The sequence below is a fragment of the Pectobacterium actinidiae genome (genome assembly GCF_000803315.1).
GTDB classification, from domain to species: Bacteria; Pseudomonadota; Gammaproteobacteria; order Enterobacterales; family Enterobacteriaceae; genus Pectobacterium; species Pectobacterium actinidiae.
Genome location: NZ_JRMH01000001.1, coordinates 459,989 through 517,659 on the forward strand (window position 1 = coordinate 459,989; position 57,671 = coordinate 517,659).

At 52.0% G+C, this 57,671-nt stretch carries 51 protein-coding genes and 4 tRNA genes (2 of these 55 running past the window's edge); 32 read left to right on the forward strand and 23 right to left on the reverse strand.

The features are described from left to right. From KKH3_RS01925 to KKH3_RS01945, 5 genes are all read right to left on the reverse strand, one after another. Positions 1–1,001, reverse strand: the start of a protein-coding gene (locus tag KKH3_RS01925) for a type I polyketide synthase (protein ID WP_039355289.1). 4,495 nt of this gene lie to the left of the window's left edge; only the first 1,001 of its 5,496 coding nucleotides appear in the window; the start codon lies at positions 999–1,001; its stop codon lies beyond the left edge, outside the window. A gap of 139 nt (positions 1,002–1,140) precedes the next feature. Continuing rightward, positions 1,141–1,410 carry a hypothetical protein gene (locus KKH3_RS01930; RefSeq protein WP_039355291.1) on the reverse strand — a complete coding sequence of 90 codons (270 nt, stop codon included), beginning with the start codon at positions 1,408–1,410 and terminating at the stop codon, positions 1,141–1,143. A gap of 99 nt (positions 1,411–1,509) precedes the next feature. Next, positions 1,510–1,782, reverse strand: coding sequence for a phosphopantetheine-binding protein (locus KKH3_RS01935; protein WP_039355293.1), 273 nt, complete (start codon positions 1,780–1,782; stop codon positions 1,510–1,512). Between the two features lie 10 nt (positions 1,783–1,792). Then, positions 1,793–3,304, reverse strand: coding sequence for an amino acid adenylation domain-containing protein (locus KKH3_RS01940; RefSeq protein WP_039355295.1), 1,512 nt, complete (start codon positions 3,302–3,304; stop codon positions 1,793–1,795). A 117-nt stretch (positions 3,305–3,421) separates the two neighbouring features. Further along, positions 3,422–4,051 (reverse strand): DUF2589 domain-containing protein, encoded by a 630-nt coding sequence (locus KKH3_RS01945; protein WP_039355297.1) that lies wholly within the window; start codon positions 4,049–4,051, stop codon positions 3,422–3,424. 325 nt (positions 4,052–4,376) lie between these two features. On the opposite strand from KKH3_RS01945, the gene KKH3_RS01950 reads away from it, so the two are divergent. Continuing rightward, complete coding sequence (locus KKH3_RS01950; RefSeq protein WP_234991481.1) at positions 4,377–7,475, forward strand: non-ribosomal peptide synthetase; 3,099 nt, start codon at positions 4,377–4,379, stop codon at positions 7,473–7,475. A gap of 159 nt (positions 7,476–7,634) precedes the next feature. Here KKH3_RS01950 and KKH3_RS01955 read toward each other — a convergent pair whose 3' ends face one another. Genes KKH3_RS01955 through KKH3_RS01965 form a run of 3 tightly spaced genes read right to left on the reverse strand, consistent with a single transcriptional unit; the run spans position 7,635 to position 9,166 of the window. Then, the gene (locus KKH3_RS01955) at positions 7,635–8,066 is read right to left on the reverse strand and encodes a hypothetical protein (RefSeq protein ID WP_039355301.1); all 432 of its coding nucleotides are present in this window, start codon (positions 8,064–8,066) and stop codon (positions 7,635–7,637) included. 52 nt (positions 8,067–8,118) lie between these two features. After that, a complete protein-coding gene (locus KKH3_RS01960; RefSeq protein WP_039355303.1) occupies positions 8,119–8,580 on the reverse strand; it encodes a lysozyme in 462 nt (153 codons plus the stop codon). Beyond that, positions 8,573–9,166, reverse strand: a complete 594-nt coding sequence (locus KKH3_RS01965) for a DUF2589 domain-containing protein (RefSeq protein WP_039355305.1) — start codon at positions 9,164–9,166, stop codon at positions 8,573–8,575. Before KKH3_RS01965 ends, KKH3_RS01960 begins: the two co-directional genes overlap by 8 nt. Before the next feature lie 445 nt (positions 9,167–9,611). Here KKH3_RS01965 and KKH3_RS01970 point away from each other — a divergent pair, with 445 nt between their 5' ends. From KKH3_RS01970 to KKH3_RS02020, 12 genes are all read left to right on the forward strand, one after another. Beyond that, a complete protein-coding gene (locus KKH3_RS01970; RefSeq protein WP_234991480.1) occupies positions 9,612–10,229 on the forward strand; it encodes a response regulator transcription factor in 618 nt (205 codons plus the stop codon). 308 nt (positions 10,230–10,537) lie between these two features. Further along, a tRNA-Met gene (locus tag KKH3_RS01975) sits at positions 10,538–10,614 on the forward strand. Between the two features lie 218 nt (positions 10,615–10,832). Beyond that, positions 10,833–11,285 carry a ribosome maturation factor RimP gene (gene rimP, locus KKH3_RS01980; protein WP_010279686.1) on the forward strand — a complete coding sequence of 151 codons (453 nt, stop codon included), beginning with the start codon at positions 10,833–10,835 and terminating at the stop codon, positions 11,283–11,285. Between the two features lie 21 nt (positions 11,286–11,306). After that, the gene (gene nusA, locus KKH3_RS01985) at positions 11,307–12,836 is read left to right on the forward strand and encodes a transcription termination factor NusA (protein WP_039355307.1); all 1,530 of its coding nucleotides are present in this window, start codon (positions 11,307–11,309) and stop codon (positions 12,834–12,836) included. A gap of 25 nt (positions 12,837–12,861) precedes the next feature. Next, positions 12,862–15,561 (forward strand): translation initiation factor IF-2, encoded by a 2,700-nt coding sequence (infB, locus tag KKH3_RS01990; protein ID WP_010300008.1) that lies wholly within the window; start codon positions 12,862–12,864, stop codon positions 15,559–15,561. Positions 15,562–15,635: 74 nt separating this feature from the next. Continuing rightward, entirely contained in the window at positions 15,636–16,034 is a 399-nt protein-coding gene (rbfA, locus tag KKH3_RS01995; protein WP_039355309.1) for a 30S ribosome-binding factor RbfA, read from the forward strand. After that, the gene (gene truB, locus KKH3_RS02000) at positions 16,034–16,978 is read left to right on the forward strand and encodes a tRNA pseudouridine(55) synthase TruB (protein WP_039355311.1); all 945 of its coding nucleotides are present in this window, start codon (positions 16,034–16,036) and stop codon (positions 16,976–16,978) included. Before rbfA ends, truB begins: the two co-directional genes overlap by 1 nt. Positions 16,979–17,100: 122 nt before the next feature. Continuing rightward, positions 17,101–17,370, forward strand: a complete 270-nt coding sequence (gene rpsO / locus KKH3_RS02005) for a 30S ribosomal protein S15 (RefSeq protein ID WP_010279698.1) — start codon at positions 17,101–17,103, stop codon at positions 17,368–17,370. Between the two features lie 249 nt (positions 17,371–17,619). Continuing rightward, complete coding sequence (gene pnp, locus KKH3_RS02010; RefSeq protein WP_039355313.1) at positions 17,620–19,740, forward strand: polyribonucleotide nucleotidyltransferase; 2,121 nt, start codon at positions 17,620–17,622, stop codon at positions 19,738–19,740. 140 nt (positions 19,741–19,880) lie between these two features. Further along, a complete protein-coding gene (gene nlpI / locus KKH3_RS02015; RefSeq protein ID WP_010279700.1) occupies positions 19,881–20,765 on the forward strand; it encodes a lipoprotein NlpI in 885 nt (294 codons plus the stop codon). A gap of 111 nt (positions 20,766–20,876) precedes the next feature. Continuing rightward, complete coding sequence (yrbN, locus tag KKH3_RS22580) at positions 20,877–20,948, forward strand: protein YrbN (protein WP_223193433.1); 72 nt, start codon at positions 20,877–20,879, stop codon at positions 20,946–20,948. Beyond that, positions 20,941–22,833, forward strand: a complete 1,893-nt coding sequence (locus tag KKH3_RS02020) for a DEAD/DEAH family ATP-dependent RNA helicase (protein ID WP_039355315.1) — start codon at positions 20,941–20,943, stop codon at positions 22,831–22,833. The genes yrbN and KKH3_RS02020 overlap by 8 nt, the downstream gene beginning before the upstream one ends. 88 nt (positions 22,834–22,921) lie before the next feature. Here the strand turns inward: KKH3_RS02020 and KKH3_RS02025 are convergent, their stop codons facing one another. The 3 genes from KKH3_RS02025 to ubiU form a co-directional block, all read right to left on the reverse strand. After that, positions 22,922–23,929 carry a luciferase-like monooxygenase gene (locus KKH3_RS02025; protein WP_039355317.1) on the reverse strand — a complete coding sequence of 336 codons (1,008 nt, stop codon included), beginning with the start codon at positions 23,927–23,929 and terminating at the stop codon, positions 22,922–22,924. 166 nt (positions 23,930–24,095) lie between these two features. Beyond that, positions 24,096–24,974 (reverse strand): U32 family peptidase, encoded by an 879-nt coding sequence (locus tag KKH3_RS02030; protein ID WP_039355319.1) that lies wholly within the window; start codon positions 24,972–24,974, stop codon positions 24,096–24,098. A gap of 11 nt (positions 24,975–24,985) precedes the next feature. Further along, on the reverse strand, positions 24,986–25,981 hold the full coding sequence (ubiU, locus tag KKH3_RS02035) for a ubiquinone anaerobic biosynthesis protein UbiU (protein WP_039355321.1): 996 nt from the start codon (positions 25,979–25,981) through the stop codon (positions 24,986–24,988). A 354-nt stretch (positions 25,982–26,335) separates the two neighbouring features. Between ubiU and ubiT the strand changes: the two genes are divergently transcribed. Both ubiT and KKH3_RS02045 read left to right on the forward strand, forming a co-directional pair. Beyond that, complete coding sequence (gene ubiT / locus KKH3_RS02040) at positions 26,336–26,860, forward strand: ubiquinone anaerobic biosynthesis accessory factor UbiT (protein WP_039355322.1); 525 nt, start codon at positions 26,336–26,338, stop codon at positions 26,858–26,860. Next, positions 26,854–27,396 carry a GNAT family N-acetyltransferase gene (locus KKH3_RS02045; protein WP_039355324.1) on the forward strand — a complete coding sequence of 181 codons (543 nt, stop codon included), beginning with the start codon at positions 26,854–26,856 and terminating at the stop codon, positions 27,394–27,396. Before ubiT ends, KKH3_RS02045 begins: the two co-directional genes overlap by 7 nt. Positions 27,397–27,420: 24 nt before the next feature. On the opposite strand, the gene KKH3_RS02050 is transcribed toward KKH3_RS02045, so the two are convergent. Further along, positions 27,421–27,720, reverse strand: coding sequence for a GIY-YIG nuclease family protein (locus tag KKH3_RS02050; RefSeq protein WP_039355326.1), 300 nt, complete (start codon positions 27,718–27,720; stop codon positions 27,421–27,423). A 245-nt stretch (positions 27,721–27,965) separates the two neighbouring features. On the opposite strand from KKH3_RS02050, the gene KKH3_RS02055 reads away from it, so the two are divergent. The 6 genes from KKH3_RS02055 to KKH3_RS02080 all read left to right on the forward strand — a co-directional run bounded on the left by KKH3_RS02055 (position 27,966) and on the right by KKH3_RS02080 (position 36,796). Further along, a complete protein-coding gene (locus KKH3_RS02055; protein WP_039355328.1) occupies positions 27,966–29,444 on the forward strand; it encodes an amidohydrolase in 1,479 nt (492 codons plus the stop codon). Between the two features lie 519 nt (positions 29,445–29,963). After that, a complete protein-coding gene (gene deoC / locus KKH3_RS02060) occupies positions 29,964–30,743 on the forward strand; it encodes a deoxyribose-phosphate aldolase (protein ID WP_039355330.1) in 780 nt (259 codons plus the stop codon). 128 nt (positions 30,744–30,871) lie between these two features. Continuing rightward, positions 30,872–32,200 carry a thymidine phosphorylase gene (gene deoA / locus KKH3_RS02065; protein WP_039355332.1) on the forward strand — a complete coding sequence of 443 codons (1,329 nt, stop codon included), beginning with the start codon at positions 30,872–30,874 and terminating at the stop codon, positions 32,198–32,200. An 89-nt stretch (positions 32,201–32,289) separates the two neighbouring features. Further along, entirely contained in the window at positions 32,290–33,513 is a 1,224-nt protein-coding gene (deoB, locus tag KKH3_RS02070; protein ID WP_039355334.1) for a phosphopentomutase, read from the forward strand. Between the two features lie 45 nt (positions 33,514–33,558). Continuing rightward, positions 33,559–34,278 (forward strand): purine-nucleoside phosphorylase, encoded by a 720-nt coding sequence (gene deoD / locus KKH3_RS02075; protein WP_039355336.1) that lies wholly within the window; start codon positions 33,559–33,561, stop codon positions 34,276–34,278. A gap of 268 nt (positions 34,279–34,546) precedes the next feature. Next, positions 34,547–36,796 carry a TonB-dependent receptor gene (locus KKH3_RS02080; protein ID WP_052201276.1) on the forward strand — a complete coding sequence of 750 codons (2,250 nt, stop codon included), beginning with the start codon at positions 34,547–34,549 and terminating at the stop codon, positions 36,794–36,796. Positions 36,797–36,900: 104 nt separating this feature from the next. On the opposite strand, the gene KKH3_RS02085 is transcribed toward KKH3_RS02080, so the two are convergent. From KKH3_RS02085 to KKH3_RS02115, 7 genes are all read right to left on the reverse strand, one after another. Next, complete coding sequence (locus KKH3_RS02085; protein WP_052201277.1) at positions 36,901–38,607, reverse strand: ABC transporter ATP-binding protein/permease; 1,707 nt, start codon at positions 38,605–38,607, stop codon at positions 36,901–36,903. A gap of 48 nt (positions 38,608–38,655) precedes the next feature. Continuing rightward, positions 38,656–41,151 carry a TonB-dependent siderophore receptor gene (locus tag KKH3_RS02090; RefSeq protein ID WP_039355338.1) on the reverse strand — a complete coding sequence of 832 codons (2,496 nt, stop codon included), beginning with the start codon at positions 41,149–41,151 and terminating at the stop codon, positions 38,656–38,658. Between the two features lie 134 nt (positions 41,152–41,285). Then, complete coding sequence (locus KKH3_RS02095) at positions 41,286–42,248, reverse strand: FecR domain-containing protein (RefSeq protein WP_039355340.1); 963 nt, start codon at positions 42,246–42,248, stop codon at positions 41,286–41,288. Further along, positions 42,245–42,787: a sigma-70 family RNA polymerase sigma factor gene (locus KKH3_RS02100; RefSeq protein WP_039355342.1), complete on the reverse strand. Its 543-nt coding sequence runs from the start codon at positions 42,785–42,787 to the stop codon at positions 42,245–42,247. The genes KKH3_RS02095 and KKH3_RS02100 overlap by 4 nt, the downstream gene beginning before the upstream one ends. Positions 42,788–43,025: 238 nt before the next feature. Next, on the reverse strand, positions 43,026–43,505 hold the full coding sequence (locus KKH3_RS02105; protein WP_039355344.1) for a discoidin domain-containing protein: 480 nt from the start codon (positions 43,503–43,505) through the stop codon (positions 43,026–43,028). Positions 43,506–43,712: 207 nt separating this feature from the next. Beyond that, positions 43,713–44,156, reverse strand: coding sequence for a ribosomal protein S18-alanine N-acetyltransferase (gene rimI / locus KKH3_RS02110; protein ID WP_039355346.1), 444 nt, complete (start codon positions 44,154–44,156; stop codon positions 43,713–43,715). After that, positions 44,107–44,538 carry a DNA polymerase III subunit psi gene (locus tag KKH3_RS02115; RefSeq protein ID WP_010309329.1) on the reverse strand — a complete coding sequence of 144 codons (432 nt, stop codon included), beginning with the start codon at positions 44,536–44,538 and terminating at the stop codon, positions 44,107–44,109. Before KKH3_RS02115 ends, rimI begins: the two co-directional genes overlap by 50 nt. A 159-nt stretch (positions 44,539–44,697) precedes the next feature. On the opposite strand from KKH3_RS02115, the gene rsmC reads away from it, so the two are divergent. Beyond that, positions 44,698–45,747, forward strand: a complete 1,050-nt coding sequence (rsmC, locus tag KKH3_RS02120) for a 16S rRNA (guanine(1207)-N(2))-methyltransferase RsmC (protein WP_039355348.1) — start codon at positions 44,698–44,700, stop codon at positions 45,745–45,747. A gap of 35 nt (positions 45,748–45,782) precedes the next feature. On the opposite strand, the gene KKH3_RS02125 is transcribed toward rsmC, so the two are convergent. Next, entirely contained in the window at positions 45,783–46,775 is a 993-nt protein-coding gene (locus tag KKH3_RS02125; protein WP_039355350.1) for an aldo/keto reductase, read from the reverse strand. Between the two features lie 113 nt (positions 46,776–46,888). On the opposite strand from KKH3_RS02125, the gene KKH3_RS02130 reads away from it, so the two are divergent. The 4 genes from KKH3_RS02130 to KKH3_RS02145 all read left to right on the forward strand — a co-directional run bounded on the left by KKH3_RS02130 (position 46,889) and on the right by KKH3_RS02145 (position 48,281). Continuing rightward, positions 46,889–47,794, forward strand: coding sequence for a LysR family transcriptional regulator (locus KKH3_RS02130; protein WP_039355352.1), 906 nt, complete (start codon positions 46,889–46,891; stop codon positions 47,792–47,794). Positions 47,795–47,897: 103 nt separating this feature from the next. Then, positions 47,898–47,984, forward strand: a tRNA-Leu gene (locus tag KKH3_RS02135). A gap of 80 nt (positions 47,985–48,064) precedes the next feature. Further along, positions 48,065–48,151 (forward strand) — tRNA-Leu (locus tag KKH3_RS02140). A 43-nt stretch (positions 48,152–48,194) separates the two neighbouring features. Then, positions 48,195–48,281 (forward strand) — tRNA-Leu (locus KKH3_RS02145). A 134-nt stretch (positions 48,282–48,415) separates the two neighbouring features. Here KKH3_RS02145 and KKH3_RS02150 read toward each other — a convergent pair. Next, positions 48,416–48,706 (reverse strand): DUF1435 domain-containing protein, encoded by a 291-nt coding sequence (locus KKH3_RS02150; protein WP_029369019.1) that lies wholly within the window; start codon positions 48,704–48,706, stop codon positions 48,416–48,418. 106 nt (positions 48,707–48,812) lie between these two features. Further along, positions 48,813–49,715, reverse strand: a complete 903-nt coding sequence (locus tag KKH3_RS02155; RefSeq protein ID WP_039355354.1) for a LysR family transcriptional regulator — start codon at positions 49,713–49,715, stop codon at positions 48,813–48,815. A 129-nt stretch (positions 49,716–49,844) separates the two neighbouring features. Between KKH3_RS02155 and budA the strand changes: the two genes are divergently transcribed. The 3 genes from budA to KKH3_RS02170 all read left to right on the forward strand — a co-directional run bounded on the left by budA (position 49,845) and on the right by KKH3_RS02170 (position 53,930). Beyond that, entirely contained in the window at positions 49,845–50,627 is a 783-nt protein-coding gene (budA, locus tag KKH3_RS02160; RefSeq protein WP_039355356.1) for an acetolactate decarboxylase, read from the forward strand. A gap of 21 nt (positions 50,628–50,648) precedes the next feature. Further along, positions 50,649–52,328, forward strand: coding sequence for an acetolactate synthase AlsS (alsS, locus tag KKH3_RS02165; protein ID WP_039355358.1), 1,680 nt, complete (start codon positions 50,649–50,651; stop codon positions 52,326–52,328). Positions 52,329–52,463: 135 nt separating this feature from the next. Then, complete coding sequence (locus KKH3_RS02170) at positions 52,464–53,930, forward strand: alpha/beta hydrolase (protein WP_039355361.1); 1,467 nt, start codon at positions 52,464–52,466, stop codon at positions 53,928–53,930. A 44-nt stretch (positions 53,931–53,974) separates the two neighbouring features. Here KKH3_RS02170 and fucO read toward each other — a convergent pair whose 3' ends face one another. Next, a complete protein-coding gene (gene fucO, locus KKH3_RS02175) occupies positions 53,975–55,126 on the reverse strand; it encodes a lactaldehyde reductase (RefSeq protein ID WP_039355362.1) in 1,152 nt (383 codons plus the stop codon). A 561-nt stretch (positions 55,127–55,687) separates the two neighbouring features. On the opposite strand from fucO, the gene gcvT reads away from it, so the two are divergent. From gcvT to gcvP, 3 genes are all read left to right on the forward strand, one after another. Next, the gene (gcvT, locus tag KKH3_RS02180; RefSeq protein WP_039355364.1) at positions 55,688–56,803 is read left to right on the forward strand and encodes a glycine cleavage system aminomethyltransferase GcvT; all 1,116 of its coding nucleotides are present in this window, start codon (positions 55,688–55,690) and stop codon (positions 56,801–56,803) included. Positions 56,804–56,865: 62 nt separating this feature from the next. Beyond that, complete coding sequence (gene gcvH / locus KKH3_RS02185; protein ID WP_039355367.1) at positions 56,866–57,261, forward strand: glycine cleavage system protein GcvH; 396 nt, start codon at positions 56,866–56,868, stop codon at positions 57,259–57,261. A gap of 98 nt (positions 57,262–57,359) precedes the next feature. After that, on the forward strand, positions 57,360–57,671 hold the 5' portion of the coding sequence (gcvP, locus tag KKH3_RS02190; RefSeq protein WP_039355368.1) for an aminomethyl-transferring glycine dehydrogenase. The gene runs 2,559 nt beyond the window's last position; 312 of the gene's 2,871 nt are visible here — the first part of the coding sequence; its start codon is at positions 57,360–57,362; its stop codon lies off the right edge, out of view.

A 57,671-nucleotide genomic window follows, 5' to 3' on the forward strand; every position in this document is an offset into this window, starting at 1 on the left:
TGTGTAAGCGACGTGAATTCGATGGGGTCGCCCAGCGCCGTCGCGGTGCCGTGGGCTTCAACAAAATTGATCGTGGCGGGATCAAGCTGCGCATTGGCGATTGCCTGTTTGGCAACGGCGATCTGCCCGTCGATGCTCGGTGCGGTAAAGCCGGCTTTCAGGTTACCGTCGTTATTCACTGCGCCGCCTTTCAATACGGCGTAAATATGATCGCCGTCGCGTACGGCGTCATTCAGGCGTTTCAGTAATACGACGCCAGCACCGCGGCTGAACACCGTGCCGTTGGCTCGGGAGTCAAAGGCATAGCAGCGGCCATCTGCGGATTCCATGCCGCCTTGCATATAAGGATAGCCCCGGCGTTCTGGCGTATCCACGGAAACACCGCCCGCAACGATCAGGTCACTTTCCCCGTTCAACAGGCTATTCATGCCCATCACGACGGCGACCATCGCAGTTGAACAGGCTGTTTGTACGTTAACGCTCGGCCCTTTGAGGTTGAGCTTGTAAGACACGCGGGTCGTTACGTAATCTTTATCATTGTTGGTGACGACCGACGCGCCGCTGGCGTATTTCTGCACTTCAGGATGGGCGTTAACTTTACTCAAATGCCAGGCGGTTCCCGTTCCACCGAATATGCCAACCTTGCCGGGGTAGGTGGCTGGGACATAGCCTGCATCTTCAAACGCGTGCCAGCAGCATTCCAAAAAGACGCGATGCTGGGGATCCATAATTTCGGCATCGCGGGGGGTGATATCAAAGAAATTAGCGTCAAAGTGCTGTGCGTTGCCCAAAATTCCCCGACGGCGAATATAGTTGGGTGAGGCGATCATCTCTTCTTCAATGCCCGACTCCCTCAGTTCTTCTTCACTGAATGTGCTGATCGTCTCCACGCCGTCCAACAGGTTTTGCCAAAATATCGCGGTATCTTCCGCACCGGGAAAGCGGGCCGACATTCCTACAATAGCAATATCCTTATCGCGGAACTGTTCTTGCTGTTTCATTTCATTACCTCACCGTGAATATATTCGCCTCCTTTCACGGCGCAGGTCGCTAACCTTCTTTCTCCGAATACTATCCAAAAGAAAGAAAAGTCGACGTCCTACGCCGTGAATATAGAAGGACAGCTAAATTAAACGTGAATTACTTTTTGCTACCCGCGATTTCGGCAGTAATCCGGCTGATGATACTTTGCAGACTGGATGCCGACGGATGTTGCAATGATGCTTTGATGGAAACAGGAATAGCAGGAATAGATTTTTTCCCCCAATATTTTCTGACATAAGGGAGGACTTTCTGACCAATCGCATAATAGTTAGCGGGCTTGGATGAATTTTGGTGACTCAGGACAAATTTAATTGTTGAAGCCACCTTCGCTTTTACTGCTGCGGAATTCAATTGATTTGCAGACATGGTATTACCACCTATTATCAGTTAAATAAGGATGATGAAACACATTTCCCATTACAGGGCGGTTATTCCCCTGGAGTATAAATACGCTTTTTGGCGTAATTACTTCTTGCTGCCTGATTTCCCAGCGTGTATTTCGCTAATGCGTTTACTTAGCATCTGTACCGTTGGGTATTGGAATAAATCAACAATAGAGATAGGAGACTCTATTTTGTTTTTTATTTCGCGATAAACCTTGGACATCAGCAGGGAGTTCCCTCCTGCATCGAAAAAATTCTCTTGAATAGAGACCTTTGGGTTATTAAGAACGTTCCGCCAGATAGAGATAATGTTTTTTTCTATCTCGGAAGGTAATATTGCTTTGTCATTTGACATTTTTTCACCATTAGTTATTTACGCAGGAACACAACTTAGATTTATCAATTTTTCCATTGGGATGCGTTGGCATTTTTTCCAACGCAACGAAATGAGAGGGCACCATGAAGAAAGGTAGCGTCTTGGCAAGGTGCGCTTTTATTTCCTGAATATCGATGTGCTTTTGATGTCGTAACACATAAAAGGCTGAGAGCGATGGCGCCGCGTTTTCCGAGCGTTTTTCGAGAATAACGGCGGCATGGTTAATTTGCGGGATTGCCTGTAAGTGCGTTTCTATTTCCGCCAGTTCAATACGGTGCCCGCGCAATTTAACCTGACTGTCTATTCGGCCAATGAACTCCAGAACACCGTCGACGCGCTGCTTAACCCAGTCACCGGTTTTATACATCTTTTGCTCAGATTGATGACTAAACGGGTCATTAACAAATCGCTCCTGCGTCAGCTTTTCCGCATTCAGGTAGCCTTTTGCCAGAATATCCCCTGCCAGATAAAGCTCGCCGCTTTCCCCCACGTCAACAGGCTGCTGCGCGTCGTCCAGTACATAAGCGATGGCGTGAGGGATGGGTTTGCCAATCGGGGCGATTTTTTCTTCTGCTCCGGGCTGGCAGTGCCAATGACAGGCAAATATTGTCGCCTCGGTTGGGCCGTAGAGGTTGTGGATATTTCCTGGATATTGCAGGGAAAGATCGTTGACCAGCGTTTGATCGAGCGCCTCGCCGCCAGAAAAGATATGGCATAGCGAAGTGCAGCGGGATAGCACTTCCGCATCAACAATGACGCGCAGTGCTGTCGGTACGAACTGCGCAACGGTGACCTGATGATGACGCATAAATTCAGCCAGCAGTTGCGGATCGTACTTGGCATCCTCAGTAATGACCGCACAGCTTGCGCCAGCGATCAGCGGCCAGAAAATTTCCCACACCGAGACGTCAAAGCTGAACGTGGACTGGTTAAGGACAACATCGTCGTGCTGTAGAACGAAGGCGTTTTGCATCCACGCCAGATAATTGACGACCGTTCTGTGGCTGACCATGACGCCCTTCGGCGTTCCGGTGGAGCCGGAGGTGTACATTACATAACAAAGCTGTTCTTCACTGACTGAGGGAAGTATGGGAGCAGTCTGAACGCTCAGATCGATCTGATTGATGTCAACGATCTCACGATGGCTCGGTGCCAGCGTAAGCGCGTGTGCACTGTCGGTGATGACCAGACGCGCATCGGCATGATTGACCATATAATCCAAACGCTCGTGTGGATAGTAAGGATCAAGGGGTAAATAGCACGCACCGGTTTTCAATACGCCGAGCAGGCTGACGATCAAATTCGGGCTTTTATTCAAATAAATGCCGACAACATCCTTCGGCTTTACGCCCCGCTGCAATAGATCGTTCGCCATGGCGTTTGCTCGCTGATCCAATTGCTGGTAGGTCAACGTTTCTGTATCGCTTCTCAGAGCGATGGCGTCTGGCGTCTGATGTCGCTGCTGTTCAAATAAGGTATGGAGCACTCTTGCCGATGCCATGATCTGATCCTCTGGTGATGCCAGGGGTCACGCCGGGCATCCTTTTACGCGTTATGCAGGTACGGCACACATGCACTATGCCGCTGAGTAATATTGCTGCTGAACAATATGCTTTGATTATGATGACGCTTCTTGTTGCTCCGCAGGCGCTGGTGGCGCGGCGTTTTCCGCTATCTGCGGTGCGCTTTCCCCTGCGGGAACACTGGGTCTGATGGCGGCATCGGTCAGAAAATCGATGACGCGCATGAGCGCTTCAGGCGCGGGTTGACGTTTTACCTGCGTGTGAATGCTGTATTTGGCGCGAGTGTCCGTGGCTCGGGTTTGTGCCGATTTGTGTGATACCCGGCCAGCCATTTTGACCTTGAATGCCCCCCATCCCAGCGAGGCCGCCAAATTGCCGTCTTCTCCGGTGTCATCGGATAAAGATTCACTCTGTGTGACTTCAAGCTCGAAATCGATCGTCCCTTCTTCAATAGAAATAATCGGATGGGTAATCGCGGCAATGAGCGGTATGCGCATCGTTTTTGTCACCGAACCTTTTGCGACTCCGCTTTCATCAATAAGCGTTTCGTCGTAGTCGAATTGGATGGCGACGGCTTTATTATTCTGAATGCAGACGGATAATAGAAAATCCGTATAGGCTTTGCTGGCTTGAACCTGGGCGTTAATCATTGCCTGTAATGGCCCGCTAATCATATTTTCCAACGGTAGCGCATTAATAACAGAACCGATAAATTGTGAATCCATCGGAGCCTCCAATTATCTACGAATAGGGTGGTGATGACTGTCAATAAAACATAGCAAAGGGAAGGGGAAATAATACCCGTCAGGGTACGGGGGGACTTTCGCATTCTGGCATAGTCCTTTTGGTATATAGGCAATAATGTCTTTTATTTGTTAAACCCATACTCAGGTATGCGCATTATTTTATGTGTCTTTCCTGGTATTAGCATGACGAACCCATCATTACGTGTTCTCATTTTTATCGCATTAATTTTTCATCGCGTGAGATACCGGAAGTCGCGTTAGAACCATTCCCGCAAAAAGCATCCTTTTACAATATGGAAGGAAAATGATGAAGAATAGAAAAACGGTCTTTGAAATTATTTCTGAATGGTCACTGAAAAGTCCCGAGAAGACGGCGGTGGAATTTAATGGCGACAGGCTGAATTATCAACAACTCGAGTCGCAGTCTCGCCGTTTGGCAGACTATTTATTATCACATTATCCGGATAATAAACGGGGCAGAATTGCCGTCTATCTTGAACCTGGTGTGATGATGCCCGTAGTCTTGCTGGCTATTTTAAAAGCAGGACATACCTACGTTCCCCTCTCGCATTTTCATCCGTCAGAAAGAATTATCCAGATCCTTGATGATTCTTCGACATTTTTACTTATTTCCACGCGAGCGATGTTAAATAAAACGGCCATCGATAAGGTTTTTCCCTCTACGATGGTAGTAGAGGATATCCATTATCCTGCCGAGCCTGTGGCGACGTTGCCACCCGTTTGCGAAAACGATCTGGCTTATATTCTCTATACCTCCGGTTCAACTGGGAAGCCAAAAGGAGTGGCCATCGAACACCGGAACCTGAATTATTATTTGAACTGGTTTAATGAGGATGTGTGGCCAGAGACGCGCGCGACGCTCCCTCTGACATCGACACTCAGCTTTGCCGCCGCTGTGACACAGCTTTATGCGCCTTTATTACGTGGCGACACGCTGTTTATTTTGCCTGCCGACAGCCTGAATGAGCCAGAGGTGTTATTACGCTGGCATCAGCAACATCCAGACGGAGCCATTTATTGTGTGCCGACCGTTTGGGATGAACTGCTGCGCTATCAGGCATCTTCTTCTCACGCGTGGGCATTACCCAAAACGGTTTTTCTCTCCGGCGAGCCTGTCTCTTTTGATTTACAAGAGCGTACCTTCCAGCAGATTTCTGATGTCCGGCTCTTTAATCTGTATGGCCCGACGGAAACGACGGCCAACTGCTCATTTGCTGAATTAAGGCCGGGAAAAAGTGTGACGCTCGGTAAGGCACTGCGTGGCAGCGACATTCTCATCGTGGATGAGAATCTGCGTCCCGTGGCTGAAGGGGAAGAAGGGGAAATTTGCGCGTTCGGTGAAGGCGTCGCCCGTGGCTATATTAACCGCGACGAATTAACACAGCAGCGTTTCTTCACTCATGTTCGAGCTGATAAACGCTCTTGGGGGCACCGCACTGGCGATCTAGGGAAAATGACGCCAGAAGGGGAGATCCTGTATCTGGGACGTATCGATCGCCAGATTAAGATTAATGGCATTCGTATCGAGCCTGAGGAAGTCGAAATCGTGTTACGTCAGCATGGTGATATCGACAAGGCGCTGGTGCGGCCGATTCAGGAAAACGGGCGTCAGCGCCTGGTGGCCTATCTGGTGAGCCGTAACCCGTCGCTTGCTACGAACGATTTGCGTCGCTTCTTGCAGGATAAACTGCCGCGAGCGATGCATCCGTCCCACTTTATTATGCTGGAAACCCTGCCCAAATTGCCTAACGGAAAATTGGATGTGAGCCGACTTCCAGAGCCTTGTCCGCAGCGTCCTGAGTTGGGATATCCTGTTAAAGCCGCAGGTAATGAGCTGGAACAGGAACTGATCGATATCTGGCAAGAGGTGCTTGGTTTTCGTGAACTCGGTGCCAACGATAACTTTTTTGATTTAGGGGGCGATTCGCTTCAGGCGATGAAAGCCAGGCTGCTAATTAGAAAGCGGCTGTTTAGTGAAATTGATTACCCGTTATTTTTCAACAATGCGACGCCCCATCTGCTGGCTTTCATCGTCCCTTACTATGTTAACGATGATGAACCCGCGTTTGACGAGAGCAAGACGGATATCGAGGCGCTCGAACCCTCATCGCAGCAGCGTTATTTTCTGACGCTGGATCAGCTCAGCCCAGAGCCTTCGGTCTATCAATTGGCTTTTCGTCTGGCGATAAAAGGAGCACTGGATGAATCTGCCGTGGAATGGAGTATTCGGCGTATTCTTGAAGGTAATCCGGTACTGCGAACCCGCTTCGATCTGGATCGACTACAGTGCCTTGAGGGGGATTATCCGATTGAAGCGATCCCAATTGAACGGCTGACGGCGTTCTCTCCCGATGGAGAGACGAATACGCTGAGCGACAGACGACTGATGGAACTGGTCAGTACGCCAGAGATGGATGTAGAACACTCGCCGCTCATCTGTTTTCATCTGGTTTCGCTGACGGCGCAGCGGCATATTCTGCTGGGACGTGTACACCATACGGTATTCGACCATGACGCTATTGGTTTGTTCTTCAATCAGTTTGTTGATTACGTTCGTGCTTATAGCGCTGGCGATCGCAGCTATCGAATAGGCTGTGGGGATCGCCATCTGCGCTATCGGCAGCAGCAACGTCGCACCAAAGATCAGTGCTATCCGGGAGAGCGCCAGTTCTGGCTGGATAAAATGGAGGATTACCTGGCAGCAGGGGCCGATGCGACGGCATTTCCGCTCAGTGACAGTCAGGATGGGGAAAATTATTGGTGCATCTTGTCAGATACGCTGACGCAGGCGATAAAGCACTATGCCCAGCAGCATCGTACGACGCCGTTTGTCTGCATGCTAACCGCTTTTACCCTGCTGCTCAAAACGACAAACTATCGTCATGTTCCCATCGGTATTCCGGTATCGAACCGTATGCTGACTGAAAACGCCACCACGATAGGCTGCTTCGTTAACATGGTGGCTTACTACGATGATTCGCCGGTTCAGGAATCTTTCAACACGCTTTTGGCTCGCAGCCAGAATAAGATTCATGCCATTTTAGACCATCAGACGTTACCCTATGATGTGCTAATGGCTGACGTCCGGGCCAAAGGATGGTCTGATAAGCTGCGTTTTCCTGTCAGTTTTAACTATCTGACTGCCATGCCGCCGGCGATAAAAATTAATGAGACTGTCTATCAGATCGCGGATATTGCTCATTGTCAGGCTCGGCTGGATTTAACGCTTTCTGTTTATGATGATGAGGCACTGACACTGTGCTTTAATTATCAGAAAGTGGCTTTTAAAGCGGAAGAGATTGCCGTGCTGTCCCATCAGTACCATCAAATTCTGATGGATATCGTACAGCCAAAAACTTCTCTCTTTCACAGTAGTCTATAGGTCAGATAAACAAGGCGTCCCTTACAGAGACGCCTTCGTTGGGGAAATCCTACATGTATTTGACTGGATGGCCGGACGAATGGAGAAGAGGAATGTGGCGGCAGGAAGGCGGTTCGGCACCTTCCTGTCTGCGGACGACTTACAGCTGAAAATAGGGCATTAATTGTCTGACGAATTTTTGTCATCGGGCATTTTTTTCCGGGCCTCAGTAATCAAATGAACGCCTTTCTTGGCCTGTTTTATTTCCGATGCAACATCCAGAATATCGTTATTCTCCCGATAGCTGAAGAAATTTGCGATTAGCGTAACCAGGCCTACGCTAATCGCGCCAACCAGATAACCTAATCCTATTGCGTTCTCCATTTTACTAATATTAACGTGCAGCAACTCGGCGATAATCCCTACCAGTGAGAAGGCCGCTGAAATGCTGATGATGATAATGATTAATGCGGCAATAAATTTGTCGTAGTTATTCAGTTTCTGCGGTCGCCAAAAGAAGGAAATACTGAGGCCGCCGAATAATCCGGCAACGGATGCAATAATATCACTGATCAGAATGTCATAAATGATAGGAAGTTCTGAAGTATCCATAATATATCCACAATGATTTTTTCTATGAAATAACCTTTTTAAATTTTTACTATTAGCTTGGTGTGATGGATTGTAGGAACAGTGCTTTCTCTGCTTCTCTACGGCGCAGGAGTCCTTCCACAACTTGTTCACCATCTTTGTCCCAACGTGGAAATTGATCGGCAGCGGCGTTATAATTACCCTGATTCAGCAGACGTAATAATGTCGACGTTTCCAGACTTTCTACTCCCAGATTGTAGGTAAATGATGTTAGTGCACCAAATTGATTTCCGTTGAGATCAACATTCACATAATGTTGAACACCGGCTTCCGCTGTTTTTAAGTCCTGCCGTAATAGTAAGTCGGCTTCCTGAAGGGTAATGCCGTTATCAAAATTTTCATGTGGCAGTATTAAATGTCCATACCCAATGGTCCATCTGCCTGCGGTATCGAGATACTTTGTTAATTTCAATCCTTCAAAGCTCTTAATGAGATCGAGACCGGCTTCATTGATCGTGTCTGGAATATTAGCCATTGTTTTTTTCCTTTTGCGTTATTCGGGGGAGAATGAGATTGGTGTATTCATCAATTAACCGCATGATGCTTTCTGGAGGATCCAGCGCAGTGAATTGCATTTCTATATCGACGTGCTGACTATTCCTGCCTTTTTTGTTTTTGCCTGAAGGTGACATGCTGACGTGAAAATTAGTGATGTGATGATCGTCTAAAGATGAGTCTATGTCGTCCTGACTGACCGCATCAGTTCTCACTGTCATTTGTACTTTCATTTTTTCCAGCATCAACCCTCTTGGGGTAGAAAGGGCAACCAGAGGCAGTTCGACGTGGTGTCGGGGATCGAGTTGAATCGCAACCGTCTTTGGGGTTAACACGCCATCAGCGTTACGTTCAAAAAATGGATCGAGAGTTTGTTGATATTGATGAGCGATAAATTGATTGGCGGCTGTGGCTGCATGCTGCATGCCGCGAGCAATGTCCGCTAGCGTCATTGCCTTTGGTGACGTGATGCTATCGTTCAGTGTGGAATGGGAGGGGGCTTTTTGAGTATTATCGCCATTTTCTGTTTTTTTATTTTCCCCCGTTATCCAGTTCTTGAATGACATTTGTTCTCCTTATCTTATTCTTCAGGCGATAAAAACAAATAGCCTGGAGTGAAATAAATGATAATTTGAGAAGACGTTAACAGCTAATGAGGCGGGCGCGTATCAGCCATTGTGTTAAAGGTGTAATGCAATATGGCATAGGCTATTTACCCCCTGTTTTATATTTATTCATGTTTTAAATGTCTTCGGTAAATATTTCTTATCTTTATGAAATCATTACGCCATTAGAACGTGTTTTGAGATAGTATTTCATTGCTAAAAGTATTCCTCTTTGAGTCGGTAATCTAAAAATATCATGTCAGTATGTGCGAATGAATATAGCCCAGTCTATAAGGTAAACGGCATATGCCAAATGGCGTGACATCATATCTTTCAAGATAGGCTAAAACTTCTTAGAGGGTGTTTTTAAATATGGCATTTTAAAATAAAGGTAAATGGAGATTGCATGGTGAACGTTGTTATCATTGACAAATCCCCTGTTTTCATTCAGGGGTTATCTGTTGGGCTGAATGATTTTATGCACGGTGTCAATATTGTTGGCGTAAAGGAAATTGACGAAGTATGGCCTTTCCTCGAGGAGATGAACAACGCTTTTATTTTACTAAATTGTAATAAAGAAAATGAAGAATACAGTTTATTCCTTGAGGTTCTACATGAAAAATATATTAGCGCCAGTGTGATTGTGATGGTTGATACTATTGAAAGACATATTTTGAATTACTATCTGAAACACCATGTTATGGGCGTCATTCTTAAAACATCACCCGTTGATTCTATTGCTCAGGCATTAAAAACGGTATCGATGGGTATGGTCTGTTTGCCGGATGATGGGGTGATCTATGAGGGGTGGAGTGTCGATAACAGCGTAAAAGGCAAACTCAGTGAAAGGCAGCATGAGGTTCTACAACTGATAGCGTCAGGCGCTTCTAACAAACAAATCAGTCGGACGTTAAACATCAGTGCAGGAACGGTGAAATCGCACCTGGAGTCGATTTTCAGGCGGCTTAATGTGCGTAACAGAACACAGGCTGCGATCGTACTATTAGAAGAAGAACGAAGATAAATTCTACACCATTATATTATTGAGTTATTGTTTGATTTACGCACCAGGGAATCCCCCACAGCATCACCTTTTTCAGCTATTCCAGGCGTCTGTGCCTTTTTTGCAGCGGTTGGCCTGTTTTGTGGCTAGCGTGACGACACAAGACCTGTTTATGAACAGTGGAATGCCATCACGCGGTAGCCGCTTCTACGCCCACCATGATTATTGACAAAAGAATGTATTTCGCGTATAAGAATCGCCTTCGAACCAATCCTATGGATGACTTGCATTTGTGCAGTTGTCAGCGTAGTATTTGCCACGATTTCGGACGCGGGGTGGAGCAGCTTGGTAGCTCGTCGGGCTCATAACCCGAAGGTCGTCGGTTCAAATCCGGCCCCCGCAACCACTTAACTTCCAGTAAAGTGTTTTTTCAAATACGTTCTTCACTCAATTTCTATCTCTTTTTGCAGTGATTTTTGAAAAAATCCTTCACCGAAAGTTATGCCGCATCGGTAAGCGGTATTAGGGTCCAGTTGCATAAAGCCCCGATTTATCGGGGTTTTTTGTTATTTGGCAACAAACAACTGGGCTATTAGGCCCTTTTTTTATGTCTTGGGGGTGGACTTGTCCACATTAGAGCAAAAATTAACAGAGATGATTTCAGCACCCGTTGCCGCATTAGGCTACGAATTGGTTGGGATTGAATTCATCCGTAGTCGCCAATCGACGCTGCGTATCTATATTGATAGTGAAGATGGAATCACTGTTGATGATTGTGCTGATGTCAGCCACCAGGTCAGTGCGGTATTGGACGTAGAAGATCCAATCACTGTCGCCTATAACCTGGAGGTTTCGTCTCCAGGACTTGAGCGTCCCTTATTCACGGCAGCACATTATCTGCATTTCGTTGGTGAAGAAGTCACCGTGGTGCTGCGTATGGCAGTCCAGAATCGCCGTAAATGGTTGGGTGTGATCAAAGCTGTTGACGGCGAAATGATCACCATAACAGTGGAAGGCAAAGATGAAGTATTCGCGCTGAGCAACATTCAGAAAGCGAATCTTGTACCCCACTTTTAAAGTTTGGATGAGGCAACTAGGATGAACAAAGAGATTCTGGCTGTTGTTGAAGCAGTTTCCAATGAGAAAGCCCTTCCGCGCGAGAAGATTTTTGAAGCGCTGGAAACCGCACTGGCGACAGCGACCAAGAAAAAATATGAGCAGGAAATTGATGTCCGCGTCAGTATCGATCGCAAAACGGGCGATTTCGATACCTTCCGTCGTTGGTTAGTGGTGAATGAAGTCACTCAGCCAACGCGTGAAATTACGCTTGAAGCGGCGCAGTTCGAGGATCCTGCTCTTGATGTCGGCGGTTACGTTGAAGATCAAATCGAATCCGTAACGTTTGACCGCATTACGACGCAAACGGCAAAACAAGTCATCGTACAGAAAGTTCGTGAAGCAGAACGTGCGATGGTTGTTGATCAGTTCCGTGAGCAAGAAGGCGAGATTATCACCGGTGTCGTGAAAAAGGTGAACCGTGATAATATTTCGCTTGAAGTCAGACCAATCGATGGCTCTAACACCAGTGCAGAAGCGGTAATTGGCCGCGAAGACATGCTGCCTCGTGAAAATTTCCGCCCTGGCGACCGTATTCGTGGCGTGCTGTACTCTGTTCGTCCTGAAGCTCGCGGTGCTCAACTGTTTGTCAGCCGTTCCCGTCCGGAAATGCTGGTTGAACTCTTCCGCATTGAAGTGCCAGAAATCGGTGAAGAAGTTATCGAGATTAAGGCAGCGGCCCGCGATCCGGGTTCACGTGCGAAAATTGCAGTGAAGACGAACGACAAACGTATCGATCCTGTCGGTGCTTGTGTCGGTATGCGCGGCGCACGTGTTCAGGCTGTTTCCAGCGAGCTGGGCGGCGAGCGTATTGATATCATTCTGTGGGATGATAATCCTGCGCAGTTTGTCATCAATGCCATGGCACCTGCCGATGTGGTATCGATCGTGGTGGATGAAGACACCTGCACGATGGATATCGCTGTCGAGTCGAGCAATCTTGCTCAGGCGATTGGTCGAAACGGGCAGAACGTACGTTTGGCTTCCCAACTGTTAAAACAGCATCGTTCAGACGATCGTTGGGAACTGAACGTGATGACAGTGGAAGATCTTCAAGCCAAGCATCAGGCTGAAGCACATGCTGCAATCGACGTCTTTACCAAGCACCTTGATATCGATGACGAGTTTGCCACCGTGCTGGTTGAAGAAGGTTTCTCCTCACTTGAAGAACTGGCTTACGTGCCAATCAAGGAACTGTTGGCCATCGAAGGCCTCAATGAAGAAACCGTTGAAGCATTGCGTGAGCGTGCGAAAGCCGCATTAACAACGCTGGCACTGGCGCATGAAGAAAGCCTTGGTGACGGTCAACCTGCTGAAGACTTGCTTGGCTTGCCTGGGCTGTCGCGTGAGTTGGCGTTCAAGCTTGCTGCGATCGGTGTTTGTACGCTGGAAGATCTTGCTGAACAGGGTGTTGACGACCTGACAGATATTGAAGAGCTCAATGATGAGCAAGCGGGCGAATTGATTATGGCCGCACGTAATATCTGTTGGTTTGGCGACGACAACGAATAACGAACTGTAGCAGGAAAGGAACAGCATGACAGATGTAACCGTAAAATCGCTGGCCGCAGAGATTCAGACGCCGGTTGACCGCCTGATACAGCAGTTTGCTGATGCGGGAATGACCAAGTCTGCATCGGACTCTGTGACCCAGCATGAAAAAGAAACGTTATTGGCGCATTTGAACCGCGATCGCGGTAATGCACCGAGTAAATTGACGCTGCAACGCAAAACGCGCAGCACGTTAAATGTCCCTAGCACCGGCGGAAAAAGTAAGTCGGTGCAGATCGAAGTCCGCAAGACACGCACTTATGTAAAACGCGATCCGATTGATGCCCAACAGGCTGAAGAGGAAGAGCAGGCACGGCGTGAAGCGGAAGAACAGGCACAACGTGCCGCTGAAGAGCAGGCTAAACGCGAGGCCGATCTGCGCGAAGCTGCTGAGAAAGCGAAGCGTGCTGCCGACGAGCAAGCCAAACGTGAGGCCGCTGAAAAAGCTAAGCGTGATGTAGCGGAAAAAGAAAAAGTGACGAACCAACAAAACGAAAATATGACCAAGCCGGCTCAGTCTGAGAAAGCGAAACGTGAAGCGGAAGCTGCCGAACTTAAGCGTAAAGCAGAAGAAACTGCACGTCTTAAGGTTGAAGAAGAAGCTCGTCGTATTGCTGAAGAAGCTCGCCGTATGGCTGAAGAAAATGCCGGGCGTTGGGAAGCGGAAAGCGCTAAACCTGAAGAATCTGCCGATTATCATGTGACGACCTCTCATCATGCCCGCGAAGCGGAAGATGAAAACGACCGCCAGGTTGAAGGTGAGCGCCGTACCCGTACTCGCGCAGCCAAAGTCACCAAGCAGAAGAAAGGTAATCGCCAGTCTGAGTCCAAGGCTGACCGTGAAGAAGCGCGTGCCGTTACCCGTGGCGGTAAAGGTAAACGTAAGCCAAGTACACTGCAACAGAGCTTCAATAAGCCCGCTCAGGCAGTGAACCGCGATGTGATCATCGGCGAAACGGTTACCGTTGCTGAACTGGCTAACAAAATGGCCGTTAAAGGCTCTCAGGTCATCAAGACGATGATGAAACTGGGCGCAATGGCAACCATCAACCAAGTCATCGACCAGGAAACTGCGCAACTCGTCGCGGAAGAGATGGGCCATAAAGTCATCCTGCGTCGTGAGAACGAGCTGGAAGAAGCGGTAATGAGTGACCGTGATACCGGTGTTGCAGCGGAATCCCGCGCACCCGTCGTGACCATCATGGGTCACGTTGACCACGGTAAAACCTCACTGCTTGACTATATTCGTTCAACGAAAGTAGCAGCAGGTGAAGCGGGTGGTATTACCCAGCACATCGGTGCTTACCACGTTGAAACTGACAACGGTATGATCACGTTCCTGGATACACCGGGACACGCCGCGTTTACCGCAATGCGTGCTCGTGGTGCTCAGGCAACGGATATCGTGGTACTGGTTGTTGCAGCGGATGATGGCGTGATGCCTCAGACCATCGAAGCGATCCAGCATGCGAAAGCGGCTCAGGTTCCGGTTGTTGTTGCAGTAAACAAAATCGATAAGCCTGATTCTGATCCAGACCGTGTGAAAACTGAACTGTCTCAGTACGGCATCATGCCGGAAGAGTGGGGCGGCGAATCTCAGTTTGTCCACGTATCCGCTAAAGCCGGTACGGGTATCGATGAACTGCTGGATGCGATTCTGTTGCAGGCTGAAGTTCTGGAACTGAAAGCGGTCCGTAGCGGCATGGCGAACGGTGTTGTGATCGAATCCTTCCTGGATAAAGGTCGTGGCCCGGTTGCAACCGTACTGGTACGTGAAGGTACGCTGAATAAAGGCGATATCGTTCTGTGCGGCTTCGAATATGGCCGTGTTCGTGCGATGCGCGATGAGTTAGGTCGTGAGATCACGTCTGCGGGTCCTTCTATTCCTGTCGAAATTCTCGGTATGTCCGGTGTGCCTGCCGCAGGTGACGAAGCAACGGTTGTTCGTGACGAGAAGAAAGCGCGTGAAGTGGCCTTGTATCGTCAAGGTAAATTCCGTGAAGTTAAACTGGCTCGTCAGCAGAAATCTAAACTGGAAAACATGTTTGCCAACATGACAGAAGGTGAAGTTTCTGAGCTGAACATCGTTCTGAAATCTGACGTTCAGGGTTCTTGTGAAGCGATTTCCGACTCACTGCAGAAACTGTCTACTGACGAAGTGAAAGTGAAGATTGTCGGTTCCGGTGTGGGCGGTATCACAGAAACGGACGCCACGCTGGCAGCGGCATCGAATGCGATTATCCTTGGCTTTAACGTTCGTGCAGATGCATCAGCTCGCCGCGTCGTTGAAGCGGAAAGTCTGGATCTGCGTTATTACTCTGTCATCTATGATTTGATCGACGAAGTGAAACAGGCGATGAGCGGTATGCTGGCGCCGGAATATAAGCAAGAGATCATCGGTCTGGCCGAAGTGCGTGATGTCTTTAAATCACCGAAATTTGGCGCTATCGCTGGTTGTATGGTGACGGAAGGTATCGTTAAACGTCACAACAAGATCCGTGTACTGCGTGACAACGTGGTGATCTATGAAGGCGAGCTGGAATCTCTGCGCCGCTTCAAAGATGACGTTAACGAAGTCCGTAACGGCATGGAATGTGGTATCGGCGTGAAGAACTACAATGATGTTCGCCCTGGCGATATGATCGAAGTCTTTGAAACGATTGAGATCAAACGTACGATCGCGTAATCCGTTTTCAGCGACGACGTAAATGATTCGTAAGGGGGGCCTAGTGCCCCCCGATTTTTACTTGAGGATTTATCATGGCAAAAGAATTCAGCCGCACCCAGCGCGTTGCGCAGGAAATGCAAAAAGAAATCGCCATTATCATTCAACGTGAAGTGAAAGATCCGCGCATCGGCATGGCGACCGTCTCCGGTGTGGAAGTGTCCCGTGACTTGGCCTATGCCAAAGTTTTTGTGACCTTCCTGAATGATAACGAACCAGAGCAAGTTCAAACAGCTGTGAAAGCATTGCAGGATGCTTCTGGCTTTATCCGTACCCTGGTTGGCAAGGCAATGCGCTTGCGTGTCGTTCCGGCCTTAACATTCTCCTACGACAACTCATTGGTTGAAGGGATGAGAATGTCCAATCTGGTGACCAATGTGGTCAGAAATGATGCGGAACGTCGTCCTGCTACGGGCGAAGACCAGGAGGATTAATGAGTCGTCCTCGCCGCCGTGGCCGTGATGTACACGGCGTATTGTTATTAGATAAGCCGCAGGGCGTGTCGTCTAATGATGTTTTGCAGAAGGTAAAACGGATTTTTAACGCTAACAGAGCGGGCCATACGGGGGCGTTGGATCCATTAGCCACCGGTATGCTGCCGATTTGTCTTGGGGAAGCGACAAAATTTTCTCAGTATTTGCTGGATTCTGATAAACGCTACCGTGTCATTGCTCGGCTTGGGCAACGAACCGACACTTCTGATGCCGACGGCAACGTGATTGAAGAACGTGCGATTGGTTTTTCTGCTACCGATCTGGAGCAGGCGCTGGAGGGCTTTCGTGGCACCACGCAGCAAGTACCATCCATGTATTCGGCGCTGAAGTATCAGGGGCGTAAGCTTTATGAGTATGCGCGTCAGGGGCTGACGGTTCCGCGTGAAGCCCGTGAAATCACCGTGTACGAACTCCAGTTCATTCGCTGGGAAGGGGATGAGCTGGAGCTGGAGATTCACTGCTCGAAAGGCACGTACATCCGTACCATTATTGACGATCTGGGCGAAAAGCTGGGCTGCGGCGCGCATGTGATTTACCTGCGTCGTTTACAGGTTGCCACCTATCCTACCGAAAGAATGGTGACGCTGGAGCAGCTAGCGACTTTGGCTGAGCAGGCTCAAACACAAGAGCACCCGCTTGCGCAGAGTCTCGATCCGTTGCTCATGCCGATGGAAAGCCCAGTCATTGATTTTCCTGAGGTGAATCTGACGCCGGTTGTTGCTGGTTATTTGAAGCTGGGGCAAGCGGTTCAGGCAGCGAGTGCGCCCTTGAACGGCATGGTGAGAATCACTGAAGGTGACGAACACAAATTTATCGGAATGGGCGAAATCGACAGCGATGGCCGCGTTGCGCCACGTCGTCTGGTTGTTGAGTTTCCGGTGTAAACCCGCCTGTTGCTGCCTTGCTATCGCAGAACGCTGAGGGTAGAATAGCGCGGCTTGACTATTGGGTGGCTGAATTAGAGATCGGCGCCTGTTTTTTTATCTATAATGTTTGGAGTATTACAATGTCTCTAAGTGTTGAAGCTAAAGCTAAAATCGTAGCAGACTTCGGTCGTGGCACTAACGATAGTGGTTCTACTGAAGTTCAGGTTGCTTTGCTGACTGCGCAGATCAACCATCTGCAAGGCCACTTTTCTGAGCACAAAAAAGATCACCACAGCCGTCGTGGTCTGCTGCGTATGGTTTCTCAGCGTCGTAAGCTGCTGGACTACCTGAAGCGTAAAGATGTAGCACGTTACACCAGTCTGATCGAGCGTCTGGGTCTGCGTCGCTAAGTCTTCTGAGTTTCAGTGGGAAGGGGCCTCTTTTGGCCCCTTTCTTCTAGGAAGCGTTAGCAAAACAGAGTAGTGTATTGTTGTTAATATGATCTTTCATTACAGAGGTTCGCGCGGCTAATGAGAGGCTTTATCTGCATAAGCAAGATAAGGGTTGTCATTAGTCGTGAGAATGTAGTGCAAAGATCGGGAGTTCACTGGCGCGTTTATCTTGAATACATGTAGCGCGCCCCAGCTAAGGATATTATTTTGCTGAATCCGATCGTTCGTAAGTTCCAATATGGTCAGCATACCGTCACGTTAGAGACGGGTATGATGGCACGCCAGGCTACCGCCGCTGTGATGGTAAGCATGGATGACACCGCGGTATTCGTTACCGTTGTTGGCGCCAAAAACGCCAAACCCGGCCAAAGTTTCTTCCCATTAACGGTTAACTATCAGGAGCGTACTTACGCTGCTGGACGTTTCCCTGGTGGTTTTTTCCGCCGTGAAGGCCGTCCAAGCGAAGGCGAAACGCTGATTTCCCGCCTGATCGACCGCCCGATTCGCCCTCTGTTCCCAGAAGGTTTCCTGAATGAAGTTCAGGTGATTGCGACCGTCGTTTCTGTTAACCCGCAGGTTAGCCCTGACATCGTTGCCATGATTGGTGCCTCTGCGGCGCTGAGCCTGTCTGGTATTCCGTTCAACGGCCCTATTGGTGCGGCGCGTGTTGGTTACCTAAACGACCAGTATGTCCTGAACCCAACGATGGATGAGCTGAAAGAAAGCCGTCTGGATCTGGTGGTTGCCGGTACAGAAGGCGCGGTTCTGATGGTGGAATCCGAAGCCGATCTGCTGAGTGAAGATCAGATGCTGGGTGCTGTGGTGTTTGGTCACGAGCAACAGCAGATCGTTATCCAGAACATCAACTCACTGGTTGCTGAAGCAGGCAAACCGAAGTGGGAATGGCATGCACCAGACGTTAACGTTTCTTTAGAGCAGCGTGTACAGGCTTTGTCTGAAGCACGTCTGGGTGACGCTTACCGCATCACTGAAAAACAAGAGCGTTATGCACAAGTCGACGTCATCAAAGCTGATGTTGTTGCCGCTCTGCAAGCCGAAGACGAAACACTGAATGCGGGTGAGATCCAGGAAATTCTGGGTAACGTTGAGAAAAATGTCGTACGTAGCCGTGTGCTGGCTGGCGAACCGCGTATCGATGGCCGTGAAAAAGACATGATTCGTGGTCTGGATGTGCGTACTGGCGTACTGCCGCGTACTCACGGTTCTGCACTGTTCACCCGTGGTGAAACGCAGGCGTTGGTAACGGCTACGTTGGGGACAGAGCGTGATGCGCAGAATATCGACGAACTGACCGGTGAACGTACCGATCGCTTCCTGCTGCACTACAACTTCCCTCCGTACTCTGTTGGTGAAACCGGTATGGTCGGTTCACCTAAGCGTCGTGAAATCGGTCACGGTCGTCTGGCTAAGCGTGGCGTATTGGCAGTCATGCCGAAGGCGAACGAATTCCCGTACACCGTGCGTGTAGTGTCTGAAATCACGGAATCCAACGGTTCTTCTTCTATGGCGTCTGTCTGCGGTGCTTCTCTGGCTCTGATGGATGCTGGTGTGCCGATCAAATCAGCCGTTGCGGGTATCGCGATGGGTCTGGTGAAAGAAGGCGACAACTTTGTTGTTCTGTCCGACATTCTGGGTGATGAAGACCACCTGGGCGATATGGACTTTAAAGTTGCCGGTAGCCGTGAAGGTATCACCGCGCTGCAGATGGATATCAAGATCGAAGGGATTACCCGTGAGATCATGCAGGTTGCTTTGAATCAGGCCAAAGGTGCACGTTTGCACATTCTGGGCGTGATGGAGCAGGCGATCAGTACGCCGCGTGGCGATATCTCTGAATTCGCACCGCGTATTCACACCATCAAGATCAGCACCGATAAGATTAAAGACGTGATCGGTAAAGGTGGTTCAGTGATTCGTGCGCTGACGGAAGAAACAGGCACGACTATTGAAATCGAAGACGATGGTACAGTGAAGATCGCTTCAACCGACGGCGAAAAAGCGAAACACGCGATTCGTCGTATTGAAGAGATCACTGCCGAAATCGAAGTCGGCCGCGTGTATCAGGGTAAAGTTACCCGCATCGTTGATTTTGGTGCTTTCGTCGCTATTGGCGGCGGCAAAGAAGGCCTGGTACATATTTCTCAGATCGCCGACAAGCGCGTAGAGAAAGTGACTGACTACCTGCAAATGGGTCAGGAAGTACCGGTTAAGGTTCTGGAAGTTGATCGTCAGGGCCGTGTGCGCTTAAGCATCAAAGAAGCCAATGCGCCAACTCAGGAAGCGGCAGCCCCGTCTTCTGAGGAATAACGACTGTTAGAAAACGGTCTTATGGCACCTTGCCTGATTATTATGGCAAGGTGCCGCGTGTGTCGTAAGGGTATGGATGTCCTTGCGTCGAGCGGTCCGGGACAGGATGTTCATCCAATGTTTGTCTTCGGGAGTGGGAAATGAAGCCTTTCTTGCGCTGGTGTTATGTTGCAACAGCACTCATGCTGGCAGGATGCAGCAACACGGATTGGCGTAAAGACGCAGTATTGGCGATTCCGTTACAGCCTACTTTGCAGCAGGAAGTGATTCTGGCACGCATGGAGCAAATCCTTGCAAGCCGGGCATTAACCGATGATGAACGAGCACAGCTATTATATGAGCGCGGAGTGCTGTATGATAGTCTCGGGTTACGGGCATTGGCGCGGAATGATTTTTCACAAGCGTTGACGATCCGCCCTGATATTCCAGAAGTTTTTAACTATTTGGGTATCTATTTAACGCAGGCAGGCAATTTTGATGCTGCCTATGAAGCGTTTGATTCTGTACTAGAGCTTGATCCAACTTACAATTACGCGCGTTTAAACCGGGGCATCGCTTTGTATTATGGCGGTCGCTACCTGTTAGCGCAGGATGATCTGCTGGCGTTTTATCGAGACGATCCGAATGATCCTTTCCGTTCGTTATGGCTGTATCTCGTGGAGCGAGAAATCAATCCAGAGACGGCCAAAATTGCGTTGAAAAAACGCTATGACGACGCCAAGAAAGGGCCTTGGGGATGGAATATTGTCGAATTCTATCTGGGCAGTATCAGTGAAAAAACACTGATGCAGCGTTTACAGGTAGAAGCTACGGATAACACTTCGCTCGCTGAGCATCTCAGTGAAACTGACTTCTATTTAGGTAAGCACTACCTAAGTCTGGGGGACAAGAACACCGCTTTGGCGCTGTTCAAGCTGACGGTTGCCAACAACGTTCATAACTTTGTTGAGCACCGCTATGCATTGTTGGAATTGGCGCTATTAGGCCAAGAGCAAGACGACCTATCAGGATCGGACCAGCAATAGCTGACGAACACTTATATCAGCCTGAAAAACTTCGGTTATCACCTTCACCGGTGAGGGCTTTTTTGTTCGCTTTTTAATCCAATTTGAGCCGGTTCACACTTTTCAATGAAAATGACTGAAAATTTTCACGACGAGTTATGTAGACTGGCCGCCATGTTTAATGAGGCACGTGTACATGACTGATTTAGTAACTTCTTTTGCCGATTTGGGGCTGAACACCTCTATTCTTAATGCCCTGACTGATTTGGGCTATGAAAAACCGTCTCCGATTCAGGCGGAATGTATTCCTCACCTGCTGAATGGTCGCGATGTGCTGGGTATGGCACAGACCGGTAGCGGTAAAACAGCAGCGTTCTCTCTGCCATTACTGAACAATCTGAAACCTGAGCTTAAAGCACCACAGATTCTGGTGCTGGCACCGACCCGCGAACTGGCGGTGCAGGTAGCAGAGGCCTGCAATGATTTCTCCAAACATATGCACGGCGTGAATGTCGTCGCACTGTACGGCGGTCAGCGCTATGACGTGCAACTGCGCGCTTTGCGTGGCGGAGCACAGATTGTTGTCGGTACGCCGGGCCGTCTGCTGGATCACCTGAAACGCGGTACGCTGGATCTGTCCAACCTGAGTGGTCTGGTGCTGGACGAAGCGGATGAAATGCTGCGTATGGGCTTCATCGAAGATGTTGAAAACATCATGGCTCAGATCCCTGCTGAACATCAGACTGCACTGTTCTCTGCGACTATGCCAGAAGCGATCCGCCGCATTACGCGCCGTTTCATGAAAGATCCGCAAGAAGTTCGCATTCAATCAAGCATTACTACGCGCCCAGACATCAGCCAGAGCTACTGGACGGTGCAGGGTATGCGTAAAAATGAAGCGCTGGTACGTTTCCTGGAAGCGGAAGATTTTGATGCGGCGATTATTTTCGTTCGTACCAAGAATGCAACGCTGGAAGTGGCCGAAGCGCTGGAGCGCAGCGGTTACAACAGTGCCGCGCTGAACGGTGACATGAATCAGGCGCTGCGTGAGCAAACGCTGGAGCGTCTGAAAGATGGTCGCCTTGATATCCTGATCGCGACCGATGTTGCGGCGCGTGGTCTGGACGTTGAGCGTATCAGCCTGGTAGTCAACTACGATATCCCGATGGATGCCGAGTCTTACGTTCACCGTATTGGCCGTACCGGTCGTGCAGGTCGTGCGGGTCGCGCTCTGCTGTTCGTCGAAAACCGTGAACGTCGCCTGCTGCGCAACGTTGAGCGCACAATGAAGCTGACCATTCCAGAAGTGGAATTGCCAAATGCAGAATTGCTGGGTCAACGTCGTCTGGCTAAGTTTGCCGCTAAAGTACAGCAACAGCTGGAAAGCAGCGATCTGGATATGTACCGTGCGCTGTTGACGAAATTGCAGCCGCAGGAAGAGCTGGATGTTGAAACGCTGGCTGCTGCGCTGCTGAAAATGGCGCAGGGCGAACGTCCTCTGATTCTGCCACCCGATCCGGTCTTCCGTCCTCGTCGCGAATTCCGCGATCGTGATGAGTCTCGCAGTGATTCACGCGGCGATCGTCGTCGTGATCCTCGCGATTCTCGTGACAGCCGTGACGGTGACCGTCCGCAACGTCGTGAGCGTCGTGATGCTGGTGAGATGGAACTGTATCGTATTGAAGTAGGTCGTGATGACGGCGTTGAAGTTCGCCACATTGTTGGTGCCATCGCCAACGAAGGGGATATCAGCAGCCGCTATATCGGTAACATTAAGCTGTTTGCGTCTCACTCGACGATTGAACTGCCGAAAGGTATGCCGGGCGATCTGTTATCACATTTCACCCGTACGCGTATTCTGAACAAACCAATGAATATGCAGTTGATGGGTGATGCAGTTGCACAGCCAGAACGTCGTGGCGGTGGTCGTCCTGGTGGCGAACGTCGTGATGGCGCTGCACCACGTCGTTCTTTCGGCGGTGGTGAACGCCGTGAAGGTAACGGCGGTGAGCGTCGCGAGCGTTCTTTCAACCGTGATAACCGTGACGGCGCTTCACGCGCTCCACGTCGCCGCCCTGCTGACGCGTAAGCTACGGTTTTTTTTAAAATTTACGGCAAGGCAAAACGACCCTCAACGGGTCGTTTTTTTTGGTCAGAACACATTCACTCGTTCGATATTACAGCGTCTGCTGTACATCCATCGCGATTTCAAACGATCGCAGTCGTGCCTGATGGTCAAAAATCTGACCGTTGATCATCACTTCATCCGCCTGCGTTTCACGCAAAAGGCTCTGCAACCCATGACGGACTTTCGTGCTATCGCCAACAATCGACAGCCTCAGTGCTTGATCGGCACCGAACTGCTCGGCAGGCGATCCGACCGTGTCGATGTTTTCTACCGGAGCGGGCAGCGGGCCCGGCGTGCCACGGCGCAGGTTGATGAACTGTTGCTGCATTGAGGTAAAGAGGAAGCGTGCATCCCGATCGCTATCAGCGGCAACCACATTGACGCACACCATCGCGTAGGGCTTGGCGTAGGTGGCTGAAGGGACAAAGTTCTCACGGTAGAGGCGGAATGCTTCCAGCAACATATCGGGTGCGAAATGGGCGGCGAAGGCAAAAGGTAATCCCAGTTTGGCAGCCAACTGCGCGCTGTACAGGCTTGAACCCAGTAGCCAGATCGGAACGTGTAGACCTTGTCCCGGAACGGCTTGTACTGCCTGACCCGGCTGTGCGTCGGCAAAATAGCGTTGCAATTCCTGTACATCATGTGGGAAATCGTCGATATCGGCATTAAGGTGACGACGCAGCGCCATCATGGTGCGCTGGTCGGTGCCGGGTGCGCGACCTAATCCCAAATCGATACGGCCGGGATAAAGTGATTCCAGCGTACCGAACTGCTCGGCGATGACGAGCGGTGAGTGGTTCGGTAGCATCACGCCGCCAGAGCCGAGACGGATGCGTTGTGTACCCGAGGCAAGGTAGCCAAGTAGCACCGACGTCGCCGCGCTGGCGATGCCCGTCATGCTGTGATGTTCTGCCAGCCAATAGCGGTGATAGCCCCATTTTTCTGTATGTTGCGCCAGATCCAGCGAGCGATGAAAGGCATCACGCGCTGTCGCACCTTGCGGAATAGGCGCAAGATCGAGGACGGAAAACACGGTGGATTGAGAAGATGTGGACATAATGTGGCTCACTTTGTTGTTCACTGACTCCACCCATTCGGTGGATGCTAACGCCGTCAGTCAATGATGAAAGTCAGAGCAGTATGAGCGATTGTGGCGGCGCTGCGTAATTCAAAAGATGCGTTTAGGAAGAAAAGGGCGGCTGGCCGCCCTGAGATAAGGTAGGTTACTGAACGAGTTCAAGACCGGCGACGCGGCGCCAGTAGCCGTTGCAATCAGCCTGATTTTCCAACGTTAATGGCGCATTTCCCTGTTCGTTAGCGCGAAATTTATCCAGCATTTCTGGGGTGCTGATATCGTTCGGTGATAGCCGGACAATATCGACCAGATCCCGCATTGATGTCAGCTCGTTGCCGAGGTTGTAGCAATAGCCGCTTTGTGTCTGAATGCCGTTGAGGACAAACACCTGCTGATTTTCCTGCGACAGCATTTTTCTGCCTTGCGGATAGCTAAGACAGCAGGTTTCACATTCATCCTTTGGTCGATCTTCTGAACGGGCGGTAAAGCAGCGGGCGGAATAGGCTAACGGTAAGTGGCCGTAGCTGAGCACTTCCACTTCAAACTGATGGCGAAAGCCAAGCTCGTCACACTGATTCAACAGGTTTTGCAGCCAGTCACGAGAGAGTTCGACTGGCATGCACCAGCGCACCATGCCTTGTTTGTGCAGGACTCGCAGTGTGTACGCGTTGTAGCAGTTGAGTGCGTGTCCGGCGACAAACGGTAGGTTACGTTCGGCGGCGATGTTAACTGCACCCAGATCGTTGGCTTCCAGTAAGAACTCGCCGTTCTCCACATAGCGTTTTAGCTCTGTGAGTTCCGATGGCGCTTGTAACAGCGCTAATGTAGAGATCACCACCTGCTTGCCGCTGTTGGCGACCTCGCGGGCGACGTTGAACCAGTCCGCCACCTTCATCAAACGGCGTTTGCTGCACACCGTTTCGCCGAGATAAATGATATCGGCGCTGCTGTTCACCGCGGTCTGATAAAACGCCTCAACATCCGCTTTCGGCCAATAGTAGAGGATATTCCCTAATGCGTATTTCATGTGTTCTCCTGCTACTGCCATTTACGGTGATAAGCGCCGAGCGTGGTCTGCGTACCTTCTGCCACTGCACCTAACGCCTCCATCCAGGCCTGCGTGGGAACGAATGTCTCAGGATTGGCACGGCAGCGATCGATAGCCTGTCGCCACACCTGCGTAATCTGGCTGACGTAGGCCGGGCTGCGCTGGCGGCCCTCAATTTTTACAGAGGCAATATTGGCGGCCATCAATTCAGGCAGAAGCTCCAGCGTGTTCAGGCTGGTTGGTTCTTCCAGCGCATGGTAGCGCTGCCCATCGACGACATAACGGCCTTTACATAATGTGGGGTAACCGGCGTTTTCATCGTCCTGATAGCGATCGATCAGGATATTGTTCAGGCGTGATTCCATGCCGTTCTCCGTCTGTTGCCAGCGTACAAATCGCGCTGGCGAGCAGGCACCCACGGTATTTGGTGATTCACCGGTCAGATAAGAAGAGAGATAGCAGCGGCCTTCTGCCATGATGCACAGGCTGCCGAAGGCGAACACTTCAAGCGGCACCGGGCTGGTGCGGGCGATCTGCTTCACTTGGTGAATGGATAGCACGCGCGGCAGCACGATACGAGCGACATCGAAATGGCGATGGTAGAAGCGGATCGCTTCGGTGTTTGTCGCAGAAGCCTGAACTGACACGTGACGCTCGATGTTGGGATAGCGCTCGGCGGCATATTCCAGCATGGCGAGATCGGCGAGGATCAGTACATCAGCACCGATCTGCGCGGCCATGTCCACGGCACGCTGCCAGCGCTGATAGCCGTCCGGGTGAGCAAACGTATTGATGGCGATGTGCAGCTTACGCCGGTGGCGATGCACGTACTCGCGCGCTTCCTGTAGCTTCTTATCGGTAAAGTTCAGCCCGGCAAAATGACGTGCGTTGGTGTCATCTTTCAGGCCGATATAGACCGCATCTGCGCCATTATCGATGGCAGCTTTCAGTGCCGGCAGGTTGCCAGCGGGGCAAAGCAGTTCCATACACAATCCTTCATTAATCCCTTCGGGGCGGTAGCAGCTCGGTACGATTAATGATGTTCAGACTGACTCGCGTTTATGACGGGCGTTCTGCCTGCCACCCTTGCGGGTCGCCGTAAGCGATTTTTTATCAGTCGATGAATGTTGTTAACGATTGGGAATCTTAATTAACCCATCAGGTAAGGACTTTGATTTAAGGCAGTTTATGGTGCTAATCGTCGCGCAAGGACAAAATCTGTTGGGCATAATCGGATAACCGACTAAATTATTGACATAGACCTCTGCCGCTCGCGGTGGATGTGGCAAAATGTTTGCAGATTATCTGAACAGTCAGATTGCTTTAAGAGGAGTACGCCAGTGTTGGAAAAACTACGAGCGCAGATTGTGCGTCAGGGGCCAGGCTTATTCGGTAAGCCACTCAAGTTCACCCCCTTTGCGCTACAGCGTCAGGTTTTGGAACAGATGTTGGGCTGGCAGTTCCGTCAGGCGTTGGAAGAGGGCGATCTGGCATTTCTTGAAAGCCGCTGGCTGAAAATTGAGGTGCGTGACGTTGGCTTGCAATGGTTTATGACGCTGCGTGATGGGCGTCTGGTCGTGAGCCACGCTGAAACCGCAGATGTCAGCTTCAGCGCGGACGCGAACGATCTGATTTTGATCGCCGCGCGTAAAGAAGATCCTGATACGCTCTTTTTCCAGCGCCGTCTGCGCATTGAGGGCGATACCGAATTAGGGTTGTATGTGAAGAACCTGATGGACGCCATTGAGCTGGAAGCTATGCCTGCGCCGCTGCGTATTGGCCTGCTGCAACTGGCGAACTTTGTTGAAGCCGGCTTACAGGAGGGCGTGGTGCAACCAGTGAATAATACGCCAGTATCATGCTAGTTCGGGTGGAAATTCCCGTCGATGCCGCAGGGATCGACAACTTATTGCGCCGTGCTTTTCCAACGGGCGCGGAAGCGGATCTGGTTCATCAACTGCGTGAAGATGGCTTATTGACGCTCGGCGTTGTGGCGACTGACGATGAAGGTGGCGTGGTAGGCTACGCGGCATTCAGCCCGGTGCTGATCGACGGTGAGGATCGGCAGTGGGTGGCGCTTGCGCCGTTGGCGGTAGACGAAAGCCTGCGCCGACAGGGTGTGGGGGAGAAGCTGGTTTATGAAGGGCTGGATGCGCTGAATGAATTTAGCTATACCGCCGTCGTCGTGCTGGGTGAGCCAACATACTACTCTCGTTTTGGCTTTGTTCCGGCCACTGAACATCAGTTGCACTGCCGCTGGCCGAACAGTGAATCGGCTTTTCAGGTCTATCCGCTGGCCGATAACCATGTTGTCGGTGAAGGTCGTCCTGAGGGCGAAAGCGGGTTTGAAAGCGCGAGCGGGCTGGTGGAATACGCCGAACCATTCAACCGCTTTCTCTAACGCGATTCATTAGCCGATAGCGTATTAATACATCGTGTTTGAAATACAAAGCGTCTTGGGCTGGTCTTGTACCAGCCTTTCTTTTTGACTTTTGCTCAACTGTTTAATGCGATATTCCAGTTTGAGTGCGTCTGAGCGATCCCCCACCAGACAATGAAACACCAGCGTTAATTCTCCTTTTCCCCGCAATGCTTTTGCCCCTTTTCCCGTTTGATGCTGATTCAGGCGGCGGCTGACATCCGTTGTGATACCCGTGTACAGCGTCCCTGCGACCGTGCGCAGTATGTACAAATACCAGCGTGAATCTTCGGTGTGTTCAGTCATTGCGTTGTCTGCGGCTTCTCGGAAACAGTCGTGTTGGTAGGTAGTTTAGGGTGCTTGTCCTGCTGCGTGAAGTAGCACGTTGCTGTTGTTATTGCTGCTGTGCGGATTATTTTTTGAAAAAGTAGTCCGGCACAGCTAAACATAAATAGCGTTCAAACAAATAGCATTCCACATCATTAGCACTACATCACATCAATTGCCGTTCTTCATCGGCGTGCATCTCTTTTACGGATAGGGAAAAACGTATGGCACTGAAACGATATATACCGCCCGCGCTGGCCGTGGCGTTTTCTTCTTGCTTCCTTTCATTGGGTTATGCCGCTGAACTGGCTGAGAAAGATCGGGAAACGATCGTGAACGCCGTCGCGAATTACTCGGGACAGATGACGAACGTTGCTCAGCAGATATGGTCAAAGCCCGAGCTGGGCTATTTGGAAACCAACACGTCTCAACTGTTACAAAATGAGCTGAAAGCCGCAGGGTTCAGCATTGAAGCAGGCGTTGCGGGGATACCCACCGCGTTTGTGGCGACGGCAGGGAAATCCGGTGGGCCGGTTATCGGTATTCTGGCTGAGATGGACGCGCTGCCGGGCTTCTCTCAGGCCGCGACGCCAGAGCGTTCGCCCGTTGCGGGTATAGAGGCTGGGCATGCCTGTGGGCATCACCTGTTTGGTGCCGGGTCGGTGGGCGCGGCGATTGCGCTGAAACAGTGGCTGGAGGCGACGGGTAAACCTGGCCAAATCCGGGTTTACGGCACGCCAGCGGAGGAGGGCGGCTCCGGTAAAGTCTATATGACGCGGGAGGGGATGTTTAAGGATGTGGATGTGATGCTGCACTGGCATCCCGGCGATGAGAATTCTGCCTCGCAAGATTATTCACTGGCGAATGTGAACGGTAAGTTTCGTTTCTATGGTCGCTCCGCGCATGCTGCTCTGGCACCAGAAAAAGGGCGTTCGGCGCTGGATGGCGTAGAGGCGTTGAATTTTATGGTGAATGCGATGCGAGAGCATGTGCCGCAGGAAACACGCATTCACTATGTGATTACCGATGGGGGTAAAGCGCCGAACGTGGTGCCGGACTTCGCCGAAGTGTATTACTACGTGCGTCACCCCGATCCGGCTGTGGTCGCCAGCGTCACCGATCGCATCCGTAAAGCGGCAGAAGGTGCCGCGCTGGGCACCGAAACGCGTTATGAATTTGAAATTCTTGGCGGCGTGTACAGCCTGTTGCCGAACAACGTGTTGGGAAAAGTGATGGATGACAGCCTCAGAAGCGTCGGCGCGCCGCAGTGGGATAAGGCGGATACGGATTTTGCCACCGCGCTACAGAAAACGTTGGATCAACCCAAACTGCCACCGCTGTCCAGTGCGGGTCATATCGCGCCGTACCATTTTGGCGAAATGGGATATGCGTCGACCGATGTGGGGGATGTCAGTTGGGTCGTGCCGACGGTTGGGCTGGGAACGGCAACCTGGGTGCCTGGCGTACCGGCACACAGCTGGCAGGCGGTGGCGTCCGGTGGTATGGCGATTGGCTATAAAGGTATGGACGTTGCAGCCAAAACGCTGGCTGTCACAGGGGCGAAGCTACTGAGCGATCCTGCATTAATTCAACAGGCGAAAGCGGAGTTCGACAAGAGCCGTGGCGAGAACTTCCACTATAAGCCGCTACTGGGCGATCGAAAGCCCGCGCTGGATTACCGTAAACCTTCCGCAGGGAAATAATTTTCCTCATCTGTTCGCGGTTTCTCTCTGTACTTAGGGAGAAGCCGCTATGCTTATTACATGACATCAACCCACGGCAGGTGGTTTCTATCCCGCGTGTTGCCCGTGTGCTGCCGCCTCTTTTTCCCGATATAGAGGGATCATCTGGCCGACAAGGTTGTCACTGTTAATTCATCGAACGCACCTTATCTGGAGAAGTGTGTGTGATAAAAATCACATATAATTACTGCCCATTGCATTTCTCTTACATCAAGTGTGAATGAATGCACAAAATAGTCCGGCATGGCGTGTTCAAATGTCTGACGGGTTCAAATGTTTAAGCCGTTTCTTTCGGTGTTGAAATCATCACAGAATGAATTGTAGAGGAAGGCTGATTGCGGTGAGAAGGATCTCGGTGCCGCTACAGGTTGTTTCTCCTGAGCGCTATCTTCAAGGAACCAAGTCCGCTCGCCAAACGTGCTGGTTTATACCAGTTAATGTTCAGGGCCGGTTAGACCGGCTGACGAGTTGGAGTGTTGTATGACCAAGCTGACCACGGCCGCGCAACGCGCGCTGGTGCTGATGGATTTAACCACGCTGAATGAGGATGATACGGATGAAAAAGTGACGGCACTCTGTCGTCAGGCAAACAGCCCGGCAGGGAAAACTGCTGCTATCTGTATCTATCCACGTTTTATCCCTCTGGCGAAAAAGATCCTGCGTGAGCAGGGTACGCCGGATATCCGCATCGCGACGGTGACCAACTTCCCGCACGGCAATGATGATGTTGAGATTGCTGTTGCAGAAACCAAAGCAGCGATAGCTTACGGTGCTGATGAAGTTGATGTCGTATTCCCTTACCGGGCACTGATAGCTGGCAACGCTCAAATCGGTTTTGAGCTGGTGCAGGCTTGTAAAGCCGTGTGTCAGGATGCCCATGTGCTGTTGAAGGTGATCATCGAGACGGGCGAACTCAAGCAAGAAGCGCTGATCCGTCAGGCGAGCGAGATTGCCATTGATGCGGGGGCGGATTTCATTAAAACCTCAACCGGTAAAGTGCCGGTGAACGCAACGCCAGAAAGCGCGGCGATCATGCTGAAGGCGATCCGCGATAAAGGTGTGGGTGAGCATGTCGGTTTTAAAGCGGCGGGCGGCGTGCGTAACGCGGAAGATGCCGCCATCTATCTGCAACTGGCGGACGATATCATGGGCGCTGAATGGGCGACTGCGCAGCATTTTCGCTTTGGCGCATCCAGTCTGCTGGCGAGCCTGCTGACAACGCTTGGCCACGCGACAGCGGCTCCGCAGGGTAGCTACTAATCACGCGCAGACGGCGCACGATTTTATTCGTGACAATATTTTGTTCATGAAAGCATGTTGCACAACAGCAAATGTGCTCGCAGCGACAGGCTGCTGAGCCATATCAGAATTCATCAGGAGTACAGACCTTGTTTCTGATTCAAGAAATTATTCGTAAGAAGCGGGATGGAAAAGCGCTGAGCGAAGAAGAGATCCGCTTCTTTATCAACGGTATTCGTGACAATACCGTATCTGAAGGCCAGATTGCGGCGCTGGCAATGACCATTTATTTTCATGACATGTCGATGGATGAGCGCGTGGCGCTGACGTTGGCGATGCGTGATTCCGGCACGGTACTGGACTGGAAAAGTCTGAACCTGAATGGCCCGCTGGTGGACAAGCATTCTACCGGTGGCGTCGGGGATGTCACTTCGCTGATGCTGGGGCCGATGGTCGCCGCCTGTGGGGGCTACGTCCCGATGATCTCAGGGCGTGGCTTAGGGCATACCGGCGGCACGTTAGATAAACTGGAAGCGATTCCGGGACTGGATATTTTCCCGAACGATGATGATTTTCGTCGCATCATCCAGCAGGTTGGTGTCGCAATTATTGGGCAAACCTCCTCGCTGGCACCGGCGGATAAACGCTTTTACGCCACGCGTGACATTACCGCTACGGTCGATTCAATCCCGCTGATCACCGCGTCGATTCTGGCGAAGAAGCTGGCGGAAGGGTTGGACGCGCTGGTGATGGACGTCAAAGTGGGATCCGGGGCGTTTATGCCGACCTATGAACTGTCCGAACAGCTGGCGCAGGCGATTGTCGGCGTAGCGAATAACGCGGGCTGTCGTACCAGCGCACTGCTGACTGACATGAATCAGGTGTTGGCTTCGAGTGCGGGTAACGCGCTGGAAGTGCGAGAAGCCGTGCGTTTCCTGACGGGAGAGAGCCGCAATCCGCGCCTGTATGATGTTACTATGGCGCTCTGTGGCGAGATGCTGCTGGCGGGCGGGCTGGCAAGCTCGGCGGACGAGGCGCATTCACGTCTGCAAGCCGTGTTGGATAACGGCAAAGCGGCCGACGTCTTTGGTCGCATGGTCGCCGCACAGCGTGGCCCAGGCGATTTTGTCGAACACTACGATCGTTATCTGCCAGTGGCGACATTAAGCAAGCCTGTTTTTGCGACGCGTGAAGGCATTGTCACTGCAATGGACACCCGGGCGTTGGGCATGGCTGTCGTCTCGCTGGGGGGCGGACGCCGTCAGGCCACGGATATTATCGATTATAGCGTCGGTCTGGATAGCATGATCAGCTTGGGTGAACGCGTTGACGCGCAGCGTCCGCTGGCGGTGATCCACGCCAATACGGAAGCGCAGTGGCAGCAGGCGGCGAATGAAGTCCGTGCCGCGATCCAACTGGGTGACACCGCGCCAGAAAAGACCCCGATGGTTTATCGTCGGGTGAGCGTAGAAGCGTAATCGCGCAGGGTTGGCGATGGGTAGTCTTGAATTGATTTTCCCCTGCTAATAGGCAGGGCGTTAGCGCAGAACTGCGCAGGAGAGAAAAAATGAAACGTGCATATATTATGGTTCTCGACTCGTTTGGGATCGGTAGCAGTGCTGATGCAGAGCGTTTTGGCGATGTCGGTTCGGATACGCTCGGTCACATCGCTCAGGCGTGTGCGGCGGGGACGGCGGATAAAGGGCGCAGCGGCAAGCTGCATTTGCCGAACCTGAGCCGTTTGGGGCTGGGTAAAGCCGCTGAGGCCTCAACGGGGACGTTCCCAGTAGGGCTGGATGAAAATGCTGACATCATCGGGGCTTACGCGTACGCCAGCGAAATCTCCTCGGGGAAAGATACGCCGTCTGGCCACTGGGAAATTGCCGGTGTGCCTGTGCTGTTTGACTGGGGCTATTTTAAAGATGAAGAAAACAGCTTTCCGCAGGAACTGCTGGATAAGCTGGTAGAACGCGCCAATCTGCCGGGTTATCTGGGCAACTGCCACTCTTCCGGCACGGTGATTCTGGATCAACTGGCTGAAGAACACATGAAAACCGGCAAGCCGATTTTCTACACCTCTGCGGATTCCGTGTTCCAGATTGCCTGCCATGAAGAAACATTCGGTCTGGATAAGCTGTACGAACTGTGTGAAATCGCCCGCGAAGAGCTGACCGAAGGGAATTACAACATCGGGCGCGTGATCGCACGTCCGTTTATCGGCGACAAACCCGGTAACTTCGAGCGTACTGGCAACCGTCACGATCTGGCCGTCGAACCGCCTGCGCCGACTATCCTGAAAAAAATGGTGGATGAAAAAGGTGGTGAGGTGGTTTCCGTCGGTAAAATTGCGGATATCTACGCGCAGGTCGGCATCACGAAGAAAGTGAAGGCCACCGGCATCGATGCGTTGTTTGATGCCACCCTGAAAGAGATGGATAGTGCGGGCGACAACACTATCGTGTTTACCAACTTTGTTGATTTCGATTCCGCCTATGGCCACCGCCGCGATATTCCGGGCTATGCTGCCGCGCTGGAACTGTTTGATCGCCGCCTGCCAGAAATGCTGTCCCGCGTGAAGGGTGACGACATCCTGATTCTGACGGCCGACCACGGCTGTGACCCAAGCTGGCATGGCACCGATCACACCCGCGAGAATGTACCGGTGTTGATCTATGGGCCAAACGTGAAGCCGGGGTCGTACGGTCACCGTGAAACCTTCGCCGACATCGGGCAGACGGTTGCAGCCTACTTTGGCCTGTCGCCTATGGACTACGGCAAATCGATACTGTAAAACACACCGTTTTTACGTGAACTTGATTAATTAAGGAATAAACGCATGGCTACGCCACATATTAATGCAGAAATGGGTGATTTCGCGGACGTAGTACTGATGCCCGGCGACCCGCTGCGTGCTAAGTATATTGCAGAAACCTTTCTGGAAAATGCCCACGAAGTGAACAACGTGCGTGGCATGTTAGGGTTCACCGGAACCTATAAGGGCCGTAAAATTTCGGTCATGGGCCACGGTATGGGTATCCCATCCTGCTCAATTTATGCGAAAGAACTGATCACCGAATTCGGCGTGAAGAAGATCATTCGCGTGGGTTCCTGCGGCGCGGTACGTGAAGATGTGCAACTGCGCGACGTGGTGATCGGTATGGGTGCCTGTACGGATTCCAAAGTGAACCGCATGCGCTTCAAAGATCACGACTACGCGGCGATTGCCGATTTCGATATGGTGCGTAATGCCGTTGATGCTGCCAAAGCTCGTGATGTTTCTGTCCGCGTTGGTAACCTCTTCTCCGCCGATCTGTTCTACACGCCAGATCCGCAGATGTTCGATGTGATGGAAAAATACGGCATTCTGGGTGTGGAAATGGAAGCGGCTGGTATCTATGGCGTCGCGGCAGAGTTCGGTGCGAAAGCACTGGCAATTTGTACCGTTTCTGACCACATTCGTACCGGTGCACAAACCACGTCAGAAGAGCGTCAAAACACGTTCAACGAGATGATCGAAATCGCGCTGGAATCCGTTCTGCTGGGCGATAACGAGTAATATCACGACAGCCCGGACATCCGCTCCGGGCTGTATTTCCTCTCTTCCCTTGCCCACTCTTCCGCAAGAGACTTGTGTCAGGGGGCATACCGATAATCGCGCTATCTCTGGTCGTTATTACTGACTTAACGTCTGCTATTCAAGGCACCTTCCTCTCTCAATTCCTTTATTCGTTACCACGCTACGTTTTATTACTTGTGTTGTATGTCGGTGTGTCCATAATTAGAAACACAAATAATAATCATTAGTATTTCTAACTGGTGGGGAAATGAAAAAAATCACATCGATAGGGTCTCTGACGACTAAACCCGCAAAGCTAGCCGTATTAGTCGGTTCACTGTGCGGCGGCGTGGCTATGCCGCTGCTGGCGGAAGTGTCTCCAACTGCGGCACAGTCTACAACATCACCTTCTGTAGCGGGCACTGAGCCGAGTGGTGACACCATGACTGTGGTGGCGAAACCGGGCAATACGTTCCGTGCCGGTGGTGACGATTTGGTGCCTGCCTATTTGGATGGACAAATTGCAAATGGCGGACGCGTTGGGTTTCTGGGTCAGCAGAACGCGCGTGATATGCCGTTTAATATCATCAGTTACACCGATAAGATGATACTTTCACAGCAAGCGGAAACGTTGGCTGATGTTGTTAAGAATGATGCGTCTATTCAAACCTTGAAAGGTTTCGGTAATTTCATGGAGACGTACCGCATTCGCGGTTTTACGCTGGATGGCGATGATATTACCTTTGGTGGCCTCTATGGCGTGATGCCGCGCCAAATGGTATCGACCAACATGGTTGAGCGAGTAGAGGTATTTAAAGGTGCTAGTGCATTTGTTAACGGCGTTTCGGGGGGCGGAACGGGTAGCGGCGTCGGTGGGTCCATTAACGTTGAACCAAAACATGCCACCGATGATCCGCTCACGCGTCTGACCGTTGATTATGAATCAAAGAATAAGATCGGCGGCGGGCTGGATGTTGGGCGTCGTTTTGGCGACAACAATGAGTTTGGCGTGCGTGTCAACGTGTTGCATCGGGAAGGTGAAAACGCGATCCATGATCAAAAAGACCGCATGTCATTGGCTTCTGTTGGCTTGGATTATCGCGGTGATCGATTCCGTACGTCGTTGGATGCAGGTTATCAGCATCAATATGTTCACGGTGGGCGTATTGCCGTAAACGTCGGCAGCGCAACCGTTATTCCAGATGTCCCCGATGCAACGCTAAATTACGCTCCTAGTTGGGTTCATTCGGATATGAAAACGACCTTCGGTATGTGGCGTAGTGAATATGATGTAGCCGACAACTGGACGGTATACTCAGGGATTGGCAGCAGTCGGGCTGATGAGTTTGGTAGCTATGCGTCACCCAAACTCACGGATAACAACGGAAATGCGACCATATCGCGTATGGATGTCCCTCTATTACGAGATACTTTTTCTGGCCTGTTAGGTCTCCGCGGACAGTTTGATACCGGATTTATTACTCATAAAGTCAATGTCGGTTATTCCGGCGTCTATTCGAAGAGCCGTACTGCCTACAATATGTCTGGTACTGTGCCAACCAATATTTATCACCCTGGCAATATTGCCTCACCGCCTTCCATCTACTTTGGTGGTGATATGAATAGTCCAAATGTGCGTAATCGGGTGAGAAGTACGGGGCTTGCGTTGTCCGACACGTTGTCCGCGTTGGAAGATAAAATCGCGCTGACCGTGGGCCTACGTCGTCAGGAAATCATGGTGCGTAACTATAGCTATGAAGGAGTAGAAGAGCGGGATGGTACATTCACCCGTACGAAAGTGACGCCGGCTTATGGTCTTGTCGTGAAGCCGTGGGAAAATATTTCGTTGTATGCTAACCATATCGAAGCGTTATCTCCAGGCAAGGTTGCGCCATTTAATGCAGTAAATGTCGGTCAGGTAACGGGAATTTATGTCGCTAAACAAAATGAAGTTGGTGTGAAATTTGACTATGAACGCGTAGGTGGTTCATTGGCATTGTTTGAAATTAAACGACCAAATGAATTTATCGACAGCCAGACGGGTATTTACGGGATTTACGGCGAACGTCGCCACCGTGGTATGGAGCTAAATGTTTTCGGTGAACCGATGTTTGGGCTGCGCTTGAATGGCAGTGCGACCTGGATTGCCGCGCAGCAAACTAAAACAAATTCGGGCACCAACGACGGCAAGGATGTCATAGGCGTACCGCGCTATCAATTGGTATTCGGTACCGAGTATGACGTCAAATCGGTTGACGGCCTGACGTTAGCAGGAACGGTGATTCGCTCCGGTTCGCAATATGCTAATGCGGAAAATACTCTGAAGCTGAAACCGTGGACGCGTCTGGATCTGGGGGTACGTTATAGCATGCCGATGAATGACCATACGATGGTATGGCGTGCTAACGTAGAAAACGTGACGAACGAGAAATACTGGTCATCGGTAAACGATACGGGCGCTTATTTGTATCAGGGCGATCCGCGTTCATTGAAGCTGTCGATGTCGATTGATTTCTAACGTCATTCTTCTTGTCCGTTAACGTAACAAGCCTAGAAGACCCGGTGAAAGCCGGGTCCTCTATTACAGAAGATCCCGACGGATATTTTCCCTTCACGATACGGCTACGAAATGGGCTGCATGTCCCTCTCTGGCTGTATTGTCGCATTTTCCCCTTGTGAGAGTGGCGTTAACCGTACCTGATGTTTGAAACTGGCCTGTACGGCAGGCTGGTGGCTGACGGCCAAAACAATGGTTTGTGGCAGTGCAGTCCTGACGTGCGCTAACAGCTGAAGCGCCGCTGCGTCATCAAGCTGGCTGGTGGCTTCATCCAGACAAAGTAGCGTCGGGCGCAGCAGCAACGCACGTGCAAGCGACAGGCGCTGTTGTTCGCCGCCCGATAGCTCCCGGCTCCAGTTTGCCTTGTCATCCAGACGGGGAATCAGCGTGGCCAGCCCGGTTTGTTCTAGCACCGCGATCAACTGTGCGGTATCCGCTAACTGCACCTGCGGATAACACAGTACCTGACGCAGCGTGTCCTGCGGTAAATAGGCCTTTTGCGGTAAAAACAGTGTGCGGCCGGCAGGGAGATGCCACTCTCCTTGTGAGACAGGCCACAGCCCCGCCAGCGCACGCAGCAGCGTGGTTTTTCCACTGCCGCTGCGTGCGCTGAGTGTTGCCCATTCGCCAGCCTGAAGCGTGAGCGTCAGCGGGGAGAAGTACGGTGAACCCTCGGGGCGCGATACTGACAGGGCGTTGATGTGCAGAGCATGGCCTTCATAGCGCGGTGCGTTTGGCGTCGGCAACTGCTGTAAGCGGTGCTGGAATTCCCACAGCCGTTCAATCGTGGAGGACCACTGAACCAACTGGCGATAGGCATCGATAAACCAGCCAAAGGCATCCAACACATAACCGAAGGCGGATCGCGCTTGCATAATCGCCCCGAGGCTAACCTGACGAGCAAGAAACAGCGGCAGGGTAGCGAAAACCGGAATAATCAGGCTGAAACGGAAATAGCTGGTCGTAAAGCTCTCCAGCCGGAATTCTCGCGCCATTAAACGCTGCCAATTTTGCACAATGGGCAGGAAGTGTTGCCGCATCCGCTGCTGCTCGGCGTCGCTTCCCTGATAAAACGCGATTTGCTCGCTGTTATCCCGTACCCGCAGCAGCGTGGCGCGGTAGTCGGCTTCTGTTCGCTGCCGTTCAATATTCAGCTTGTGCAGGCGATGCCCCAGCCGGTGCGTCACCACGCTGGCTAATGCGGCGTAAACCAGCGCTATCCATACCAGATAGCCGTGTACCGTGATGGGATAGCCGCTGAGCATGAAGGTATGGACGCCGGAAAGCTGCCAGAGAATGGCAATGAAAGAGAAAAAACGGGCGATATTCTTGAGTAAAGAAAGCAGGAGTTCGAGGCTCTGTTCGATCAGCAGACGAATATCTTCCGCGATGCGCTGGTCGGGGTTGTCCAGGCCTGAGCTGAGCTGGTAGTGGGCGTGATGGCGTAGCCAATCCTGTTCATACTGGTGCGTCATGGTATCGCGCCAGCGGATAATCAGCTGTTTCTTGAGCCAGTTGCCGCAGATGATAGCCAGCACGAACAGCAGTGTATAAGCCAGGTAGCGCACGGCCATGTCGTAGATTGACGCGTGCTGAAAATAGTCGGCCAGCGCGTCGTAAAAATCCCGGCTCCAGTTGTTGTACTGTACGCTGATCCACACGACGGAGAGCGTCAGGCTCATAATCAGCAGCAGCAATAACCACAGCAGCGTGGCCTGTGTGGTCAGCCAGAAAGGCGTGACCAGCGCATAAAAACGTTTAAGCGTTTGCATAATGGATTAGGCGATGGCCTGCCAGACGAGGCTGGCAGGCGTGTTCGCTTAGAAATTCCACTTCGCAGTCAGCATGAAATTACGTGGGTCACCGTAATAGTTGTTGCCGCTAAGATGGCGGTTGTTCAGGTTTAAGTAGTAGGTTTTATCCGTCAGATTATTGCCTACCAGATTGAAGCTCAGGTTTTTACTGTATTGATAACGGACATTGGCGTTAAATAGGGTGTAACCGCCCTGATGCAGGCCATAAGCCCGATTAGGGTAAGTTTGCGTCTCGGTCTGTGCTGTCATACCTGCGCCAATCGTCCATTGGTTCAACTCACCCGGCAGATTGTATGAGGTGTACAGCTTGAACATATGTTTCGGCGTACGCGGGCTGAACTGTGCCGCTTTTTCGCTCTCGCTACCTTCCAGATATTTACTGTTGGTCAGAGTATAACCCGTCTGAATCTGCCAGCCTTCGGCCAGTTTGCCCGTGATATCGAACTCCACACCTTGGCTACGGACTTCGCCTTGAGCCTGGGAGCAGCTTGTCCCGACCAGGCAAACAGAGCTATCCGCCACGGCTATCGCGCGATTCGCCTGAATGATGCGGAACAGCGCCAGCGAGGTATTCAGATCGCCATCAAAGAACTCGCCCTTCACGCCGGTTTCATAGTTGGTGCCGGTAATGGCGGGCAGCAGCTTACCGTTGCTGTCTTTTGAACTCTGTGGCTTATAGATCTCGGCGTAGCTCAGATACCAGGTGTAGTTGTCGGCAAAGTCCCACAGCAGGCCGCCGTAAGGCACAAACTCATTGCTGGCATGCAGGCTACTGGTCCATTTGCTGTTGCTCTTATAGTTGTTGAAATACTCGTCATAGCTGTAGGCGCTGTAACGGCCGCCGAGAATCAGCTTCCAGTCATCCGCCAGTTCGAATCTGGCCGTTGCGAACGCGCCGCGCTGATACAGATTAAAGCGGTCGTTATAGTGGTTGTTGTAGAGACTGGTATTTGACCAGTCTGGTTCTGCCAGCGAATCAGGTTGCCAGTTGAAAATATTCACGCTGCTGGTGTTGTTGATGCGTATGTGGTTGTTATCGAAATTCTCTTTTTGATAATCCCCCCCCACCACCAGTTCATGATTACGCCCCAACAGCTCGAACGGACCGTTCAGGCTCAGGTTGTAACCCCACTGTTCGGCCTTGTTGTCGTAGCGCAGGTTATTGTTCAGCGACGAATTTCCCGTTGCCGGATTGACGCCACTGGTGCCGTTCATGATACCGATATAGCTGCTTGACGCGCGGGAATGGATATAGTTCAGCGCGGTTTTCAGCGTCCAGTCGTTATCGAAGTGGTGCTCCAGTTCGACAAACGGGTTAATTTTTTCAAATTCGATGCGGTTCCAGCTTGCACCCAGATAGGTGGAGCGCGGCAGGTTCAGGCTGCTTTTATCGGTGGCGAACGGGATGCCATACACATCAGGCACGCCCCGGGTCTTTTGCCAGTTGATGCCGCCTGTGACCGTGGTGGATGGCGTCAGATCGTAGGCCAACGTGCCGAACAGCACTTTTCTTTCACTGTGTTCGTAATCTTTAAAGCTTTGTTTGTCCTGATAAACGCCAACGAGACGGCCGCGCAGGCTGGCATCGTCATTCAGCGGCCCGGAGACATCGAGTTCGCTGCGGTAATTATCCCAACTGCCCGCGCCAACGCTGCCGGATGCCTGAAAATTGTGAGTAGGCTGCTTGCGCACCAGATTAACGGTGCCGCCGGGTTCGCCATTGCCTTGTGACAGGCCGGACGCGCCGCGCAGGATCTCGACGCGATCGTAAATCGCCAGATCGGGCGATTCGCTGGAGGCCTGAACCGCCCCCATGTTGGATACGCTGTTCTGGCTGGAGAAGTTCACCCCGTCTTCCTTGATATTATCCATCACGAAGGCGCGCGATTCGTACTTCACCTGATAGCTATTCTGATTGACCACGTTAATGCCGGTGGTTTGTTTCATGGCCTCATCCAGCGAGGTCATATTCTGATCGTCCATGCGCTGGCGCGTAACAACGCTCACCGACTGCGGCGTTTCGCGCGGTGACAGATTCAGCTGTGTCGCGGTATTCATGCTGCGCGTAGTGTAGGACTGAGCGCCTTCGGTCACACCGTTGCGATTGACGCCCGCCACGACCAGCATTTCATCTCCCTGCGGTATTCTCTGCAAGCGCCAGACGCCGTTAGGCTGCGGAATTACCTGAAGCCCGCTTCCGGCGAGCAGGGCTGAAAAGCCGCTATCGATACTGTAATTCCCTTGCAGAGACGGTCCGGTTTTTCCTGTTGCCAATTGTGCATCGCCGACCAGATAAACACCTGATTGGGCAGCGAATTGGTTTAACTGCTGGTTAAGCGGTCCGGCAGAGATTGCGTAGGTTTTGGTTGCCGCCACGGCTGCCGTTTCTGCTGCGATTGCGCTGGAGTGTACGAACAGCGGTGCGCCGCATAGCAGTAAATGAACGGCCATTGCCAGTTTGGACGGTGTGCGCTGTGTTGAGAAAAATGGAATCAATGCCATGAAAATTCGCCTTCTGACCCAGAGTAAAAATTAGTGGTTTTACTGTGAATCGAACGACAGCAGAAAAAGGGGAACTCAAAAGAGAAAATTTTTTTGCTGTATCCCAAAAACGGTATCCAAAAAAGAGGGCGATATCAGCGTGACTCGACGGTCACCCACCACGGAAAACGCCGCTGGATGCGGACCGGGAAGGCCTGTGCGAGCATGTTCAGTGCCATGTCGGTATCGGTTAAGGGGAAGGTGCCCATCACGCGTAAATCCGCGATGGCAGGCTGGCACGCCAGATAGCCGTGGCGATAGCGTGATAGTTTCTTCACGACTTCACCCAGCGGCATGTTATCCGCCTGGAGCACGCCATGTGACCAGTCGGCGTCGTTCTGCTGGTTGGGCAACATGTTCCCCTGACCATCAGCGTTAAAACTCAGGTGATAACCCGCATTGACCCGACGTGTGGCGGAGGCGTACTTGGCGCTGACCTCGACGGCGTGTTGGTAAACGGTCAGCGTGGTTGCGTCCGTTTCCTGTGCGACGCTGAAGCGCGTGCCCAGCGCCTGCATGCGCCCTTGCGTTGTGGTGACGAAGAAGGGGCGAGAGTCGGCGGCGGTATCAATCAAAATATCCCCGGCCAGCAGAGCAATTTCCCGCCGTTGGTCGCTGTAGCGGATATCAATCGCGCTGGCGGTGTTCAGCCACACTCGGGTGTTATCCGGTAAGGTGAGGGGTTTGATTTCCCCAACCGCGCTATGATGATCGGCCGTCATCGCCAGCAGCGAATCTTTTAGCGGCGTGTGGCGGTAAGTCAGCCAGGAAAGCAGAGAACCGGTGCTGAGCAGCGCGGCGAGCTTGAGCGCACGGCGGCGTGTCATTGGTGCAGGTTGGTGTAGTAACGTATTCAGCGCGGGTTGTTGACCGTCGCCACGCAGCGGTTGGAAGCGCTGGCTGACGGTTTGCACGTATTCCCACGCCCGGCGATGTTCCTCACTTTCGTCCATCCAGCGCTGCCAGTGGCGATAGTGTTCATCGTCAGGTTCCCGATCGCACAGTTGGGCGTACCACTGCGATGCCTGCTGCAAGGCGATAAAACTGGGCTTATTCATGAATGAACGGCCTGATCGTCCGCGTCTATCTCTGCCTCCAACAGCACGCAATGTAGCATGGCCTGAGCCATGTATTTTTTCACCATGCGTTCGGAAACGCCAAGCGTCTCGGCAATGTCCCGATAGGGTAATCCCTGTACCTGCGCCATGATAAAGGCGGCGCGCACCTTTTCTGGCAGCGCGCGTAGCATGGCATCGACCTGATACAGGGTTTCGAGAATGATGTTGCTGTCTTCCGCGGACAGGGCAACTAACTCCGGTTGTTCGGCTAGCGAGGTGAGCCAGGTGCGCTCAATTTCTCGTTTGCGCCAGAGATCGACGCACATACCTTGCGCCATTACGCTTAGGTAAGCCCGTGCCCCTGCGTGGCTGTCGAACTGGCGCGGTTTCAGCAAGAGCCGTAAAAAGACATCCTGAGCCAGATCGGCCGCATCACACAGATTCCCCAACCGTTTGCGCAATAGCCCCTGTAACCAGCCATGATGCTGACAATAGAGCTGATGCAGATCTGCTGAGGTATCAATATTGGCTGATGACATATCTGGTGCCTGAAACGGAGCGATAGGAGGTCAAATTTCAGGCGCATATTAGTTGAGAATGATTTTTATTTCAACGCTAAGGAGAATGTGGGTAACGGGGTCGGAGAGGAAGGTAAGGGAGTGGTAAGCCTTAAAGGAGCCACAAGGCTGGGATGCACCACACTCGATAGTCATGTCGGGCGTGGTGCTTCAACGACATCGACGTCGGCTAGCCTAAGCGCCAGACGATTCCAATGCGTTACTTAATAGCCTGAGCCGGAACCTGTGCGGCACTGTTAAAGCTGATTTCGTTGATGGCACTCCACTTGTTCACATCGGTGCCAAACGTATCCAGCTTGAAGAATTTCGCTTTTACGGCAGGGAAGGTGAATTTCTCTCCGCCTTTGGCATTGTTGGAGGTGACCAGATTGTCAGCCAGTTTTTGCCAGGTTTTACCGTCGGTAGAGTAGGAAACGGAGAACTTCAGTTTGCGCTCGTCCGCTTTGAAAGGAACCAGGACAAAGTTCTCAACCGACTGTTCTTTATCCAGTTCTAACTGAACCCAACTTTCACCATTTGCCGCCCAGCGCGTTTTTACGTCCCCATCGGCAATATTGGCCGGTTTGTGGCCCTTGTCTGAATCATAAGCGGAAGCCGTCACCGCCGTGACTTGTACCGCGTAAGCGGAAAGAGAGAATAAACCGCACAGGAGCGTCGTAGCCAGAGTGTATTTTTTCATAGTAGTCCTCGTAGATAACGGATAAACCCTACATGCCTGCAAACCAGAAACATGAAATGGAATATCATTGTGATAAAAAAGAAACGAGGTTTTATTTATGACGATCACGTTGCGGGGATTTTTCTGTCGGGAAAAAAGGGAGAGCGGGACGGGGCGCACATTATGGCGTCCTACGGCACCGAGTAGCGCGTGCCGTAGGTAAAGAAGTTAGCCGAGCGGCAGCGCCATGAGAATCGCGTCTTCCCGGCCTTGTGCGGTAGGATAGTAATCGCGGCGCACGGAGACTTCGTTAAAGCCCAGACTTTCATAAAGCGCGATGGCACGAGCGTTTGACTCGCGAACTTCCAGCCACAGCGTCAGAATACCGCGCCGCTCCATTTCGTCGATCAGATGTTCCAATAGCTGGCGACCCAACCCCTGGCGCTGATGATCGGGATGCACGGCGATATTGAACAACGTCGCTTCATCCAGCACGACCTGTGTGATGGCGTACGCGGCAAGCTGCTCGTCATGCTCCAGTTTCAGGTTGAAATAGCGCTCGCCCTGATTGCTGACAAACGTTTTTTCCGTCCAGGGAAAAGCGTGGCTGGCTTGTTCAATTTTAAAGGCTTGTGCCAGATCGGCTGGCGTCAGAGAAGATATCGTGTTCATGTTCACAGATCTGTTGCCACAGCGCCCGTTTGGCGTCGGCATTTTGATAAAGTTCGGAAAGCAGAGGGCTGGAAAGCTGAACGCCCTGTAGCGCAATGGGTTCCGCGATGCCCAACCGCCAGCTATGGCAATGCGCGTCGGCGGGCAACATCTCGATCTGCTGCGGCGTCAGGCGATAGGCTTGCGCGGGTGTGAGCGCCAGGCTGTGCAGAACATCGGTCAGCAGCGGTTCATCATCGGCCAGCGGCTCGGCTGAGACAATCACCAGACGCACCTGTTCGGGCAGACTGACGGCGATTTCGCCTTGCAGCACCGTCGGGCGACGCAGCGTCCACTGCGTAATCCCCAGTTGCTGTAGCAGCCTGTCACGTCTTGATTCCATGCGTTATCCTGTCTGGCGTGCGAGAAAATGATTCGTGCCTATGCTAACAAACCCCGTCAGACTGCGCCAACGTCGGTGCGGTTATTTCCTCTCCGCTCTGCAACTTCGGGGACGAAGCGTATATAATCCCCCGCTCAATGATTAAGGAGCCGTAGCCTGATGTCCGCATTAACCCCCGCCAGTGAAGTCATACTGCGCCACAGTGACGAATTTCTTTCACGCCGAGTTCTGTTTGCCGGTGATTTGCAGGATACCCTGCCCGCGCAGTTTGAGGCGGTGTCGGTGCGTGTCCATTGCAACCAATATCACCACTGGCAACAGATGGCAAAGCCACTTGGGGATAACGCTCAATATGGTCTGGTAGCGGATACGGCGCTGGTGGCGGATAGCGACACGCTGATTTATTACTGGCCGAAGAGCAAACAGGAAGCGGAATTCCAACTGCGTAACCTGCTGTCTCTGATGCCGGTCGGTACGGAAATTTTCGTTGTTGGGGAAAACCGCAGCGGCGTGCGTAGTGCTGAAATTGTGCTGTCTGACTTCGTTGAGCTGGCAAAAATCGACAGCGCACGTCGCTGCGGGCTTTACCACGGTCGGATTGACAAGCAGGCTAGCTTCACGCTGGATGAGTGGTGGGATGAGTATGTGACGGACGGCGTAACCGTCAAAACGCTTCCGGGTGTCTTCAGCCGTGATGACCTGGATCCCGGTAGCCGACTGCTGCTGTCTACGTTTGAGCCGCACATGAAAGGCAAAGTGCTGGATATCGCCTGCGGTGCGGGTGTGCTGGCATCGGTACTGGCGAAACAGTCGCCGAAAATCCGCCTGACGTTGAGCGATGTCAGTGCAGCCGCTGTCGAATCCAGTAAAGCAACGCTGGCGGCGAATGCGTTAGAAGGCAGCGTGATTGCGAGTAATGTTTACTCAGACATCGATGGCCGCTTCGATATGATCGTGTCTAATCCGCCGTTCCATGACGGCTTACAGACCAGCCTACAAGCCGCGGAAATGCTGATTCGTGGTGCGGTAACTCATCTGCCGATTGGCGGGCAGTTACGCATCGTCGCTAACGCCTTCCTGCCTTATCCGGCGCTGTTAGACGCCGCCTTTGGTAGCCATGAAGTACTGGCGCAGACCGGACGCTTCAAGGTGTATCAGGCCACCGTCGGTCGTCCGCCGCGCACAGGAAGTAAAGGCCGTCGTCGGTAATTCTTATTACTGATACTGCCTGTACTGATACTTCTCTATTGATTCAGTGCCGCCATACTCTCCTTGCCGTAGCGTTCACCTGCTGCGGCATCGGGTGGGAAAATAGCATCAATGGCGGCCAGTTCCTCTTTCGTCAGCGTGACATCCAGCGCTCCGACGTTTTCTTCCAGATAGCGGCGGCGTTTGGTGCCCGGAATCGGCACGATATGTTCACCCTGTGCCAATACCCACGCTAGCGCCAGCTGTGATGGTGTGACCTGTTTTTCCTGCGCCAGTTGGTTAATTTTCTCTACCAGTTGCAGGTTTTTCGCGAAATTTTCCCCTGAGAAGCGTGGATTGGTACGACGGAAATCGTCAGCGGCCAGATCGTCCGGGCTGCGAATTGCGCCAGTCAGGAAACCACGTCCAAGCGGGCTGTAAGGCACAAAGCCGATGCCCAAACGCTCACAGGTGGGTAGAATCTCGGCTTCCATATCGCGCGTCCACAGTGAGTATTCGCTCTGTAACGCCGTAATAGGGTGCACGCGGTGGGCACGCTCCAGCGTGGTAGCAGAGGCTTCACTCAGGCCGATGTAGCGAATTTTACCTTCCTGCACCAGCTCCGCCAGCGTGCCGACCGTTTCTTCAATCGGAACCGTTGGGTCGATGCGGTGCTGATAGTAAAGATCGATAACGTCAGTCCCGAGGCGAGTCAGGCTGCCTTCTACCGAACGGCGAATGTAGTCCGGTTTACCGCAAATACCGCGGGCGTGGGGATTGGCCGGATCGCGTATGACCCCAAATTTTGTTGCCAGAAAAATCTGCTCACGTTTGCCTTTTATGGCTTTGCCCAGCAGTAGCTCATTGGTGTGGGGACCATACATGTCGGCGGTATCCAGCAGCGTAACACCCAGTTCCAGTGCGCGATGCAACGTGGCAATGGATTCTTTTTCATCCTGTGCCGTGGAGTAGAAATCACTCATTCCCATGCAGCCTAGCCCAATAGCCGACACCTGTGGGCCGTTCGCGCCTAATTTGCGTTGTTGCATTGTCATCTTCCTCATCTCGTTGGCAGTGCAAACAGTCTGGTTGTTTATCTAACAAAGATAAATACCGCTTTTTATGCAACACTATTCGAAAATAACCAACAATGGTGGCCGCGATGGATCACATTCAAGCGATGCGGGTTTTTGTGCGTATTGTCGAACTGGGCAGCTTTAGCCGTGCCGCGGAGCGACTGACGCTGCCACGCGCGACGGTGAGTAACACCATCAAACAGCTTGAAGCACGGCTGGGGGTTCGTTTGCTGCAACGTACGACGCGTCAGGTGCAGATCACCGATGAAGGGCGCGTTTATTACGAACGCTGCCTGCAATTGCTCGCGGAAATTGAAGAGATCGATACGCTGTTCACGCAACAAAAGCAGCAGCCAGTGGGTAAAGTGCGGGTGGATATGCCGCACTCGCTGGCGCGAGACATTGTCGTTCCTGCGTTGGGCGAGTTCTACGCGCGCTATCCACAGGTAACGCTAATGCTGAGTGCCAACGATGCGGCGATTAATGTGCTGCGTGAAGGTGTCGACTGTGTGTTGCGCGCCTGGCAGACGGACGACGATACGCTGGCGACCCGCCATTTGCCGTCGATGCCGCAGGTGACCTGTGCGTCGGCTGACTATCTGGCGCGATACGGTGTGCCGCGTTCGCTTGATGAGCTATCGGGGCATCAGATGGTCGGGTATTTCTCTTTGCGTACCGAACACCGTTATCCGCTGGAATTCATGTCGGGCGATGAGTGCATTACGCGTATGCTGCCCGGTGTGTTGCAGGTTAATGGCACCGATGCCTACATCGCCAGCGCGCGTGCCGGATTGGGGATTATTCAGGCTCCGCGTCGCGGTCTGCGCCCGTTTCTTGACAGTGGGGAACTGGTGGAAATCTTGCCGGAAATGCCGCCGCCCGCGATGCCGCTCTATGTGATGTATGCGCCCGGTCGTTTTCTCGCGCCACGGATTCGTGTGTTCATAGAATGGCTCGATGAGCTCTTTACGCGCCACGCCGCAGCGAGATGATGATTTTTGCAGCAAACCTCGCATTCCAGAGGAAATAATCATTGACGTGAACGCGAAAACCTCTAGAATTCGCCCCCGTAGTGATATTGCGTAAAGCAGTGTTGCGAAGGTGGCGGAATTGGTAGACGCGCTAGCTTCAGGTGTTAGTGTTCTTACGGACGTGAGGGTTCAAGTCCCTCTCTTCGCACCAACATCACTACAACGGTTCTCGTTTGTCGAACCGACGCAGTAAATCAGTGTTACATGACACAGTTATTGCATGACAGAGTTGCGAAGGTGGCGGAATTGGTAGACGCGCTAGCTTCAGGTGTTAGTGTTCTTACGGACGTGAGGGTTCAAGTCCCTCTCTTCGCACCATGTCGTGATAGATTTATTGTATAAGACAAACAACGTTCTCAGTGCGAAGGTGGCGGAATTGGTAGACGCGCTAGCTTCAGGTGTTAGTGTCCTTACGGACGTGAGGGTTCAAGTCCCTCTCTTCGCACCACAGACTTCCTCTGTATTCTCCTGATTTTCCTCCCTGTTCCTTCTCTTTTATCCCGTTTCAGGCTATACCGATTTTCGCGATGATTTACCCTTCTGGGTTTGTGTACTGCGCCTCGTTTACTTATCCACGTATATTTACAGCGTCGTTAAATTAAACGTGACGGACAGCGCCGCCAAACCGCCAGCCAGCGCAATGCAGGACGGCAGCAGTAAATAGTGGCGTAAACGTTGATGAAACAGCATGACAAGCGTCGCCAGCAGAGCGATGGCGATAATCACTTTTAGATGCGTCAGGTTCAGGTTGAGCAGCGCCAATAGCGGCATGATGGCACAAGGCAGCAATACGCCCCAGGCGCTAGACAGATGCTTCCCCATACACCAGCTCACACCCCATAGCCCGCAGGCTGTGATCATTGCTGTCAGCATTTTTCCACCCGTCAAAAATGATAATGATAACTAATATCATATAAGAATTTATATCAATTACTAGTTTTTTGACGAGCAGATTGTTGGAATTTTCCACCTAAATTTGTTAATCGGGATGCTGACTGCTCAAATGCTGGCGTATCAGGTGAATCATATTCACGATAACAGGCGATCGTTCATGTTTGCGCCAGATAGCCGCAATTTGTGTATGGATTTCGGGCATGCCGATATCGTGATAGGTCACATTATCCGCCTTAATACAGGCGAGAGATTCCGGCACAAGCGTGATGCCGAAGCCTGCGGCGACCATCCCGATGGTGGCTGTGAGCTGCGGAGCAAAGGGGCTGGGTCTGGGGCCATAGCCTGACAGATAGCAAGTGCGGATTATCATGTCGTGCAGTCCCGGACACACCTCGCGCGGAAAAATAATCAGCGGTTCCTGACGCAGTTCGCTAAGCGAGATCTGCGCTTTATGGCTCAACACATGACCCGCGGGTAGCACCAATTTCATCGGCTCTTCAGCCAAAATTTCCCCGTTAATCTCATCACTAAGATCGCAGGGTAAGCGCAGAAAGACGATGTCGATATTGCGTTCTTGCAGTGCAGTAATGAGCGCTGCCGGGTTTTCCTCCTTTGGCAGCGGCTGAACGTGCGGATACTGCTGACAATAACGATGCAGTAGCGCAAGCACGGTCGGGTGGAACATGGCCGACGGCGAAAACCCTACGTTCAAGCTACCTTTCTCACCTCGCGCAATGCTTCTTGTCCGCGCGATGGCCGAATCGGTAAGCTGCAAAATCTGACGTGCATCCTCATACAGCGCTTGTCCCGCCTCCGTCATTTCTACTCCGCGCGTCAGTCGCTTGAACAGCGGTGTGCCGATCTCCTGCTCAAATTTCTTGATCTGTTGGCTGAGAGGCGGCTGTGACATCCCCAGATTTTCCGCCGCACGCGTGAAATGCTTAGCTTGTGCAACGGCGACAAAATAGCGCAGATAACGTAGCTCCATTTACGTGACTCCATATGTTTCCGATCTTGAAATGACCTTAATTGCATATTGGAATTTTGTTCTCTCACGCGTCAATCTTTATCTAAATATTAATGTTATTTAAGTAATTTGCGCGGTGAGAAGGACGGTATGAAAACGAATGTCAGTGAACAATCCTGTGAAGAAGCCTTTGCTAGTTACGCCTATGATTTTCGGCGACAGCATGCAGACAGCGTTATTTATCAAACCTCATTAATGAGTGGACTAATAAATGGCGTATACGAAGGCAGCCGAACGATGGCTGAATTACTGGAACATGGTGACTTTGGATTAGGAACATTTAATAGTTTGGATGGGGAACTGGTTGCCTTGAATAGCCAAATTTTCCAACTGTTATCCGACGGCAGCGCACGAGCGGCGAAGCCGGAGCAAAAAACGCCGTTTGCGGTCATGACGTTCTTTCGTCCGACGGAAACGGTTCGTTTTGATCGCTGGACGTCGCGTGAAGACGTGCATCGCCAGATCGATGAGATCGTGGGAACGGACAATCTGTTCTGTGCCTTGCGGATTGATGGGAATTTTCGCTGTGTTGAAACCCGTACCGTCCCCCGGCAGTGCCGACCTTATAAACCGATGCAGGAAGCGATTGAAGGGCAACCAACATTTCATTTTGAACACCGTAGCGGCAGCGTTATTGGTTTTCGTAGTCCAGCTTACACTCAGGGAATTAATGTCGCGGGTTACCACGAACATTTCATTACTGACGATCGCCAGGGCGGCGGCCATATTCTGAATTATGACGTCGAGCAAGGCACGCTGACGTTTGGTGTGATTGCCAAACTGATTATCGATCTGCCTCAGGATCGAGAATTTCTCAATGCCGATCTGTCCTCAGAAAACCTCAACAGCGTAATCAAGTCAGTAGAGAGCTAGTCATTTCATCGGAGTCATGTCATGGAAAAGTCCACCGAACAGCAAAGCTGGAGTAGCGGAGCCGAGCTGATTGTAAAACACCTGGAAGCGCAGGGCGTGAAGCATATTTTTGGTATTCCCGGCGCCAAAATTGATCGTGTGTTTGATGAGCTGGAAGACTCGCCGATCCAAACGATTCCGGTACGGCATGAGGCGAACGGCGCGTTTATGGCGGCGGCAATAGGGCGCCTCACAGGGAAAGCAGGGGTGACGCTGGTGACATCCGGCCCCGGTTGCTCAAATTTAGTCACCGGTCTGGCAACGGCAACCGCTGAGGGGGATGCGGTCGTGGCGCTGGGTGGGGCGGTTAAGCGGGCAGATAAGCTTAAACTGACGCACCAGAGTCTGGACACCGTCAGCCTGTTTCAGCCGGTGAGTAAATTCAGTGCGGAAATTACCGCGTCTTCCGCCATATCGGAAGTGTTGGCGAATGCGTTCCGGGCCGCAGAAAGCGGTCGTCCGGGGGCGGCGTTTGTCAGCCTGCCGCAGGATATCGTCAATGAACCGGTTACTAGCCCGGTACTGGCTTGTCCGCATTTACCGCTGCTAAACGGCGCGCCACATAGCGATATTGCCGAAGCGGCCAAACGGCTGCGACAGGCTAAAAACCCGGTGCTGCTGCTTGGGTTAATGGCCAGCCAGCAGGAGAATGCGCAGGCGCTGCGTCGTTTCCTTCACCGTAGCAAGCTGCCTGTGACCAGCACATATCAGGCTGCTGGCGTGATCGATCAGCAGCAATTCGATCACTTTGCTGGTCGTGTCGGATTATTCAACAATCAGGCGGGCGATAAGCTGCTGCAACAGGCGGATGTGATCATTACCGTGGGCTACAGCCCGATTGAGTACGATCCGGTGTTATGGAACAGCGGTAAGGCGACGCTGATCCACATTGATGTGCTGCGAGCGGAGATCGATAGCGCTTATCGTCCCGATATCGAGCTGCTTGGGAATATTGCAATGACGGTGGACACGCTGAATACGTGCATCAGCGAACCGTTTATCTTGTCTGCTGATACACAGTCCGTGTTACGGGATCGCCAGCGCCAGCGGCACGATCTCAGTACGCGCGCCATCAACATGGCAGGATTTGCGATCCACCCTTTGCGTTTAGTACGGGCGATGCAGGATATCGTGAATGAGGATGTCACGCTGTGTGTGGATATGGGGAGTTTCCATATCTGGCTGGCGCGTTACCTGTATAGCTTCCGGGCGCGACAGATTCTGATGACCAACGGACAGCAGACGATGGGTGTGGCGCTACCGTGGGCCATTGCCGCAGCGCTGGTGCAGCCCGGCAAAAAAGTGGTGTCTGTTTCCGGCGACGGCGGGTTTATGCAGTCCAGTATGGAGCTGGAAACGGCGGTGCGCCTGAAAAGCAATCTTCTGCATATCATCTGGGTAGATAACGGCTACAACATGGTGGAAATCCAGCAGCAGCACAAATACCATCGTCCGGCGGGCGTATCGTTTGGGCCGATTGACTTCAAAGCGTATGCGGAAGCATTCGGCGCGAAAGGGTTTGCCGTTGAATCTGCTGATGAACTGGTCAGCAAACTCCGTCAGGCAATGGAGGTTGATGGCCCCGCAGTCATTGCCATTCCGGTTGATTATTCCGATAACCATTGGTTGATGGAGAATCTGAATATTAGCGTGTTGATCTGATAGTGCAGGTAATCACCCGCCCGTGTGGTATCGGGCGGGAGTGTGTCGTGTTTCCCTGAATAATACGGTGTGTGTCCGCATGATTTTCTTTAGAATCATCTGCGTCGCTACACGGTAACGGTAAGGGAAACGAGCATGCTAATGAAATCAGCCCGGCGCATTGTCAGACGTGGGCTCATTGTGATTGGGGTGATCGCGATGACGCTGCTGGCTATTCGCGTTTATGATACGCAAAGCGGGCCGCCGCTTGCACCCTGGCATACCTATGTGCCGGATGAACTGTCCGCTGATGCGTTGGATAAAAGCGATTGGACTGCGTATGTAAAGCAGGAAGCGCTCATCTTCGAGCAGGTTAATCAGCACGTCACGCAGGAACTGGACGAAGATGAACAGCGTCCGGTCAACCGCTACTTTTCGGGTAGCCCGGTTTATCCTGGGAAATTTCAACATGACTGGAATCGTTCCTATGAACTGTCGCCGGAAGGGGAACTGAAAGGCGCGGTAGTGATGTTGCACGGCCTGACCGATTCCCCCTATAGCTTGCGACATGTTGCGGAGCGTTATCGCCAACGTGGTTTTTTCGTGGTCGGGATTCGTTTACCCGCTCACGGGACGGTGCCGGGGGCACTGACCGATGTGGAATGGGAAGATTGGCTAGCGGCTACGAGGCTTGCTGTGCGTGAGGCGACGTCACACCTGACAGTGCGACAGGGCCAAAGGCTGCCGCTGCATATCGTCGGCTTTTCCAACGGTGGTGCGCTAGCGCTCAAGTACGCACTGGATTCCTTAGATAATCCCGCGCTGGTGCGTCCTGACCAGCTCATCCTGATTTCCCCGATGATCGGCATTACCAGCTATGCGCGCTTTGCGGGACTGGCTGGGTTACCCGCGATTTTTCCCGCCTTTGCCAAATCTGCCTGGCTGGGTATTTTGCCGGAATTTAATCCCTTCAAATACAATTCATTTCCGGTAAATGGTGCGCGCCAATCCTGGCTGTTGACGCATGAACTTCAGAGTCAGCTAAGCCGAAAAGCGCAGGCGAACACGTTGGTTAATCTGCCGCCGGTGCTGACGTTCCAGTCGGTGATGGATTTCACCGTTAGTACGCGTGCCGTTATTACGGCGTTCTATAATTTGTTGCCTGCTAACGGCAGTCAACTGGTACTCTTTGATGTAAACCGTACCGTCAATTTTGGCCCGCTTCTGCGTGAGTCGACGAATGGTGCTGTCAGCCAACTGCTACCTGCCGTTCCACGCCATTACGATACAACGGTGATATCCAACGCGGCCCCGCATAGTTCGCGTGCCGTAGCGTTTGATGTCGCCGCGGGGACGACGCAAGAACAGACGCGCGAGTTGGGAATGGATTATCCATCTGACGTGTATTCACTATCGCATGTGTCGCTGCCGTTCCCGGATTCAGATTCGCTGTATGGCCGTTTCTCACAGAACCCTACCGAGTTTGGCTTGCCGCTGGGGAAAATTACCCCAAGAGGAGAACGTGCTGCGCTGGTGGTCGATCTGGATACGTTGCTGCGACTGTCATCGAATCCGTTTTATCCCTACTTGATCCAACGTATTGAAGAGAAGATCCCACGATAGCGAACGGCCACCCGCAGGATATCGCGGGTGGCGTTGAGATATTCTCAATAAATAGATCGATATAGCGCTTTGATCTCGTCGATGCTGGTATCGCGTGGGTTACCGCCGGTGCAGACATCGTCAAAGGCGGCCTGCGCCAGTGCGGGGATGTCCTCTTCCCTCACGCCGACATCGCGCAGTCTCGGTGGAATATCTACATCGTGAGAAAGCTGCCGAACGGCGTGAATCGCCGCTTCCCGCGCCTGAGCAATCGGCATCTCTGTCGCGCCTTTTACTCCCATTGCAACGGCGATATCCCGGAATTTTTCACCCGTGTAATCGGCGTTGTAGGCCATGATATGCGGCAGCAGGATCGCGTTAGCGACGCCGTGTGGCGTGTTGTAGAACGCGCCGAGCGGGTGCGCCATACCGTGTACCAGCCCAAGTCCGACGTTCGAGAACCCCATGCCGGCGATATATTGCCCCAGCGCCATCTCTTCCACGCCTTTCGGTTTCCCGGCAACGGAATCGCGCAATGAACGGCTGATCATTTCAATGGCCTTCAGGTGCAACGTATCGGTGAGTTCCCAGGCGGCTTTGGTGGTAAAGCCTTCAATGGCGTGCGTCAGGGCGTCAATCCCCGTGGCGGCTTTCAGCGAGGCAGGCATGCTCATCATCATATCGGGATCGACGATGGCGACAATCGGGATGTCATGCGGATCGACGCACACGAATTTGCGGCGTTTTTCTTCATCAGTGATGACGTAGTTGATGGTGACTTCTGCGGCTGTACCGGAGGTGGTCGGGATCGCGATAATCGGGACGGCAGGGCATCGGGTGGCCGCAACGCCTTCCAGACTGCGGACATCGGCGAATTCTGGGTTATTGATAATAATTCCGATAGCCTTACAGGTATCCTGTGGTGAACCGCCGCCAATCGCGATCAGGTAATCGGCCTGTGACGCTCTGAAACGCTCGACGCCCCTTTCCACCACGGCGATGGTTGGGTTGGGAATTACCTCATCGTAGATATCGTAGGGTAACTCTGCCGCGTCCAGCTTCGCCGTGACGTTGGTCGCGACGCCAAATTTAACCAAATCCTTGTCCGTCACCAGCAGCGCTTTCCTGAACCCTCGCCGTTTTACCTCATCGACAATATGGGCAATCGCGCCTGCGCCAAAGTAGGACGTTTCGTTAAGGATCATTCTGTTAGCCATCATCTCTCTCCTAATCACGTTTGATTTTGATAAAGCGAAAAATACATGCTGCGCAATTCCTTGCGGATAGTGTGGGAAACATGGGCTATCAGCGCCTTCCGTCAGGTGCCATGTCATTTTGTTCGCTGGCACTGAGGTAAAGATGCCCGAGAAGCGGTTCACAAAATCGTGATGATGGCGGCATGAGAGAGGGAGTAAGGCGGGGGACGTTATTGGTTTTTGATTGAGAAAATCTAATTTAAGCGTGTTTTTGTCATTATATTATCTAATCCGAATGGCGTTTTTAGTTGGGTGTCATTGCCTATGTTATCCAGTTTTAATGTCATTAATTTGTGTTTTTATCTGATTTAAATAATTTACGTGCTTAATTTTGTTAATTAATAAGCATATTACGCTGCTTTGTTTTTTGTGAATGGCTCGACTTTCTTTGTCTTCTATATAATTTATCTTATGACTGAGAGAGTGGTTTAACCTGAGCTTCGGTGGTAAGTTCAATCATAAGATATCGTTTGCGTAGTGTGTTTTATCGCCTGAACGCCATGCGCTGAAGAGGGATGAGAAATGGCAAAGCAGACCCCGTTGTACCAACAGCATCTGACCGATGGCGCCAAAATGGTGGATTTTCATGGTTGGATGATGCCACTGCACTACGGCTCCCAACTGGACGAACACCATATTGTGCGTCGGGAAGCTGGCATTTTTGATGTTTCCCACATGACCATCGTCGATTTGCACGGTGCGAGAACGCGTGAATTCCTGCGTTATCTGCTGGCGAATGATGTCGCCAAACTCACACAGCCGGGCAAAGCCCTGTACACCGGCATGCTGAATGCCTCCGGCGGCGTCATCGACGATCTGATCGTTTACTTTCTCACGGAAGACGAGTTCCGACTGGTTGTGAACTCCGCGACGCGTGAAAAAGATCTCGCCTGGATCGGGCAGCACGCTGCGCCGTTCGGGGTTGAAATCCGCGAGCGCGACGATCTGGCGCTGGTTGCGGTGCAAGGTCCGCAGGCGCAAGAAAAAGTTCAAGAAGTCCTGAAGGCAAAAGGCCTGAGTGATGCCGAGGTGGCAGCCGTTGCGAGCATGAAGCCGTTTTTTGGCAAGCAGGCGGGCGACTTCTTCGTCGCCACGACGGGTTATACGGGTGAAGCGGGTTATGAAATCGCGCTGCCGAATGAGCGGGTGGTCGATTTCTGGCAACAACTGCTGGCGGTTGGTGTGAAGCCATGCGGGCTGGGCGCACGTGATACGCTGCGGCTGGAAGCGGGGATGAATCTGTACGGTCAGGATATGGACGAGGGCATTTCGCCGCTGGCGGCCAATATGGGCTGGACAATCGCCTGGCAGCCGGAGGATCGCGCGTTTATCGGGCGTGAGGCATTAACGCATCAGCGTGAAAAAGGGACCGATCAACTGGTTGGTTTAGTGCTGACGGAAAAAGGCGTATTGCGCAATGATTTACCTGTGCGCTTTACTGATAGTGGTGGCGTCATGCGCGAAGGGGTCATCACCAGCGGATCGTTCTCGCCCACGCTTGGCGTGAGCATTGCGCTGGCGCGTGTTCCGGTGGGGATAGGTGAACAAGCGATGGTGCAGATTCGTAACCGCGAACTGCCTGTTCGCGTGACCAAGCCCGGCTTTGTTCGTGCCGGAAAAGCCATCGTTCAGTATTAATAGCGGCTTGCCTGTAAAAAAGATAAGCGTATGGGATTAACGACTTTAGGAAAGGGGACGCAATGAGCAACGTACCAGCAGAATTAAAATACACTACGTCGCACGAATGGGTACTGCATGAGGGTGACGGTATCTACAGCGTAGGCATTACTGAACATGCGCAGGAACTTCTGGGTGACATGGTCTTTATCGATTTGCCGGAAGTGGGCACGATCGTCGCCGCAGGTGATGATTGTGCGGTGGCGGAGTCGGTAAAAGCGGCGTCGGATATTTATGCGCCTATCAGCGGTGAGGTCGTGGAAGTTAACGACGATCTGGAAGGTTCCCCTGAACTGGTCAACAGCGCACCTTATACCGACGGCTGGCTGTTCCGCATCAGAATTTCTGATGAGTCTGATTTGGACGAACTGCTTGATGCCGAAGGCTATCAGGCTTCTTTGGAAGAAGACGACGAGTAGTTATCGCGCCCCGGCCTCTATGCCGGGGCGTGTTGTTTTATGCGCCCGCGTCATCTTCAGCGCGGCAGCGATCACGATTGATCCAGGAAATTACTGTAATGACCCAGACTCTCAGTCAACTCGAACATGACGGCGCGTTTATCGAGCGCCATATCGGTCCTTCCGTCAGCCAACAGCAGCACATGCTGTCGGTGGTGGGGGCGACGTCGCTGGATGCGCTGATCCGCCAGATTGTCCCAGTGGACATTCAATTGCCCAGCCCGCCAGCGGTGGGAGAGGCCGTGACGGAACATGAAGCGTTAGCTGAGCTGAAGGCCATTGCAGGACGAAATCAACGTTATAAAAGCTACATCGGTATGGGTTACAGCGCGGTGTTGATGCCGCCGGTCATTTTACGCAACGTGCTGGAA

Excerpts from the sequence above, each read along its gene's own strand:
- alsS (WP_039355358.1), top strand. The coding sequence starts at position 50,649 with ATGGAAAAGTCCACCGAACAGCAAAGCTGGAGTAGCGGAGCCGAGCTG.
- rimI (WP_039355346.1), bottom strand. The coding sequence starts at position 44,156 with ATGAACACGATATCTTCTCTGACGCCAGCCGATCTGGCACAAGCCTTT.
- KKH3_RS02090 (WP_039355338.1), bottom strand. The coding sequence starts at position 41,151 with ATGGCATTGATTCCATTTTTCTCAACACAGCGCACACCGTCCAAACTG.
- deoD (WP_039355336.1), top strand. The coding sequence starts at position 33,559 with ATGGCTACGCCACATATTAATGCAGAAATGGGTGATTTCGCGGACGTA.
- KKH3_RS02150 (WP_029369019.1), bottom strand. The coding sequence starts at position 48,706 with ATGCTGACAGCAATGATCACAGCCTGCGGGCTATGGGGTGTGAGCTGG.
- KKH3_RS02020 (WP_039355315.1), top strand. The coding sequence starts at position 20,941 with ATGACTGATTTAGTAACTTCTTTTGCCGATTTGGGGCTGAACACCTCT.
- deoB (WP_039355334.1), top strand. The coding sequence starts at position 32,290 with ATGAAACGTGCATATATTATGGTTCTCGACTCGTTTGGGATCGGTAGC.
- KKH3_RS02155 (WP_039355354.1), bottom strand. The coding sequence starts at position 49,715 with ATGGAGCTACGTTATCTGCGCTATTTTGTCGCCGTTGCACAAGCTAAG.
- KKH3_RS02030 (WP_039355319.1), bottom strand. The coding sequence starts at position 24,974 with ATGAAATACGCATTAGGGAATATCCTCTACTATTGGCCGAAAGCGGAT.
- gcvH (WP_039355367.1), top strand. The coding sequence starts at position 56,866 with ATGAGCAACGTACCAGCAGAATTAAAATACACTACGTCGCACGAATGG.
- ubiU (WP_039355321.1), bottom strand. The coding sequence starts at position 25,981 with ATGGAACTGCTTTGCCCCGCTGGCAACCTGCCGGCACTGAAAGCTGCC.
- KKH3_RS01965 (WP_039355305.1), bottom strand. The coding sequence starts at position 9,166 with ATGTCATTCAAGAACTGGATAACGGGGGAAAATAAAAAAACAGAAAAT.
- truB (WP_039355311.1), top strand. The coding sequence starts at position 16,034 with ATGAGTCGTCCTCGCCGCCGTGGCCGTGATGTACACGGCGTATTGTTA.
- rbfA (WP_039355309.1), top strand. The coding sequence starts at position 15,636 with ATGGCAAAAGAATTCAGCCGCACCCAGCGCGTTGCGCAGGAAATGCAA.
- KKH3_RS02100 (WP_039355342.1), bottom strand. The coding sequence starts at position 42,787 with ATGTCATCAGCCAATATTGATACCTCAGCAGATCTGCATCAGCTCTAT.
- KKH3_RS02115 (WP_010309329.1), bottom strand. The coding sequence starts at position 44,538 with ATGGAATCAAGACGTGACAGGCTGCTACAGCAACTGGGGATTACGCAG.
- KKH3_RS01940 (WP_039355295.1), bottom strand. The coding sequence starts at position 3,304 with ATGGCATCGGCAAGAGTGCTCCATACCTTATTTGAACAGCAGCGACAT.
- fucO (WP_039355362.1), bottom strand. The coding sequence starts at position 55,126 with ATGGCTAACAGAATGATCCTTAACGAAACGTCCTACTTTGGCGCAGGC.
- KKH3_RS02105 (WP_039355344.1), bottom strand. The coding sequence starts at position 43,505 with ATGAAAAAATACACTCTGGCTACGACGCTCCTGTGCGGTTTATTCTCT.
- budA (WP_039355356.1), top strand. The coding sequence starts at position 49,845 with ATGAAAACGAATGTCAGTGAACAATCCTGTGAAGAAGCCTTTGCTAGT.
- KKH3_RS01970 (WP_234991480.1), top strand. The coding sequence starts at position 9,612 with ATGGTGAACGTTGTTATCATTGACAAATCCCCTGTTTTCATTCAGGGG.
- KKH3_RS02045 (WP_039355324.1), top strand. The coding sequence starts at position 26,854 with ATGCTAGTTCGGGTGGAAATTCCCGTCGATGCCGCAGGGATCGACAAC.
- infB (WP_010300008.1), top strand. The coding sequence starts at position 12,862 with ATGACAGATGTAACCGTAAAATCGCTGGCCGCAGAGATTCAGACGCCG.
- rpsO (WP_010279698.1), top strand. The coding sequence starts at position 17,101 with ATGTCTCTAAGTGTTGAAGCTAAAGCTAAAATCGTAGCAGACTTCGGT.
- KKH3_RS02085 (WP_052201277.1), bottom strand. The coding sequence starts at position 38,607 with ATGCAAACGCTTAAACGTTTTTATGCGCTGGTCACGCCTTTCTGGCTG.
- KKH3_RS02170 (WP_039355361.1), top strand. The coding sequence starts at position 52,464 with ATGCTAATGAAATCAGCCCGGCGCATTGTCAGACGTGGGCTCATTGTG.
- rsmC (WP_039355348.1), top strand. The coding sequence starts at position 44,698 with ATGTCCGCATTAACCCCCGCCAGTGAAGTCATACTGCGCCACAGTGAC.
- KKH3_RS01935 (WP_039355293.1), bottom strand. The coding sequence starts at position 1,782 with ATGTCAAATGACAAAGCAATATTACCTTCCGAGATAGAAAAAAACATT.
- KKH3_RS02095 (WP_039355340.1), bottom strand. The coding sequence starts at position 42,248 with ATGAATAAGCCCAGTTTTATCGCCTTGCAGCAGGCATCGCAGTGGTAC.
- KKH3_RS02055 (WP_039355328.1), top strand. The coding sequence starts at position 27,966 with ATGGCACTGAAACGATATATACCGCCCGCGCTGGCCGTGGCGTTTTCT.
- nusA (WP_039355307.1), top strand. The coding sequence starts at position 11,307 with ATGAACAAAGAGATTCTGGCTGTTGTTGAAGCAGTTTCCAATGAGAAA.
- KKH3_RS01945 (WP_039355297.1), bottom strand. The coding sequence starts at position 4,051 with ATGGATTCACAATTTATCGGTTCTGTTATTAATGCGCTACCGTTGGAA.
- KKH3_RS02130 (WP_039355352.1), top strand. The coding sequence starts at position 46,889 with ATGGATCACATTCAAGCGATGCGGGTTTTTGTGCGTATTGTCGAACTG.
- deoC (WP_039355330.1), top strand. The coding sequence starts at position 29,964 with ATGACCAAGCTGACCACGGCCGCGCAACGCGCGCTGGTGCTGATGGAT.
- KKH3_RS01950 (WP_234991481.1), top strand. The coding sequence starts at position 4,377 with ATGATGAAGAATAGAAAAACGGTCTTTGAAATTATTTCTGAATGGTCA.
- KKH3_RS02050 (WP_039355326.1), bottom strand. The coding sequence starts at position 27,720 with ATGACTGAACACACCGAAGATTCACGCTGGTATTTGTACATACTGCGC.
- KKH3_RS01930 (WP_039355291.1), bottom strand. The coding sequence starts at position 1,410 with ATGTCTGCAAATCAATTGAATTCCGCAGCAGTAAAAGCGAAGGTGGCT.
- KKH3_RS02080 (WP_052201276.1), top strand. The coding sequence starts at position 34,547 with ATGAAAAAAATCACATCGATAGGGTCTCTGACGACTAAACCCGCAAAG.
- nlpI (WP_010279700.1), top strand. The coding sequence starts at position 19,881 with ATGAAGCCTTTCTTGCGCTGGTGTTATGTTGCAACAGCACTCATGCTG.
- KKH3_RS01960 (WP_039355303.1), bottom strand. The coding sequence starts at position 8,580 with ATGGCTAATATTCCAGACACGATCAATGAAGCCGGTCTCGATCTCATT.
- KKH3_RS02125 (WP_039355350.1), bottom strand. The coding sequence starts at position 46,775 with ATGCAACAACGCAAATTAGGCGCGAACGGCCCACAGGTGTCGGCTATT.
- gcvT (WP_039355364.1), top strand. The coding sequence starts at position 55,688 with ATGGCAAAGCAGACCCCGTTGTACCAACAGCATCTGACCGATGGCGCC.
- KKH3_RS01955 (WP_039355301.1), bottom strand. The coding sequence starts at position 8,066 with ATGGATACTTCAGAACTTCCTATCATTTATGACATTCTGATCAGTGAT.
- KKH3_RS02025 (WP_039355317.1), bottom strand. The coding sequence starts at position 23,929 with ATGTCCACATCTTCTCAATCCACCGTGTTTTCCGTCCTCGATCTTGCG.